The organism is Mediterraneibacter sp. 210702-DFI.3.120 (genome assembly GCF_020561005.1).
In the GTDB taxonomy this organism is placed as follows: domain Bacteria; phylum Bacillota; class Clostridia; order Lachnospirales; family Lachnospiraceae; genus Mediterraneibacter; species Mediterraneibacter faecis.
Genome location: NZ_JAJCNG010000003.1, coordinates 57,672 through 115,342 on the forward strand (window position 1 = coordinate 57,672; position 57,671 = coordinate 115,342).

General features: G+C 37.5%; 48 protein-coding genes (2 of these 48 cut by a window edge). All 48 read left to right on the forward strand.

What is annotated here, in order from left to right; translation table 11 throughout:
* Positions 1-1,996: the 3' portion of an SF1B family DNA helicase RecD2 gene (gene recD2 / locus LI162_RS02960; RefSeq protein WP_020435725.1), read on the forward strand. It extends 215 nt beyond the left edge of the window; only the last 1,996 of its 2,211 coding nucleotides appear in the window; its start codon lies off the left edge, out of view; its stop codon occupies positions 1,994-1,996.
* A 5-nt stretch (positions 1,997-2,001) separates the two neighbouring features.
* Complete coding sequence (locus tag LI162_RS02965; RefSeq protein ID WP_227155705.1) at positions 2,002-2,676, forward strand: ComF family protein; 675 nt, start codon at positions 2,002-2,004, stop codon at positions 2,674-2,676.
* Positions 2,677-2,723: 47 nt separating this feature from the next.
* Entirely contained in the window at positions 2,724-3,122 is a 399-nt protein-coding gene (locus tag LI162_RS02970) for a hypothetical protein (RefSeq protein ID WP_319638099.1), read from the forward strand.
* Entirely contained in the window at positions 3,119-4,288 is a 1,170-nt protein-coding gene (locus LI162_RS02975; RefSeq protein WP_055156321.1) for a hypothetical protein, read from the forward strand. The genes LI162_RS02970 and LI162_RS02975 overlap by 4 nt, the downstream gene beginning before the upstream one ends.
* 64 nt (positions 4,289-4,352) lie before the next feature.
* Positions 4,353-5,219 (forward strand): diadenylate cyclase CdaA, encoded by an 867-nt coding sequence (gene cdaA / locus LI162_RS02980; RefSeq protein ID WP_015528821.1) that lies wholly within the window; start codon positions 4,353-4,355, stop codon positions 5,217-5,219.
* Positions 5,216-6,505 carry a CdaR family protein gene (locus LI162_RS02985; protein ID WP_020435729.1) on the forward strand — a complete coding sequence of 430 codons (1,290 nt, stop codon included), beginning with the start codon at positions 5,216-5,218 and terminating at the stop codon, positions 6,503-6,505. Before cdaA ends, LI162_RS02985 begins: the two co-directional genes overlap by 4 nt.
* 140 nt (positions 6,506-6,645) lie before the next feature.
* Positions 6,646-6,921, forward strand: a complete 276-nt coding sequence (locus LI162_RS02990) for an HPr family phosphocarrier protein (protein WP_015528823.1) — start codon at positions 6,646-6,648, stop codon at positions 6,919-6,921.
* Positions 6,922-6,978: 57 nt separating this feature from the next.
* The gene (locus tag LI162_RS02995; RefSeq protein ID WP_155203922.1) at positions 6,979-7,893 is read left to right on the forward strand and encodes a nucleotidyltransferase family protein; all 915 of its coding nucleotides are present in this window, start codon (positions 6,979-6,981) and stop codon (positions 7,891-7,893) included.
* Positions 7,894-7,913: 20 nt separating this feature from the next.
* On the forward strand, positions 7,914-9,458 hold the full coding sequence (locus LI162_RS03000; RefSeq protein WP_020435731.1) for an LCP family glycopolymer transferase: 1,545 nt from the start codon (positions 7,914-7,916) through the stop codon (positions 9,456-9,458).
* A 216-nt stretch (positions 9,459-9,674) separates the two neighbouring features.
* Positions 9,675-11,618, forward strand: coding sequence for a polysaccharide biosynthesis protein (locus LI162_RS03005; RefSeq protein WP_020435732.1), 1,944 nt, complete (start codon positions 9,675-9,677; stop codon positions 11,616-11,618).
* A complete protein-coding gene (locus tag LI162_RS03010) occupies positions 11,619-12,827 on the forward strand; it encodes a DegT/DnrJ/EryC1/StrS family aminotransferase (RefSeq protein ID WP_020435733.1) in 1,209 nt (402 codons plus the stop codon). It abuts the gene before it with no gap.
* 3 nt (positions 12,828-12,830) lie between these two features.
* Positions 12,831-13,511 (forward strand): sugar transferase, encoded by a 681-nt coding sequence (locus tag LI162_RS03015; protein ID WP_020435734.1) that lies wholly within the window; start codon positions 12,831-12,833, stop codon positions 13,509-13,511.
* A 24-nt stretch (positions 13,512-13,535) separates the two neighbouring features.
* Positions 13,536-14,783: a glycosyltransferase family 4 protein gene (locus LI162_RS03020; protein ID WP_020435735.1), complete on the forward strand. Its 1,248-nt coding sequence runs from the start codon at positions 13,536-13,538 to the stop codon at positions 14,781-14,783.
* Positions 14,784-14,830: 47 nt separating this feature from the next.
* Positions 14,831-15,934: a glycosyltransferase gene (locus LI162_RS03025; RefSeq protein WP_020435736.1), complete on the forward strand. Its 1,104-nt coding sequence runs from the start codon at positions 14,831-14,833 to the stop codon at positions 15,932-15,934.
* Positions 15,935-16,292: 358 nt separating this feature from the next.
* Positions 16,293-17,048, forward strand: coding sequence for a glycosyltransferase (locus LI162_RS03030; protein ID WP_226865783.1), 756 nt, complete (start codon positions 16,293-16,295; stop codon positions 17,046-17,048).
* Between the two features lie 12 nt (positions 17,049-17,060).
* Entirely contained in the window at positions 17,061-18,374 is a 1,314-nt protein-coding gene (locus LI162_RS03035; protein ID WP_020435738.1) for a nucleotide sugar dehydrogenase, read from the forward strand.
* Between the two features lie 12 nt (positions 18,375-18,386).
* Positions 18,387-19,460, forward strand: coding sequence for a Gfo/Idh/MocA family protein (locus LI162_RS03040; RefSeq protein ID WP_020435739.1), 1,074 nt, complete (start codon positions 18,387-18,389; stop codon positions 19,458-19,460).
* Positions 19,460-20,029 carry an acyltransferase gene (locus LI162_RS03045; protein WP_020435740.1) on the forward strand — a complete coding sequence of 190 codons (570 nt, stop codon included), beginning with the start codon at positions 19,460-19,462 and terminating at the stop codon, positions 20,027-20,029. Before LI162_RS03040 ends, LI162_RS03045 begins: the two co-directional genes overlap by 1 nt.
* A gap of 115 nt (positions 20,030-20,144) precedes the next feature.
* Positions 20,145-21,269: a DegT/DnrJ/EryC1/StrS family aminotransferase gene (locus tag LI162_RS03050; protein WP_020435741.1), complete on the forward strand. Its 1,125-nt coding sequence runs from the start codon at positions 20,145-20,147 to the stop codon at positions 21,267-21,269.
* Positions 21,270-21,297: 28 nt separating this feature from the next.
* Positions 21,298-22,404 (forward strand): leucine-rich repeat domain-containing protein, encoded by a 1,107-nt coding sequence (locus LI162_RS03055; RefSeq protein ID WP_227155707.1) that lies wholly within the window; start codon positions 21,298-21,300, stop codon positions 22,402-22,404.
* Between the two features lie 10 nt (positions 22,405-22,414).
* The gene (locus tag LI162_RS03060) at positions 22,415-23,815 is read left to right on the forward strand and encodes an oligosaccharide repeat unit polymerase (protein ID WP_170962587.1); all 1,401 of its coding nucleotides are present in this window, start codon (positions 22,415-22,417) and stop codon (positions 23,813-23,815) included.
* Positions 23,793-25,055 (forward strand): oligosaccharide flippase family protein, encoded by a 1,263-nt coding sequence (locus tag LI162_RS03065; RefSeq protein WP_020435744.1) that lies wholly within the window; start codon positions 23,793-23,795, stop codon positions 25,053-25,055. The genes LI162_RS03060 and LI162_RS03065 overlap by 23 nt, the downstream gene beginning before the upstream one ends.
* A gap of 32 nt (positions 25,056-25,087) precedes the next feature.
* A complete protein-coding gene (locus tag LI162_RS03070; protein WP_020435745.1) occupies positions 25,088-26,101 on the forward strand; it encodes a glycosyltransferase family 2 protein in 1,014 nt (337 codons plus the stop codon).
* On the forward strand, positions 26,094-27,596 hold the full coding sequence (locus LI162_RS03075) for an O-antigen polysaccharide polymerase Wzy family protein (RefSeq protein ID WP_020435746.1): 1,503 nt from the start codon (positions 26,094-26,096) through the stop codon (positions 27,594-27,596). The genes LI162_RS03070 and LI162_RS03075 overlap by 8 nt, the downstream gene beginning before the upstream one ends.
* Before the next feature lie 23 nt (positions 27,597-27,619).
* Complete coding sequence (locus tag LI162_RS03080; RefSeq protein ID WP_020435747.1) at positions 27,620-30,166, forward strand: VanW family protein; 2,547 nt, start codon at positions 27,620-27,622, stop codon at positions 30,164-30,166.
* Positions 30,167-30,287: 121 nt separating this feature from the next.
* Positions 30,288-30,854 carry a GerMN domain-containing protein gene (locus LI162_RS03085; protein WP_020435748.1) on the forward strand — a complete coding sequence of 189 codons (567 nt, stop codon included), beginning with the start codon at positions 30,288-30,290 and terminating at the stop codon, positions 30,852-30,854.
* A gap of 48 nt (positions 30,855-30,902) precedes the next feature.
* A complete protein-coding gene (locus LI162_RS03090) occupies positions 30,903-34,340 on the forward strand; it encodes an N-acetylmuramoyl-L-alanine amidase (protein ID WP_020435749.1) in 3,438 nt (1,145 codons plus the stop codon).
* A 95-nt stretch (positions 34,341-34,435) separates the two neighbouring features.
* On the forward strand, positions 34,436-35,536 hold the full coding sequence (locus LI162_RS03095; protein WP_020435750.1) for a glycosyltransferase family 4 protein: 1,101 nt from the start codon (positions 34,436-34,438) through the stop codon (positions 35,534-35,536).
* A gap of 11 nt (positions 35,537-35,547) precedes the next feature.
* The gene (locus LI162_RS03100) at positions 35,548-36,645 is read left to right on the forward strand and encodes a glycosyltransferase family 1 protein (protein ID WP_020435751.1); all 1,098 of its coding nucleotides are present in this window, start codon (positions 35,548-35,550) and stop codon (positions 36,643-36,645) included.
* A gap of 15 nt (positions 36,646-36,660) precedes the next feature.
* Positions 36,661-37,626 carry a glycosyltransferase family 2 protein gene (locus tag LI162_RS03105; RefSeq protein WP_020435752.1) on the forward strand — a complete coding sequence of 322 codons (966 nt, stop codon included), beginning with the start codon at positions 36,661-36,663 and terminating at the stop codon, positions 37,624-37,626.
* Between the two features lie 15 nt (positions 37,627-37,641).
* Positions 37,642-39,159, forward strand: a complete 1,518-nt coding sequence (locus LI162_RS03110; RefSeq protein WP_020435753.1) for a lipopolysaccharide biosynthesis protein — start codon at positions 37,642-37,644, stop codon at positions 39,157-39,159.
* Between the two features lie 54 nt (positions 39,160-39,213).
* A complete protein-coding gene (locus LI162_RS03115; protein WP_020435754.1) occupies positions 39,214-40,341 on the forward strand; it encodes an acyltransferase in 1,128 nt (375 codons plus the stop codon).
* Positions 40,342-40,488: 147 nt separating this feature from the next.
* Entirely contained in the window at positions 40,489-41,949 is a 1,461-nt protein-coding gene (locus tag LI162_RS03120; protein ID WP_020435755.1) for a cohesin domain-containing protein, read from the forward strand.
* A 203-nt stretch (positions 41,950-42,152) separates the two neighbouring features.
* Positions 42,153-43,478, forward strand: a complete 1,326-nt coding sequence (locus tag LI162_RS03125; RefSeq protein ID WP_227155709.1) for a S1C family serine protease — start codon at positions 42,153-42,155, stop codon at positions 43,476-43,478.
* Between the two features lie 120 nt (positions 43,479-43,598).
* A complete protein-coding gene (locus LI162_RS03130; RefSeq protein WP_020435757.1) occupies positions 43,599-43,928 on the forward strand; it encodes a spore coat associated protein CotJA in 330 nt (109 codons plus the stop codon).
* A complete protein-coding gene (locus LI162_RS03135; RefSeq protein WP_020435758.1) occupies positions 43,925-44,200 on the forward strand; it encodes a spore coat protein CotJB in 276 nt (91 codons plus the stop codon). The genes LI162_RS03130 and LI162_RS03135 overlap by 4 nt, the downstream gene beginning before the upstream one ends.
* Before the next feature lie 3 nt (positions 44,201-44,203).
* Positions 44,204-44,797, forward strand: a complete 594-nt coding sequence (locus LI162_RS03140) for a manganese catalase family protein (RefSeq protein WP_015528852.1) — start codon at positions 44,204-44,206, stop codon at positions 44,795-44,797.
* 456 nt (positions 44,798-45,253) lie between these two features.
* On the forward strand, positions 45,254-47,134 hold the full coding sequence (asnB, locus tag LI162_RS03145; protein WP_020435759.1) for an asparagine synthase (glutamine-hydrolyzing): 1,881 nt from the start codon (positions 45,254-45,256) through the stop codon (positions 47,132-47,134).
* An 84-nt stretch (positions 47,135-47,218) separates the two neighbouring features.
* Positions 47,219-48,508: an FtsW/RodA/SpoVE family cell cycle protein gene (locus tag LI162_RS03150; RefSeq protein WP_020435760.1), complete on the forward strand. Its 1,290-nt coding sequence runs from the start codon at positions 47,219-47,221 to the stop codon at positions 48,506-48,508.
* A gap of 110 nt (positions 48,509-48,618) precedes the next feature.
* Entirely contained in the window at positions 48,619-49,458 is an 840-nt protein-coding gene (locus LI162_RS03155; RefSeq protein WP_020435761.1) for a DegV family protein, read from the forward strand.
* Between the two features lie 56 nt (positions 49,459-49,514).
* The gene (locus tag LI162_RS03160; RefSeq protein WP_020435762.1) at positions 49,515-49,754 is read left to right on the forward strand and encodes a hypothetical protein; all 240 of its coding nucleotides are present in this window, start codon (positions 49,515-49,517) and stop codon (positions 49,752-49,754) included.
* Between the two features lie 384 nt (positions 49,755-50,138).
* A complete protein-coding gene (locus LI162_RS03165; RefSeq protein ID WP_020435764.1) occupies positions 50,139-51,011 on the forward strand; it encodes an acyltransferase family protein in 873 nt (290 codons plus the stop codon).
* A 298-nt stretch (positions 51,012-51,309) separates the two neighbouring features.
* A complete protein-coding gene (mraZ, locus tag LI162_RS03170) occupies positions 51,310-51,747 on the forward strand; it encodes a division/cell wall cluster transcriptional repressor MraZ (protein ID WP_015528857.1) in 438 nt (145 codons plus the stop codon).
* A gap of 44 nt (positions 51,748-51,791) precedes the next feature.
* Positions 51,792-52,727 (forward strand): 16S rRNA (cytosine(1402)-N(4))-methyltransferase RsmH, encoded by a 936-nt coding sequence (rsmH, locus tag LI162_RS03175; protein ID WP_020435765.1) that lies wholly within the window; start codon positions 51,792-51,794, stop codon positions 52,725-52,727.
* Positions 52,728-52,825: 98 nt separating this feature from the next.
* Entirely contained in the window at positions 52,826-53,365 is a 540-nt protein-coding gene (locus LI162_RS03180) for a hypothetical protein (protein ID WP_020435766.1), read from the forward strand.
* Positions 53,366-53,371: 6 nt separating this feature from the next.
* Positions 53,372-55,390, forward strand: a complete 2,019-nt coding sequence (locus LI162_RS03185) for a peptidoglycan D,D-transpeptidase FtsI family protein (RefSeq protein WP_227155711.1) — start codon at positions 53,372-53,374, stop codon at positions 55,388-55,390.
* 83 nt (positions 55,391-55,473) lie between these two features.
* Positions 55,474-57,198 (forward strand): peptidoglycan D,D-transpeptidase FtsI family protein, encoded by a 1,725-nt coding sequence (locus LI162_RS03190; RefSeq protein WP_226861947.1) that lies wholly within the window; start codon positions 55,474-55,476, stop codon positions 57,196-57,198.
* A 320-nt stretch (positions 57,199-57,518) separates the two neighbouring features.
* Positions 57,519-57,671, forward strand: partial view of a phospho-N-acetylmuramoyl-pentapeptide-transferase gene (gene mraY, locus LI162_RS03195; protein ID WP_015528861.1) — the 5' portion only. The gene runs 804 nt beyond the window's last position; the window shows 153 of its 957 coding nt (coding positions 1-153); it begins with the start codon at positions 57,519-57,521; its stop codon lies off the right edge, out of view.

Sequence of the window (57,671 nt, forward strand, 5' to 3'; positions counted from 1 at the left end):
GCCGGAGGATATTGTTTCTATTGAACGATATCTTGGCTCCGGAGCAGTGAAAGGTGTGGGTGCGGCACTGGCTGGCCGAATCGTGAAAAAGTTTAAAGAGGATACTTTCCGCATTATTGAAGAAGAGCCGGAAAGACTTGCGGAGATCAAAGGAATCAGTGAGAGAAAGGCACAGGAGATTGCATCTCAGCTTGAAGAAAAGAAAGATATGCGAAAAGCCATGATTTATCTGCAGAAATACGGTATTTCAACAAAGCTGGCAGCCAAGATTTATCAGTATTACGGAATGAAAGTGTATAAAGTGCTAGAAGAAAATCCGTATCAGCTTGCAGATAATATTGAAGGAATCGGATTTAAGACTGCGGATGAAATTGCATCCAAGATTGGCATACATACAGATTCAGACTATCGTATACGAAGTGGTTTATTTTATACATTGCAACAGGCAGTAGGTGAGGGGCATGTGTATTTACCACAGAATATATTGCTTCGAAGGGCAAATGCACTTTTAGGAGTTGATCTTGAAGATATTGAGAAGTACATCATGGATCTGTGTATAGAGCGGAAAACAGTTATGAAAGAAGTGGATGAGGAAATTCGCATTTATCCAGCACATTATTATTACTTGGAATTGAACACTGCGAAAATGCTTAATGATCTTGATATTGACTGTCAGATGCCGGAAGACATGATGGAGAAACGTCTGAAAAGAGTAGAACAGAAAGAAAAGATAGAATTGGATCCAATGCAGCACAGAGCTGTTATAGAAGCTATTAAACATGGTTTGCTCATATTAACAGGAGGACCGGGTACAGGTAAGACGACAACGATCAATACGATGATTCAATTTTTTGAAAGTGAAGGAATGAGTATCCTTCTTGCAGCGCCAACAGGACGCGCGGCAAAGCGAATGACAGAGGCTACAGGATATGAAGCCCAGACGATTCACAGATTACTTGAAGTAAGTGGAAATCCTGAGGAAGAGAACAGTGTAGGTGGATTTTTGAGAAACAGAGAGAATCCACTTGAGACAGATGTTATCATTATAGATGAGATGTCCATGGTTGATCTGAATCTGATGCATGCGCTTTTATCAGCAGTTATTCCGGGAACAAGACTTATTCTTGTGGGAGATGTGGATCAGCTTCCGTCCGTGGGACCGGGAAGTGTGTTAAAAGATATCATACGCTCAGAAAAATTTCACGTAGTGACGCTTACAAAGATTTTTCGTCAGGCAGGAGAGAGTGATATTGTAGTAAATGCTCATAAGATCAATGCAGGAGAACCGGTTACAATTGATAATAAAAGCCGGGATTTCTTCTTCTTAAAACGCCAGGATGCGAATACGATCATTAGCGTCGTTATTACTTTAATACAGAAGAAATTACCTAGATATGTGCAGGCTGACCCAAATGAAATCCAGGTAATGACACCAACACGTAAGGGATTGCTGGGTGTAGAACGATTGAATGTGATTCTACAGCAATATCTGAATCCTTCAGATTCCCAAAAAACGGAGAAAGAAATTAATGGTAGATTGTTCCGTGAAGGTGACAAAGTAATGCAGATTAAAAATAATTATCAATTAGAGTGGGAAGTTTCTACCAGATTTGGATTAACAGTTGACAAAGGAATTGGAGTTTTTAACGGTGATATGGGAGTCATTGATGAAATCAATGAATATACAGAAACTGTTATCGTGGAATATGATGAGGGGAGAAAGGTAAAATATGGATACGATATGACAGATGAGTTAGAACTTGCCTACGCGATTACGGTTCATAAATCTCAGGGAAGCGAGTATCCGGCGGTCATTATCCCACTTCTTCCAGGACCAAAGTTACTATATAACAGGAATCTGCTTTATACAGCAGTGACGCGGGCAAAAAAATGTTTAACAATAGTAGGGAGTGAACTAACATTTCAGGAAATGATCGAAAACAAAAGCGAACAGGGAAGATTTACAAGCTTAGACGAGCGAATCAAAGAATTTTAGAAAAAATGTATCTAAAAAGATGCCCGTTTTGTCAGGAAATCAGCTCAAAAGGTATTTGCGATGACTGTAGAAAACAGGTTGTTAAGGTGGGAAAAATAAAATGTATCCATTGCGGAAAGCCATTGGAGGATGAAACGAAAGAGTATTGCAGGGATTGTGAAAGAAGAAAAAGTAATTATGAACAAGGACGCAGCCTCTGGGTTCACATTCCGCCGGTTTCGAATTCAGTATATCGGTTGAAATATCACAACAAGCGATATTATGCGGAAATCTTTGGGAAAGAGCTGGCAGATGAGTTTGAATTTCAGATTCGAAGATGGGGGATCCAGGCAATTATTCCAATTCCATTACATAGATCGAAAATGAGAAAACGAGGATATAATCAGGCAGAACTTTTAGCAAAGCAGTTATCAGAATGTATGGGAATTCCTATGGAAAAAGATGTTTTATATCGGATTAAGAAAACCCGGCCTTTAAAGGAAATGAACGGGGAGCAGAGACATAGAAATCTGAAGGGGGCATTTGCGGTTTCAAAATCGTGGAATCCACGCCAGAATATTCTTCTGATTGATGATATTTACACAACCGGAAGTACAATAGAACGTGCTGCAGGAATCCTGAAAAAAGCAGGTGTTGAAAATGTCTACTTTTTGACTCTAAGCATTGGACAAGGCATCTGAACATATGGTATACTTAGGAGAGAAATCTGGAAAGGTGAATGTCGGATATGTTAGATAAAGACAGGATTCGTTTAATGACAAAAATGTCGATATATGAGAAGAATCACAAAGATGATTTTAAAATTGCCGATTATTACAGAAAAGATTATGCAAGTCTTAAGACATGGATTACATTGATCTGGGTAACAATAGGTTATGCAATTTTGTTCGTTAGTTTTTGCATTTATTCAAGTGATAGTTTATCTGCTGATCTGACAATTTTAAAACTATTCGTTCTCTTGATTGCAGCAATTGCAGGCTATATAGTTCTTTTAGTTATATATGGGGTTTGCGCAAATAGTTTTTATAAGAGAAAACATGCAGTTGCCAAACAGAATGTAAAACGTTATTATCGTAATTTGTCCCGTTTAGAGAAGATGTGTAAAAAGGAGAAGAATGAACAATGAACAATTTACTGGTTCTTAGAGAAAGATTTAAGCAGATTTATGTTTCTCACTCTCTCTTGGTTCGAAAGGGAGCACAGTTTTTGCTTGCACTTTTGGTGTTTAACCTGATCAATTCTAATATTGGATTTATGAAGATGGCATCATCTGTTCTTTGTACTGTTGGCTTAGCAGTAGTCTGTACATTTCTCCCTCTGGCAGTTATGACGGCAGCAGCAACCGTGTTAATAGTGGCTCATTTATATACATTATCTATGCCAATAGCCGGAGTTACGGTGATACTGTTTTTGTTAATGTATATTTTCTACTTTCGATTTACCCCGGAGAAGAGCTGGCTGATTCTGCTGACGGTAGTAGCTTTCGGCATGAAAATACCACTGGTGATTCCGGTTATATTTGGGCTGTTAGGTACTACAGTATGGATTGTCCCTGCATCCTGCGGAATTCTTGTTTATTATCTACTTTACCTGATCAAAGCTTCTGCAACAGCATTGAAAGGTACAGATGGAACAACAATGATCAGCACTTTAACCAATTTTACAAAACAGTTTGTAGGCTATCAAGAGATGTGGGTTATGCTGTTTGCAGTAGTGATTGGAATACTGGTAGTGAACGGTATTAAAAATCGGGCAGTCGATCATTCCTGGAAGATTGCATCAGCAACAGGAGCAGCAGTTTGTGTGATCGTAGGTGCATCGGGAAATATTTCTCTTGGACTTCATATGTCTTATACGATGATGATTTTCAGTGGAATTCTTGGTGTTGTAATAGGATTGTTCCTTGAAGTTATTTTTTTCTCTGTGGATTATTCAAGAACAGAGAATGTTCAGTTTGAAGATGACGAATACTATTATTATGTAAAGGCAGTTCCGAAAGTAGGAGTTCAGATGCCTGAGAAGCAAGTGAAACATATTACAGAACATCAGGAACAGGAATCGGAGATGCTGGATATCTCAGAGAGAGAAAGCAATGTTGCTGCATCAGAGGTATCTGATTTGAAAAAGATTGAAAAGAAAGAGATCGGAAACCGAGCAGAACAATTGAAAAAGGAGCCTGATTTTACACAGACAGCAATTTTTAATGATTCAAAGATGACGGAAGACATTCTTTTAACAAGAAGTCTGAGTAAGGAATTAGGTTTGGATCAGAATAATGAGAAAAACGAGTAATCAGTAGAAAAAAGACTCAAAAGTGGATGACAACGAATGATTACATAAGGTGGTGAGACTTGAGATGATAGAGTGGATTCAGAATTTTATAAGAAATTATTCAAATGGAATGTATTTTCCACATATACAGATAAAAGATATCATAGAGATTCTGATTGTGACGATTATTGTCTATGAAATCATGCTCTGGATCAAGAACACAAAAGCCTGGATGCTTCTGCGAGGAATGCTGATGTTGGGAGGCTTTATTCTTCTGGCATGGCTTTTTCAAATGAATACGATCCTGTATCTGGCAAAAGAGTCAATTAATGTATTAGCGATAGCAGCAATTGTTGTTTTTCAACCCGAACTTAGACGGGCACTGGAGAAGCTGGGAGAGAAGAATTTATTTAGTAACATTAATCCGTTTGATAAAAATAAAGAAAATCAAAGGTTTTCAGATGAAACACTGGATAGTATTGTAAGAGCTTGTTATGCTATGGGAAGTGTATGTACAGGAGCATTGATCGTAGTAGAACAGGTGATTCAGTTAACAGAGTATGAAATGACAGGTATAGAGCTTGATTGTAAAGTGTCTTCTCAGGTGCTGATCAATATTTTTGAACATAACACACCACTTCATGACGGCGCGGTTATTATCAGAGGGGACAGAATTACATCAGCAACATGCTATCTGCCACTTTCGGATAACATGACAATCAGTAAAGATCTGGGAACAAGGCATCGTGCTGCATTGGGAATGAGCGAGGTTTGTGATGCCCTTGTGATTGTTGTTTCAGAAGAAACGGGACTTGTTTCTGTGGCTTCCGGAGGACGATTGCTTCGAGCTATTAACGCAGAAGAACTTCGGAGTCAGTTAAGCCAGATTCAGTATAGAAAGACAGAGACAAAGAACAAGTTTTCTATACGGAAAGGATGGCACAGATCATGAAAAAATACAAATTGACAACGAATCTTCCGCTTAAGATTATTGCATTTGTTTTTGCAGCATTTCTTTGGCTGATTGTTGCGAATGTTGCTAATCCGGTTACGAAATCAACCTATACAAACATCAAAGTTACGATAGCGAACGATGATGTGATTGCACAGGGTGGGGAAGTTTATACGGTTTTAGATGATCAGAATGTAAACGTAGTTGTTTATGCAAAACGTTCAGTGATTCAACAGATTAAGTCAGATGATATTGTGGCTACTGCGGATATTAAAGAAATGGATTCCAGGACAGGGTTGATACCAATTTCAGTATCAATTCCAAAGTATAGTGGATCTTATCAGTCGGCAGAGTCTGTTCCGAGAAACATACAGATTAAGACAGAACCGACAGGTAAGAATGTATTTACATTGACTGTTAGCACAACCGGAACGCAGCGTGACGGTTATCAGATTGGAGAGATGAAAGTTAATCCGGAAAAAATAACGATTACAGGAGCAGAATCCACAGTAAAATCAATTGATAAGGCTGTAGCGAAGATTAATGTAGATGGAATTTCGAAAGATGAAGAACTTACAGCAGAACTTGTTTTATATGATGCATCTGGAAATGTGATCAATCAGGGACAGCTAAGTAATAATCTTGGAGAAGATGGAATCACTGTAGATGTGACAGTGATGAGAATCAAGACGGTTCCGTTGAAATTTGAAGCATCTGGAACACCGGCAGATGGATATGAATATCTGGGTTGTTCGAGCGAACCAGCGAGCGTGCAGGTCTGCGGAAAAGAAGAGGCTTTATCCCAGATTGAAAGTATCAATATTCCAGCATCTGAATTGTCTATTGATGGGGCAACAGAAAAGATAGAGAAAGCATTCGACATTACAGATTATCTGCCGGAAGGTGTAGAACTTATTGAAGGCGCTTCGGGAAAGGTTACCGCAACTGCAATGATCGAACAGTTGGGAAATCGTACAATTGAGTTTATGGTTGCATCCATCAAACAGAATTATCTGGCAAAAAATCTTCAGGTGAGTTATGAGCCAGATGCTGAGGTGACACTTGTATTTCAGGGAGAGAAAGATACGCTGGATAGTCTGGATATCAGTAATGCAGTATCGGTAAACCTACAGAATTACACGAAGGAAGGTACTTATGATATACCGGTAGAAGTAGATCTTCCAGATGGAGTGACATTGACAAAACCAGTGACAGTGCAGCTTACATTGACTGAAAAAGAATCTACAGAGGATGAACAACCGGAAAATGACGCTGAGACAAATTAGTGATACTTCATATTAATTAAAAAAAGTAGGTTTAAATTAAAAAAGAATTAAGAAGGCTGGCATTGACAGTTTTTAATGCATATTATATGATGTTGAAGTTAAAACTTCAAACTATCAGAGAGATAGAATAGGAGAATAACATGGTAAGCGATAAAGTAGTGATCAAAAATCCGACAGGACTTCATTTAAGACCGGCAGGATTGTTTTGTAAAACTGCGATGCAGTACAAGAGCAAGATCACAGTGTACAAGAAAATGAAAAATGAAGAAGTGAATGCAAATGCCAAAAGTGTATTAAGTGTACTGGGTGCATGCATAAAAAGCGGAGATGAGATTACAATTATTTGTGAAGGAGAAGACGAAGAAACAGCACTTTCAGACATGGTTCAACTTGTGAAAGATGGATTGGGAGAATAAGTAGTGTTTATAAACCGGTATATTGTAACAGTGAAGAGACATTAGGAGGAAAAAGAAATGAGCAAAGCAACATTAGTAATCATGGCGGCAGGCATTGGAAGTCGTTTTGGAGGCGGAATCAAGCAGCTGGCTCCGATTGGACCAAATGGAGAGATTATCATGGACTACTCCATCTATGATGCATTAGAAGCAGGGTTTGACAAAGTTGTATTCGTTATCCGCAAAGATCTCGAGAAAGATTTCAAAGAGATCATTGGCAACCGTATTGAAAAAGAAGTAGAAGTAGCATATGCATTTCAAGAGCTTGATGATATTCCGGAAAAATTCAGCGGAAAATTCACAGGAAGAACAAAACCTTGGGGAACAGGTCAGGCAATTCTTTGCTGTAAAGATGTGGTGGATGCTCCATTCCTTGTAATCAATGCAGATGATTATTATGGAAAAGAAGCATTTAAAGAGGCATACAGTTATTTGACAAACCTTCCATCTGCTGATATAATGCAGATTTGTATGGTCAGCTTTGTATTGAAAAATACATTGAGTGATAACGGAGGCGTGACCAGAGGTGTGTGCGAAGTAGACGGACATGGCATGCTTGCAGACATTGAAGAGACACATAACATCGAAAAAGAAGACGGAAAAGCTGTAATCCACAAAGAGGATGGAGATGTATTCCTTGACGTTGATTCACCGGTATCTATGAATATGTGGGGAATTACACCTGAATTTTTCGAGATTCTTAAGACAGGATTTGATGAGTTTCTTGAGAAAACAGAAAGTACAGATCTAAAAGCAGAATATCTGCTTCCGACAATGATTGGAGATCTGTTAAGTGATGGAAAACTGGAAGTAAAAGTACTGCAGTCACATGACCAGTGGTTTGGGGTGACATATAAGGAAGATAAAGAATCTGCAACAGCAGCACTTCGTGGATTGATTGAAAAAGGAGTTTACCCGTCAAAATTGTTCTAATTTGAGAAAAGGGATGTAAGATGGCAAAACGAAAAGAATCTGCTGGCAATTCTGCACGCAGAAAGAAAAGTACAAATAAGTATTCCCGCAGATCGGGAAGTAATAAGCTGGGAACTTTGTGTATCATTCTTCAGACGATTGCCAGTATAGCCTTAATGGCGGTATTGTATTTGTTAGGAATGATTCCGGATAAGTATCTGATACTGGCAGCAGCAATACTGTTTTTCTTATGGTGTGTGACACTGAATTCACAGGTGGCAAGGAGAAAACGGGGGACTTTGGGAAAAGTGTTCAGTTTACTTATGGCTGTTGTGATGTTTACAGGAAGTTATTATGTCGCTCAGGCTAATAATATGATTGGAAAGATCACAGGCAGCAACTATAAAGTAGATAAGATGGTTGTTGCAGTGCGAGCAGATGATTCGGCAGAGACAATAGAAGATGCGGCAGACTATACGTATGGTGTACAGTTTGAGAAAGGTGCTGGCAATATACAGACAGCTGTGACCGATATTGAAAAGCAGATTGGCGTTGATACGATCGAAGTAAAAGAGTATGATTCTGTCCAGACACAAGCACAGGCTTTGATTGATGGGGATTGTGATGCAATCATTTATAACAGTGCATATACAAGTCTGATGGAAGAAGCAGTAGATGGTTATAGCGATAAAGTGAAAGTGTTGTATACATTTAATATACGTGTTGAGTTGGATTTCGGAAATTCAACAGGAGCAACAGATGACAGTATTATAAAAGAACCATTTACAGTTTATATCAGTGGTATTGATGTTTATGGTGATGTATCAGAAACAAGTCGAAGTGACGTGAATATTATTGCAGTTGTAAATCCACAAACACATCAGATATTACTTGTAACAACACCGCGTGATTATTATGTTCCTATTCCGGGAGTTTCAGGAGGACAGAGAGATAAGTTAACACATGCGGGAATCTATGGTATAGATGCATCTATGAAAACTTTGGGTGAATTATATGAGACAGATATTAATTATTATGCGAGATTAAATTTCACTTCATTAATTGATATTGTTGATACGCTTGGCGGAATTGATGTATATTCTGAATTTGCATTTACGACAAGTAAAGATTCAGAATATACTATGGATGTTCAGGAAGGGTATAATCATTTTAATGGTAAAGAAGCTCTTGCATTTTGCAGGGAAAGACACAATCTTCCTGATGGAGACAATCAGAGAGGAAAAAATCAGCAGGCGGTTATTACTGCAATGCTAAAGAAGTGTCTGTCGCCTACAATGCTTTTGAAGGCAAATGCAATTATGGAACAGGTCAGCAAAGATGTTGAGACAAATATGTCTCAGGAACAGATCAATGCTCTGATCAAGTATCAGTTGAATAATAATGCAACATGGACAATCCAGTCTATAGCAGCAGAAGGAACGAATACAAAAGGTACTTGTTATTCCAGTGGAGATACAGAACTCTTTATTATGGAACCGATTGAATCTTCTGTGCAGAATATTATTGATTTGGTGAATGTTGTTGAAGAAGGCGGCATATTGACCGAAGGAGAAAAATTAAATTAAGAATGGGTAGAGGAGGCGCAGAAATAGTAAGAAGCGTCTCCTTTTTTAAAGTTGATTGGTAATGATTTCAAAAACGTAATGCAGAGAAATATAAAACCTGCACAATTTATGAAAAAAATAAGTATAGACATTGAATAATGGAATGAAATTTGATAATATATAAGTTATGTAAAAAACTTGTAATAATTTGTAACATTGTTAATGGAGAGGATTTCTATGAAAAATATATTCAGCTTAAAAACATCAAAATCAAGAATGATATTACTATTTATTGTAGATGTCATTACAATTATAGTGAATTCTTATCTGGCATTGATTGTTAGATATAAAATGGATGGGAACACGGTTCCTGTGGAAGATTTGGCAAGTGTTAATACGTATTTGTTGATTAATATAGTTACTACAATGATCATCTTTCTTTTATTGAATTTATATAATAGAGTCTGGTCATATGCAAGTCTTTATGAGGCGCTACTTGTTTGTGCAGCGGCAATTTTATCAACAGCATTTCAGGCATTTGGAATGAGTCTGCTTTATTTGACAGTGCCAAGAAGTTTTCATTTGTTCTATTTCTTTTTCTTGACAATGACAACTTTGATCACAAGATTTTCTTATCGTATTTTGCATGCTCTTCAAAGAGGTATCTCAAAGAACACAAATCGTCCAATCAATACAATGGTGATCGGAGCAGGCGAAGCCGGTAATATAATAATCACCGAGATGAAAACAAGCAAACATTTAAACAGAAATGTTGTGTGTGTAATTGATGACAATCCATCAAAAACCGGAAAATATATTCGCGGAGTACGCATTGTCGGCGACCGTACGAAAATTAAAGAGGCTGCGAAAAAATATGATGTAGATGAGATTATGCTTGCAATTCCATCTGCTGATAATAAAGACACCAGAGATATCCTGCGTATTTGTAATGAAACAACCTGTAAGCTGAAGGTACTTCCAGGCGTGTATCAGCTGATCAATGATGAGGTAAGTGTCTCAAAATTAAGAGAAGTTTCTATTGAGGATTTGCTGGGAAGAGATACTGTGAAGATTGATATTGACAGTATTGCCGGATATGTGAGAGGCAAGAGCGTTCTTGTAACGGGAGGTGGTGGCTCTATCGGAAGCGAACTCTGCCGACAGATTGCTGCACATAATCCGAGAATGCTTATTATTTTTGATATATATGAAAATAATGCATATGATATACAGCAAGAATTAAAAAAGAAATATCCAAAACTTAGATTAGAAGTGCTTATTGGTTCAGTTCGTAATACAAAGAGAATTGAAAGTGTGATGGATCTTTATCGACCAGATGTAGTGTATCATGCAGCTGCACATAAGCATGTCCCGCTGATGGAGGACAGTCCGAATGAAGCAATTAAAAATAATGTTTTTGGAACTTATAAGACAGCACGTGCGGCGGATAAGTATGGGGTCAAGAAATTTGTACTGATTTCTACAGATAAGGCTGTTAATCCAACAAACATTATGGGGGCGTCCAAGAGATTATGTGAGATGATCATTCAGACATTCAGTAGATATTCCAAGACGGAATTTGTTGCTGTGCGTTTTGGAAATGTGCTTGGAAGCAATGGTAGTGTTATTCCATTGTTTAAGAAACAGATGGCAGCCGGAGGTCCTGTGACAGTTACACATCCGGATATTATCCGTTTCTTTATGACAATTCCGGAAGCTGTATCATTGGTAATGCAGGCAGGCGCATTGGCTCATGGAGGAGAAATCTTCGTGCTTGATATGGGTGAGCCGGTTAAAATTGCTGATCTTGCCAAGAATTTAATTCGTTTGTCAGGTTATACTCTTGGTGTGGACATGAATATTGAGTATACAGGACTTCGACCAGGAGAAAAATTGTATGAGGAGATTCTTACAAAAGAGGAAGGTTTACAGAAGACGGCAAATAATCTGATTTATGTGGGACAACCGTTAGAATTTGATGAGGTACATTTCTTAAGCGAGTTGAAAAAACTCGAAATTGCTGCATCAGAGGAATCAAGGGATGTGAAAAAAATCGTATCTGGAATTGTTCCGACGTATCATATCAGAGAAGAAGATAAGGAACGTGATGAAGAGATGTACGAAGAATTGTTAAGTCTTGGAAAAGCGAGTCACGAAGAACCAGTTGTGGAGGATAGATAGATGGAAAACAGACATATAGCATTTTCACCACCGGATATTACGGAGGAAGAGATTGCAGAGGTTGCAGATACTTTAAGAAGTGGATGGATAACTACAGGACCTAAGACAAAGAAATTCGAAAACGAAATAGCAGCATTTTGCCATACGAGTAAGGCAGTTTGTCTTAACTCAGCTACAGCATGTGCAGAGATGAGTTTACGTGTTCTTGGAATTGGTCCGGGGGATGAAGTGATTACAAGTGCGTATACGTATACTGCATCAGCAAGTGTTGCAGTACATGTAGGTGCAACACTTGTATTAGTAGATACTCAGCCGGATTCTTATGAGATGGATTATGAAAAGCTGGAATCTGCAATTACAGAGAAAACAAAGGCAATCATTCCGGTTGATCTTGGAGGGGTGATTTGTGATTACGACAAGATATTCGACATTGTAGAAAAGAAAAAGTCATTATTCCGTCCGAGCACAGAGATACAGAAAAAGATGGGAAGAATAGCGGTAGTAGCCGATGGTGCGCATGCATTTGGTGCTACAAAAAATGGAAAGCATAGTGGAGAAATTGCAGATTTTACAAGCTTTTCTTTTCATGCAGTAAAGAATCTTACAACAGCAGAAGGCGGAGCAGCAGTCTGGAGAGATATTGACGGAATAGATAATGAAGAAATTTACAAACAGTTTATGCTTCTTTCTCTGCATGGTCAGTCTAAAGATGCTTTGGCTAAGACACAGCTGGGAGCGTGGGAGTATGACATTATTGCGCCGTATTATAAATGCAATATGACAGATATTATGGCATCTCTTGGACTTGTACAGTTGAGAAGATACCCATCGATTTTGGCAAGAAGAAAAGAAATTATAGAAAAATACAATGAAGGATTGAAAGATCTGGATCTTAGTGTATTGAACCATTATGGGGATGATTTTGCGTCAAGTGGTCATTTGTATCTTGTCAGATTAAATGGAAAGACAAGAGAAGAATGCAATGCAGTAATTACAAAGATGGCTGAAGCAGGCGTTGCAACAAATGTTCATTACAAACCGCTTCCACTTTTGACAGCATACAAAAATCTTGGATTTGATATCAAAGATTATCCGAATGCTTATGCACTATTTGAAAACGAGATTACTTTACCACTCCATACAAAACTGACAGATGAGGATGTAGAGTATGTGATTGAAACATTTAGGAAATGTGTAAGTGAGGTTTAAAAGATGTGCAGATGGGACGAATTGCCTCAGAATATGCAAGTGAAAGAAGTAAAAAGATATTATGATATTTTGCAGCGGCATAAAGCAAGTTTGATTCTGAAGCGTCTTTTTGATATAATAGTAGCAGGTGTGTTGCTTGTGCTTTTATCACCACTGCTTTTGATACTAGCAGTTTGCATTAAACTGGATTCTAAAGGTCCGGTTTTCTTTCGACAAGTAAGAGTGACGACATACGGTAAGACTTTTCGGATTTTTAAATTCCGTACGATGGTTAACAACGCAGATAAAATCGGAACGCAGGTTACCACGAAAGGTGATACCAGAATAACAAAAGTAGGAAAAGCATTACGCGGATGCAGATTAGATGAACTACCGCAGTTGCTCAACATATTATCTGGAGATATGACTTTTGTAGGCACCAGACCAGAAGTTGAAAAGTATGTAGCCCATTATACAGATGAAATGAAGGCGACACTGTTATTGCCAGCAGGAGTAACATCAAGGGCGAGTATTGAATATAAAGATGAAGACAAGCTTCTTGAATCAGCAGAGAATGCAGATCAGGTTTATATCGAACAGATTCTGCCAGAAAAGATGAAATATAATTTGAAAGCAATTGAAGAATTTAGTTTCTGGCAAGATATCAAGACGATGTTAGCAACAGTAATAGCAGTTATAAAATAACAAAGGTATGAAGGAGAACTCACAATGAACGTATGGATTGTGAATCATTACGCCATTCCACCGAGTATGGGGGGATTGGTGAGGCATTATTATTTTTCAAAGTACCTTCAGAAGAAGGGACATTCGGTGAAAATCTTTACATCCAGTAAGATTCATAATACAGATATTAATATGATCAGGGATAAATCTCTTTATAGAGAAGAGATGGAAGATGGTGTAGAGTATACCTTTGTTAGAAGCCGTGATTATAAAGGAAATGGAATGGACAGAGTTATCAATATGATGGATCTTCCATTTAAAACCTGGAAGGCAATGAAGCGGTTTTATAAGAAAGAAAAGCCAGATGTGATTTATACATCTTCTCCAGATTTATTTGTTGCATTATTTGCATTATTATTTGGTAGAAAGCATAAAATACCAGTTGTTGTGGAAGTACGAGATTTATGGCCGGAGTCGATTGTAGAATATAATGGTATGTCTCGAATGAATCCAATTATTCAAGTACTGTATCAGCTTGAAAAATGGATTTACGTACACGCAGATCAATTGATTTTTACAATGCCGGGCGGAAAAGAGTACATATGCGATAAGGGCTGGACGAAAAAAGTTAATATCAATAAAGTAAATCACGTAAATAATGGCGTCGATTTAGCAGAATTTGAAGAGAATAAAAAATTATATAACCTTGAGAATAGCCAGATTGCGAATGATAATGCATTTAAAGTAGTTTACATGGGATCTATTCGAAAAGTAAATAATCTTCAGACATTGGTTGATGCTGCAAAAGAATTGAAAAATCAGGATATTCATTTTTATATTTATGGAGATGGCACAGAAAAAGACATGCTTGAAGATGAGTGCAGAAAGTATTCATTGAATGTTAAATTTGAAGGGCGTGTAGAAAAGAAATATATTCCGTATATTCTGAGCAATGCTGATTTGAACATAATTAATGTTCAGGGGGCAGGCTTAAATAAATACGGATGCAGTTGGAATAAACTGTTTGAGTATATGGCGAGTGAAAAGCCGATTTTATGTAATCTTCCGGTGAATTATGATTTAATAAGAGAGAAAAAATTAGGAATTGCAAAGCGATTTGCGAATGGAAAAGAATATGCGGAAGAGATTACAAAGTTTCGTCAACTTACTTCAGAAGAATACGGAGAGTATTGCCAACGTTTAAAAGAATGCGCACAAGAGTATGATTATCAGATACTGACAAATAAAATTGAGCGGATTTTAAAAAAGGCAATTGATAGTTCAAAACGATAAGTTTGTTTTGAAGAGAAGCGAGATAGTAAAACAGAGGAGTCATTTTGATGAAAATAATGTTTGTATCGGCAGCAAATAGTACGCACACTGTTAGATGGGTGAATGCATTAGCAGAGAGAGGACATGAAGTGTATCTTGTTTCAAACAGAGGCCATGAGCCGAAAGAAGATGCACTGAATTCGAGAGTAAAATTATACTTGATGAAACACAGTGGTGGCAAAGGCTATTATCTAAATGCCGGTGAATTGAGAAAAATTGCCAAAAGAATAAATCCGGATGTCATTAACGTACATTATGCAAGCGGTTATGGGACATTGGCGAGGAAAGCACGATTACCTAAATATATTCTTTCAGTATGGGGAAGTGATGTATATGATTTCCCATATGAAAGCAGGGTGAAAAATCATATTTTAAAAAGAAATGTGAGAAGTGCTTCTTATTTGGCCTCAACAAGTAATTGTATGGCTGTCCAACTGAAAAAAGTAATGCAGGATGAAAAACTGGAAATTACGATTACCCCATTTGGAGTGGATTTAAATAAGTTTGATCCGAAAAAGTATAAAGAAATAGAAAAAGAAGAGCTGATAATAGGGAATATAAAAGCTTTAGAAGAAATTTATGGTATCGAAGAAATGATTCTTGCATTTCGGGATCTGAAAAAGGAATTGGAACAGGAGCATTATTCAAGGAAAATTAAATTATTAATTTATGGTTCGGGAAGCAAAAAAGAACAGTATGAAGATCTGATCAATAAGCAGAACCTGCAGGATTCTGTTTTCCTGAAAGGGAAAATACCTAACACGAAGGTGCCGGAAGCAATAAGCGAATTTGATATTTTTTGTGCATTAAGCCGGAAAGAGAGTTTTGGAGTAGCAGCAGTAGAAGCCATGGCGATGAAAAAGCCCGTTGTTGCATCGGATGCAGATGGATTTAAAGAAGTTATAGAAGACGGAAAAACAGGATTGATTATTTCTCGAAAAGAAATAAATAAGGCAAAAGATGCATTGAAGAAACTTGTGCTTGATGAAAAGATGCGCACAAAGATGGGAAATAATGGACGTCAACGAGTGGAACAACTGTATTCATGGAATGACAATGTAGAGAAAATGCTTAATTTATATGAAAGAGTGAGGTGTGACAATGAACATTAAACAAGAAAAAAGATGTATTGTCCACATCCCCAACCATATTGAAAAAAGCGGAAAATCGGGCTCCAATATCCGTCCAATCAAGATGAAACAGGCATTTGAAGAAAATGGTTATCTTGTTGAATATATTTCAGGATATGGCACTGAAAGAAAAGTTCAAATAAACAAGATAAAACGGAATATAAGGAACGGTATAAAATATGATTTTCTTTATTCAGAGAGTTCTACAATGCCAACTTTGCTGACTGAAAAAAATCATTTGCCTCGTTATCCGTTTTTGGATTTTAGCTTTTTTAAATTTTGCAAGAAAAACGGGATAAAAATCGGACTTTTTTATAGAGATATACAGTGGAAATTTTCTGTGTATCGTGATAATGTATCATGGTATAAGAAATGCTTTTCGATTCCAATGTACAGATATGATTTAAGGCAATATAAAAAATTGCTTAATGTATTTTATCTTCCAACAGATGAAATGCGGGCATACTTAAAAGAATATCCGGAATTGTTGAATAGAAGTGCAATTCTTATGCCAGGATGTGCGGAATATGATGTTGATGCCGTGCAGGCAATATCGGATTTGACTGCAAAAAAACTAGAAATCTTATATGTGGGTGGAATTGACAGAATCTATGATTTGACAGTATTTTTCCAGGCGATGCAGCAGATGCCTGATCAGGTTCATGCTTATGTCTGTTGCAGAGAAAAAGAATGGGAAAATGCAAAGAGCAAGTATTTACCATATATGAGCGAAAAGATTTCCATTATTCATGAGAGTGGACAGGGATTAGAGCCATATTATAAAAAAGCAGATATATGCTGTGCCTTTGCAGGTGAAGGTGATTATATGCGTATGGCAATGCCGATAAAGGTGTTTGAATATTTAGGACATTATATACCGATTATAGCAACCAAAGATACAGCAGCAGGTAAATTTATTGAAAAAGAAAACCTGGGATGGAGTATAGAATATAATCAGGAAGCATTAAAACAATGCTTGCATAATATCTTACAAAACCCGGCATTACTGCAGGAAAAGCGAGAATCGGAAATATCGGCATACGAGGCTAATACATGGAAAGCCAGAGCAAAACAGGTTATTTTAGATTTAAAATAAAGGAGAAGAAAAATGAAAGAACAATTATTGAAGAAAATTGAAAACAAAGAAATCGAAGTTGGTGTAGTAGGTCTTGGATATGTAGGACTTCCACTTGCTGTAGAGAAAGCAAAAGCTGGATTTAAGACAATCGGATTTGATGTTCAGGAAGAAAAGGTAAACCTTGTAAATGAAGGTCATAATTATATCGGAGATGTTGTAGACAGTGATCTGAAGAAACTTGTTGACGAGGGAATGCTGAAAGCAACAACAGACTTTAGTTTTGTAAAAGATGTTGATTTTATCGCTATCTGCGTACCTACACCATTGGATTCCCATCAGGAGCCGGACATCAGCTATGTAAAGGCCTCAACAGAAGCTATTTCTAAATATCTTACAAAAGGAACAATGGTAGTACTTGAGTCTACAACATATCCGGGAACAACAGAAGAACTGATCAAACCAATCCTTGAAGAAGGATCAGGATTAAAATGCGGAGAAGATTTCTATCTTGGATTTTCTCCAGAGCGTGTTGATCCAGGTAACCTGATCTATAAGACAAAAAACACACCAAAGGTTGTTGGAGCAATCGGTAAAGATGCGACAGAGGTAATTGCAACAATGTACCGTGCTGTACTTGAAGGTGATGTATATGAAGTTTCTTCACCGGCAATCGCTGAGATGGAGAAGATCCTTGAAAACACATATAGAAATATCAACATTGGTCTTGTAAATGAACTGACTATGCTCTGTGATAGAATGGGAATCAGCATGTGGGAAGTTATTGATGCTGCTAAGACAAAACCATATGGTTTCCAGGCATTCTATCCAGGTCCGGGACTTGGCGGACACTGTATCCCGCTTGATCCATATTACCTTACATGGAAAGCAAGAGAGTATGGATTCCATACATCTATGATCGAAGGATCTATGATTATTAACGATCAGATGCCGGAATACTGCGTAGAGCGCGCAAGCAAGGTTCTGAATCGTCATAAGAAAGCTATGAACGGAGCAAAGGTACTTGTTCTTGGTGTTGCATACAAGCAGGATATTGATGATTATAGAGAAAGTCCGGCTCTTCGTGTAATTGAAGTACTCAAACGCGAGATGGCAGATGTTGATTTCTATGATCCATGGATTTCTGAGTACAAATATCATGGAGAGAAACATCAGGGAATTGAGAAAATTGATCCGGAAATCATTGCTTCTTACGACCTGATCATGGTAACAGCAGCACATACGAATGTAGATTATGACATGATTCAGAAGAATGCAAAAGCAATCTTTGATACAAAGAATGTTATGAAGAATATCGAGAACAGAGAGAATATTGAAGTTCTGTAGGAGGATATAAAGATGAAATATGCATTAATTGGTTGTGGAAGAATTTCAACAAATCATGTAAAAGCTGTTGTAAATAATAAGCTCGAATTTGTAGCTGCCTGCGATGTTGTACCGGAACATATCGAAAATGTTCTTGCAAAACATGGACTTGAAAATGATACAAGTATTAAAAGATATACAGACTACAAAAAAATGATTGAAGAAAATGAAATCGAACTTGTTGGTATTGCAACAGAAAGCGGTCTTCATGCAGAGATTGCTTTGTACTGTATTGAGCATGGAATCAACTGTATTATCGAGAAACCGATGGCAATGAGCATTGAAGATGCAGATAAGATTATTAAACTGTCTGAGGAAAAAGGCGTAAAAGTATCTGCGTGTCATCAGAATAGATTTAATGTTGCAGTCCAGGAGATGAGAAAAGCTCTTGAAGCAGGAAGATTTGGAAAACTTTCCCATGGTTCTATTCATGTACGTTGGAACAGAAATCAGGATTATTACACACAGGCTCCATGGAGAGGAACATGGGCTCAGGATGGTGGAGCCCTTATGAATCAGTGTATTCATGGAATTGATCTTCTTCGTTGGATGATGGGAAATGAAATCGATGAAGTTTATGGTGTAACAAAACAGCAGTTCCACCATTATCTTGAAGCAGAAGACATCGGAATGGCAGTTGTAAAGTTCAAAAATGGAGCAGTTGCAACAATTGAAGGAACAACAAATGTCTATCCACAGAATCTTGAGGAAACATTATATCTGTTCGGTGAGAATGGTACAGTCAAGCTTGGTGGAAAATCTACAAATAACATTGATGTATGGAATTTTGCTGATGAGACAGATGATGATCAGGCAAACAAAGGACTTGAAGAGCAGACAAGTAATGTATATGGAAATGGACACACAAGTCTTTATGCAGATGTAATTGATGCAATTAAGAATGACAGAGCACCATATGTTGATGCACATGCAGGAAGAAATGCACTGGAGCTTGTTCTTGCAATTTATAAGAGCCAGAAAGAAGGTCATGCTGTAAAACTTCCACTGGAGAATTTTGCAAGTCTGGATATGACAGGAGAATTTTAATGAGTGATTATTTTGTACATGAAAGCAGCTATATAGATGACGATGTTAAAATCGGAAAAGGCACAAAAATCTGGCATTTTTCTCATATTCAAAGTGGATCAGAAATAGGAGAAAACTGTTCTTTTGGACAGAATGTGAATGTGTCAAATCATGTAAAAATTGGAAATGGCGTAAAAGTACAGAATAATGTATCCATTTATGAAGGGGTTGAATTGGAGGACTACGTTTTTTGTGGTCCTTCTATGGTTTTTACGAATGATTTGACACCACGTGCCAAATATCCAAAAGGAAGTGCCGGATATAAGAAGACACTTTTAAAAGAAGGTTCAACAGTAGGTGCAAATGCAACGATTGTATGTGGTCATACAATTGGAAAATGGGCTATGATCGCAGCGGGTGCTGTCGTTACAAAGAATGTAAAAAATCATGCATTAATGGCAGGAGTTCCGGCAAAAAGAATCGGTTGGGTATGTGAATGCGGAAATGTTCTTGGAAAAGATTTGAAATGTGAATGTTGTCATCGAGAATATGAAGAACATACTGATGGATTAAAATTAAAAAAACATTAATGATCTTTTAAATAAATATATGGGTTTTTGCGAATATAATGGCAAAGAATGTGAAAATTAGTTAATACATAATGCTGAGTAAATCGGAACATGTGAAAAAGAGGGATAAATAGAAATGCAGTTTAGAGATTTAAAGAAACAATATCAGGTATTAAAAGAAGAAATGGATGTTGCAATTTCTGAAGTATTAGAAAATTGTAATTTTATCAGCGGAAATCAGGTAAAAGAATTAGAGGAGCGTCTTGCGAAATATGTTGGAAGAAAACATTGTATTACATGCGGAAATGGTACAGATGCGTTAACGATGATGATGATGGCATGGAATATCAAAGAAGGAGATGCAGTTTTTGTTCCAGATTTCACTTTTTTTGCTTCAGCAGAAGTAGTTTCATTTGAAGGTGCAACACCTGTATTCTATGATGTTGATCCGGATAGTTTTAATGCAGATGTGACATCTCTGAAGGATGCAATTCAAAAAGTAAAGGATGAGGGAAAACTTATACCGCGTGCAATTATTGCAGTAGACCTTTTTGGACAGCCGGCAGATTATGAAAAACTTGAAGCAATTGCAAAAGAAAACAATCTTCTTCTGTTGGAGGATGCTGCGCAGGGATTTGGCGGAAGAATTGGTGACAGAGAGGCATGTAGTTTCGGTGATGCATCTACAACATCATTTTTCCCGGCAAAACCATTAGGCTGTTATGGTGACGGTGGAGCTATTTTTACAGATGACGATGAGACAGCAAAATTATTAGAGTCTATCCGTGTACACGGAAAAGGACAGTTTAAGTATGACAATGTACGTATTGGTTGGAATTCAAGACTTGATACACTTCAGGCAGCAATTCTTGGAGTTAAACTTACTGCATTTGAAAAGAATGAACTAAAAGCTGTTAATGAAGTTGCAAAGAAGTATACAGAAGCTCTGTCAGATATTGTTAAGACACCATGTGTTAAGAACGGATTTTATTCAAGCTGGGCACAGTATACAATTCAGCTGAAGAATCAGGAAGAAAGAGATGGGCTTCAGGCTTACTTAAAAGAAAATGGTGTTCCATCTATGGTTTATTATCCGAAGCCGATGCATTTACAGACAGCATTTGCTGATACAAAGAAGTATGTGGATTGTTCGGTTTCAGAGGAACTCTGTAAGAAAGTTCTTGCATTGCCAATGCATCCGTATATGAATGCGGAAGATTTAGAGAAAGTATGTAATTGCGTGAAAGATTTTTTGAACTAGTCTTGTAACAGATTGAAAGGAAGATATTATGAGACAATTTTGTGGAATATTTATGACTAAACTAAAAGAATACGAACGAAGACATCCAATATTGATCATAATATGGTCTGTGTTAATTACAGCTCTTCTTGTGGCAGGAGTTATGGTGGGATTATCATTCCGCCATAACACTGCAAAAGAAGATGAGTATATAGTATTTAATAATAAATATATAGAAAAAGAACTACAACAGATTTTAAAAAAAGATAAAATAACGCAAGAGGATTTAGACAGTCTGCGGACAATAGATATAGAAGATAATCAGGAAATTACAGAAATTGCGGATCTGGCTAAGTGTAAGAAACTTACTCAGCTTACAATCAAAAATTGTAAGTTGAATGATATTTCGGCAATAGAAGGGTTAAATGAACTCCAGGTGCTTGATTTATCTGGAAATGAAATAAAGGATATAACAGCGTTATCAAAATGTTATTCATTAACTGAATTGACATTAACAAATAATCAGATATCAGATATTTCACCAATTTACGGATTGGAAAAAATACAAAAACTGGTTATCCAGCAAAATAATATCGGAAATATTCAAGAAGGAATCGAAAAGATGAAGAGCCTGACATTTCTTGATCTTTCAAAGAACCGACTTATGAATATAAATCAATTAGCAAAAATTGAACAGTTAAATTTCCTGTACGCATCATCAAATATGCTTTCTGAAACACCGGAGTTAGAAGGCTTGACAAATTTAATTCTGTTAGATTTGGGGAACAATGCATTTTCTGAATTAGGATATTTGGGAAATCTTGAACAGTTAGAAGAACTCGATATTTATTCTAATCATTTGGAAGATTTTGATGTTTTAAAAAGTTGTCCGAATATAAAAAGATTAAATATTTCATATAATGAGTATTCCGGGTTAAATGGAATTGAGCAGTGTCCGGATCTCGAGTTTCTAAGCATGAAAGGAACGAAGATAACGGATATTAGCGTGTTGGAAAATCTTCATAATTTTAATACAATTTATCTGGATAATGATTTTGACAGATCACAGATTGATTTTATGATAGGTAATTTTAAGAATGGTGATGAAAAAACAAAGCAGTATTTATTGGATAAACAGTATAATTTAAATGATTGAGGGTTATATTTTGGAGATATTACTTATATTGGTGATTTTTGGGATTTCAACGATTTTGTTCAGTAAAGCAGCAGGAACGTTGAATCCTGGTAAGGTAAATGTTATATCATATATATATTATATTTTCATGTTACAGACATTTGCAGGAACGGCTTTAATTTTATTAGGATTTGACAAACACTATACACTGGGATATCTGTTAAATCGTGATAAAAGCTGTATGATTACAGAAGTAGTTGTTTTTGGAATTGCAATTATTTTACCGGCATTTATTTTGCTTTGGGAGAAAATGTTCAGAGTCAACATGAAGAAACAGTATCAGGAGTACTTAAAGAAAGAAATAGAATGTGAAAAAGAAGATTTGATTTTTCCTTATTTTGCATTGCTTTCAATTGGGTGTATCGTCTTGTTGATAGGTCTTTTGGCGAAGATTGGATATATTCCGCTTTTGAAATTGATTCATGCGTCAGCGGATTTTGATTTTGCGACAGAGAGAACCAGAATAGGAGGACTTTATTTTATACATCCATATTTAAGCAACATTTTTGTTCTGATGATGGTACCGCTGCTTTCTTATGTGGCATTTGCATACATGCTGAAAACAAAGAAAATAAAATGGACAATTATCACAATTGCTCTATTTATTTCTTCTGTTATTATAAAGACATATAAATTTGAAAAATCATCGGTTGTTTTTTATTTTGCAGCCTTTATAATTATGTTAATTTATTATAAGGGTGGCATTAAGATGATTTATATGATTATATCTGTTGCATTTATGGCAGTAATTATAGTAGCATTTTATTTTCATACAGGTTTTTCTGGATCGCTTTTTGACATTTATAATGGACCGCTTGGAAGAACTTTGTTTACACAGGTAGGAACCCTGGCATATTGTTTTGATTTGTTCCCAACAGTGTTTGGTTTTCTTGGAGGCCGGAGCTTTACTCCGACAATTTTAAGATTAATTGGGATGAATAGCAGTGATTATTTGAGAAGCGCAAAACTGACAATGGCATTTTATGGATCAGAAAAAGTGTATGATGGCTCGGCCGGAGTAATGAATGCTCTTTTTGCAGGTGAAGCATATGCAAATTGGGGATATAAAGGTGTGATTTTTGCGGTGATTTGGGTTGCTCTTATTTTGAGTCTCGTAGTTTTGTTAATTATGAAACTTAAAAAAACACCTTCTACATTGGCACTTGGAGCTGTTTTAACAATTAAATTAGGAACAGCGTTGGAAGGTGGATTTTGTGATTTTGTATATAGCTTTGATCTTATACTAACTGTACTGTTTTTACTTGCAATTTATTACTTCTTTGAAAGAGAAGGAAAGATACAAAGGTATATCACAGGAATATCAGAAAAGGTGAAAGGCCAGTTCGTTTATGGGAGAAAAAATAAAAAGTAAGTTAAATGGTTTGATAAAAGGAGGCTTTTTTCACATTTTTGTAGGTAATACACTTGTGAAAATGATTGCTTTTGTTTCAAGTATTGTAATTGTACGTTTAGTTGACAAGACAGATTATGCTTATTTAACGTATGCTGATAATTTATATAACTATGTAGTTTCATTTGCCGGTCTCGGAATGACATCGTCGATTCTTAAATATTGTGCGGCGGCAGATACTGAACAGGAAGATAGAGCATATTTTGAATTTGCAATGAAATATGGAACTCTATTTGAAGCTATCTTATCTTTGATTGTAGTACTTTATGTAGCTTTAACTTCGATTCCGTTCCCTAATGCGCGTAGCGTTGTATATGTACTGGTGCTTTATCCTGTTTTTAATAATATATTGGCTACAGTACTTAGTTATTTGAGAGCACATAGCGAGAATGAGGCGTATGCACGTGCCGCTGTGGTTCAGACAACAGTTGTATTTGGATGTAGTGTATGTTTTGTTTTATTGATTGGTATCAAAGGAATTGCATTTGCCAGATACGTGGCGATCATAGTTGCAATCATATCTGTATGGGCAGCACTAAAGAGAAATATTTCTAAAGAGAAAGCGGCGAAGCTGAGTCCGGAACAGATAAAGGCATTTATGGTAATGTCTATCTCATTAATGCTTTCTAATCTGTTTTCACTGATTATGCCAATCAACGAGATGACACTTGTTAATGAATTACTGAGGAATGAAACAATAACAGCAAATTATAAAATTGCTATTATGATTCCCGGTCAGTTGTCATTCGTGACTCAATCAATTATTATTTATTATTTTACTATTATTGCAAAAGCATCAGATGGAAAAGAAGTGTGGAATATTTCAAAGAAAGTTGGTATGATGACAGCAGGAGTTATTGGTATCATAACTGTTGCAGGAGCAGTGCTTAGTCCGTATATCATAAGAATTGTGTACGGAAGTCGTTATGAAGATGCAACTGCTTTATCAACTGTTTTTTGGATAGTATATGCGTTGAATGCAGGAATCAGAATGGTTCCAATGAATTTTCTGCCGGCAATAGGAGTTGCAAAATTCAATGCAATAATGGCAGCAATTTCTTGTGGATTACATTTAATCATTACTTATTTTGCAATCAGTCAATTTGGAATCTGGGGAGCTGGAATTGCAACAGGATTTGTATATGTAGTATCAGGAGTGGTATACTGGGTATATTATCGGAAAAAGTGTTTATATGATTAAATAACAGATTTTATATAACAAGGGGAGAGAACATGTTAGTTTCTTTTTGCGTGATTGCATATAATGAAGAAAAAGCACTTGATTCGTTGTTCAAAGATATTATTGCACAAGATTATCCACATGGAAATATAGAGGTGATTCTTGTAAATGCAATGTCAACAGATCAAACGAGAAGGAAAATGGAACATTTTTCAGAAGAGGATCATGGCTTTAGAAGAGTTGTTGTTTTGGATAATGCAAAGAAAATTCAGGCAGCAGGATGGAATGTAGCAATTACAGCATCAAAGGGCGATATTATTTTAAGAATTGATGCACATACAATGATCCCGCACGATTTTGTATCTAAAAATGTTCAATGTATATTGAGTGGAGAGAATGTGACAGGAGGTAGAAGACCGAACGTCGTAGAAGAAGAAACCCCTTGGAAACATACATTGTTGTTGGCAGAATCTTCTATGTTTGGAAGTAGTATTGCACCTTATCGTAAAGGAAATCACAAAACGTATGTGAAGTCTGTTTTTCATGGAGCATATCGCAAAGAGGTATTTGAAAAAGCAGGGCTTTTTAATGAAAATTTAGGACGAACAGAAGATAATGAAATGCATTATCGTATTCGAAAAGCAGGATATAAAATTTGTTTTAATCCAGATATTATATCTTATCAGAATATTAGAAATTCATGGTGTGGAATGTTAAAACAAAAATATGGAAATGGGCATTGGATTGGCTTGACGCTTGGAGTTTGTCCGGGATGCTTTTCTATTCATCATTTTGTTCCTTTGGCATTTGTGTTTGCACTGATTTTAACAGGAATTATAGCATTGTTGGGAAACACAGGAATGCTTGTTTGCTTATGCATACTATATGTGATTGTCGATTTGTTAATGTCAGTGTTAGCTGTTCAAAGGCAAAAGTGGTACAATTATTATTTGATGTTGCCATTAATATTTCTATCACTGCATCTAGCATATGGAGTAGGAACCTTAATTGGAATTATAGAAATGCCATTTTGGGTAAGGAAGATTAAGAGGGATAAAAATGAGTAAAGAGAAGATATCATGGAAACAGAAAGAGCAGATTATATTTATATGTGAAATTTTACTATTTGTAATAGGATCTGTGTTATTTTTGGTATCAAGAGTGGAAAATCTCTTTAATCTGGGATTAGTGGCAATCATGATATTATTCTGTATGAATATCCTGTTCAGTATAAAAAACTTTAAAGAAAATTTTTTATATTTTTTCATGCAACTTACACTTTTTACATTTCAAATCAGCAGACCTTTTATAGGAATGTGCAAAGGCAGAAAATGGTGGGAAGAAAGTTTTCAGAAAGAGGAAAATATTTGGTTTGCATTAACTTTGATTGTTATTACAGAGACTGCGCTTTATATTGGTGCTAACATTATAAAGTTTTTTCATATAAAAATCAGAGAAAACAATACACGTTCTTCAGATAGCATATTTTGTAAAGCAGAATTTGTCAGTAATCTCAGAAAGGTTTCAATGATTGTGTTTTATGTAACAATGTTGTTTTATCTTATTGAGCAATTTGAACCTTTGATTAAAATAGGAACTGGAAATTACTTGGATTATTACACAAATTATTCCAGTAGTCTGCCAGGTTTCTTTCATACATTGGCCTCTTTTGCACGTTATAGTATATGTGTATTTCTTGCTACACTACCAGAAAAGAAAAAAACGTTTATTCCATTGAGCTTATACGTTCTTTCCACGATTCCAAGTTTGCTGATAGGAGTACGGAATCCGGCAATGTTAAGTCTCTTGTTTGTATTATCTTATTATTTACTGCGAGATTTTTTAGTAGATGATAAGAAATGGATCGGAAAAATTGAAAAGGGACTCCTTGCTATATGTACACCAGCTTTAATTATTTTTATGGGAGTATACGCATATATACGTAGTGGCTTAAAGATTGTAACCGGAAACTTTTTAACATTAATTGCCGATTTTTTCTATGGTCAGGGAGTTACATTTAACGTTACAGCAATAGCATATGGATATCGAGAAGGAATCAGACTATCACCTCATTTGAATTTTACATTTGGAGATATTATAGACTATATTTATAGAGGAAGTATAGGACAGAAAATTTTTCATACAGAAGGCTTGACGTCGGCAAATAGTGAATTTAATGCCCTTCATAGCAATAATCTTTCTCACATTCTTTCTTATTTGAGCATGAAAGAAGATTATTTGAATGGTCGTGGACGAGGATCCAATTATTTGGTGGAGACATGGTTCGATTTTGGATATGTTGGAGCTTTTATATTCAGCATTATTTTAGGAATTATTTTACTATATATGGTATATGGTTTTGGAAAAAGAGCGTTGCTTAGTACAATTATTCTTGTCTCATTGCAAAATATTTTCTTTATTCCACGAGCGGAAGCAACTGGATGGTTAACATTTATTGTGTATATTCAATTTTGGCTTTGCATTGCTGTATGCTATGGTGGAACGTTGTTTTGTTATAAGACAAAGCTATTTGACCGGTTGAAAAGAAAAAAAGCTCTATAAATATTTGCAGGGGAGGAAAAGGTATGAAACGAAGAAAATGGATGGCTTTGATGTTATGTGCGGGAATATTTATGGCAGATTTTTCTGGAATACCGTTAAAAGTGTCAGCAGAACAGGTGGAACAGGCAGAAACGGTTTTGGATGATCAAGGCACACAGAAAGATGATGGTGAAAATACAGAACTGATTCAAGAGACAGAAGATGAAAATAATTCAGAAGAATCGCCGATCGAAACAGAACCGGAAGAAAGAGCGGCAGAAGATACAACAACGGAAGAATTACCATCAACAGAAGTGGTGACAGAATTAAAAACTACAATTGTCAGTAATAAAACAGCAAGAGAATATGTGGACAGAACCGTAGAATTGACAACAAATGTCGAGGATGCGGTCGGAAATGTTGAATACCAGTATACAGAAGAATATAGAGGAGAAACAGCTATTGTTCAGGAATACGCAGAAAATCCAGTCTATTCATTTAAGACATCTGGCGTTGGTGAACATGTATATCGAGTAAATGTAAAAGATGAAAATGGTAATATAGGATCAGCAGAGTATAAGATTGAGGTGGTTGCACATCCATCGAAAGTTCTTTCAGGAAAATTAACCAGTAATAAAACACAAAAAGAATATGTAGACAGAAAGATAACGTTAACTGCAGAAGCAACAAATGGATATGGGAATTATCAGTACAGGTTTACTGAGAAGAAAGACGGTGTAGAAACAGCATTACAGGATTATGGTGACACAAATACCTATTCATTTATAACAAAGGAATGTGGCGAACATACATATTATGTTTACATTAAAGATGCAGAGGGACAGGAAATACAGTTATCCTATACGATGACAGTTGTACTGCATCCGCAAAAGAAATTGACAGCAGAGCTTAGTTCGAATAAGACAAATCGAGAATATATACAAAGAACAGTTGTTCTAACAGCAGCAGCCAAGGGTGGCTATGGAAAGATCAAATATCAGTTTTCTGAAACATATGGATCAACAACGGCAGTAAGACAGGCTTATAGTGAGAAAAACACGTATACTTTTAAAACTTCAGGAACGGGACATCATGTGTTTTATGTTGACATGATTGATGAACAGGGACAGAAATCTAGAGCATCTTATGAGATGGATATTGTTGCTCATCCGGATAATGTGTTGACAGGTAGTGTGACAAGTAACAAGACGACAAAAGAATATATCGATAGAAATATCTGCTTAACAGCAAATGCAAAAGGTGGTTATGGTTCATTTAAATATCAGTTTGTAGAATCTTATAATGGAAAAGTAACTGTCGTTCAGAAGTATAGTGAAAAGAAGACGTATTCATTTAAGACAACAGGGCCAGGAACGCATACTTATTATGTATATATAAAGGATAAAGAGAATCAGAGTACAAAACTCAAATATTCCATGACTGTTGTAGTACATCCAGATAAAGTAATAAAAGCAGGTCTCAGAAGCAATAAAACAACGAGAGAATATGCAAAAAGAACTGTTACATTAACTGGCAGTGGAGTGGGTGGATACGGAAAACGTCAGTATCAGTTTACTGAAGTGTATGGAGCAACTACAAAGGTAAGACAGAGTTATAGTTATAAAAACACATATTCTTTTACAACGACGGGGATTGGAACACATATTTTCTATGTGGATGTAAAAGATGATGAAGGCCAGGTGGTACGTGCAACGTACACAATGCAGGTAGTGGTACATCCGGATAATCAGTTAAGAGGTTCCTTTGTAAGTAATACAAATGGTATAGCAAAAAACGGACAAAAAATACAGTTGACAGCAACTTCCAGTGGAGGTTATGATAATGTTCACAAATATCGTTTCAGAGAAGTATATGGTGGAAATAACAAAGTTTTACAAAATTATTCTACTAAAAAGTCATGTGAATTTACGTTCTCAGGAAATGGAGCACATACATATTATGTAGATATACTGGATTCGGAAAGTCAGATTTTAACATTGAACTTAAGGATAACATCTCCAGCCTATGTGGATAGAATGTCAGTATTCTCTACAGTGTCTACAAATAATGAAAACGGCACATATAATATGAGTAGAGCATTAAAGAGCTTTAATCAGGTTGTCATTCAGCCGGGACAGACCCTTTCATTTTTTGGCGTGGCAGGGCCATGTGGAAAAGCAGAGGGATATAAGCAGGCAGGAGTTGTAGGTGGTGTTGGATATGGCGGAGGTATCTGTCAGGCGAGCACAACGCTTTACGGAGCAGCAATAAGAGCCGGACTTACAATTGTTCAGAGAAGAAACCATTCTGTTCCATCTACATATGTGCCGATCGGTCAGGATGCAATGGTAGATTATGGATCATCAGATTTGAAATTCAGAAATGACTATGATTATCCGGTGAAACTGGTGACATATGTCAGTGGAAAAACATTGTATGCTGAAGTTTGGGGAATCCAACCAGATTGGTATGATTATGTTAATGTACGATCATGGAGTACAGGAAGCAAATCAGCGGTTGCTTATAGAGATTATGTTAAAAACGGAAAAACAGTAAAAACAGAACAGCTTCCAAGTTCATATTACAAATAATTTAAAATAACATGTTATAGAAAAAGACTGATTGGAAAATCAGTCTTTTTTTAAACGCATTTTTGTGTTATTATCATAGAGAAATCTGTGGGGAGCAATAAGCAAGAGGAGGTTAAGGTATATGAAAAAGCTATTAGTAGTTGTAATGTTGACAAGTATGGTGCTTTTTTCAGTGGGATGTGAGAAAAACAATGTGGATACAGAACAAAATACTACAGTAGAGGATTCAGGCAATAAGGATACAAGTGAAACGATAGATTCTGAAAAAAATAATCAAAAACAGGAGGAAGAAAAAAGCAATATTTCAGAAGAAAAGCAAGAGATGAAGACGTTGAAAATTTACTATGTGAATGAAAATGCTGAAATCGTTTCGGAAGAGATGAAGACAGAAAACATAGATGATACAACAGTTTGGAATCAATTAATAGAAAAAGGTATTTTGACAGAAGGTTGTAAATTGAACAGTTGTAAAATTGACGAGAATAATAAAACAATAGATCTGGATATGAATACAGAAGTTGGTGAACGTATCAGAAGTATGGGGACCACAGGGAAAGATGAAATACTTACATGTATTGTGAACTCCTATTTGGATACATATAACTGTGAGAAACTTAAATTAACAGAGAATGGACAGGCATTAGATACAGGTGATACAGAGTTAGATGGATACATGAATCACTTCTGATGGAAATAAGAGCAATTGATAAACATAGAAAATAAGTAGGAGGAAAAAATGATATCAAAAATAAGAACTTGTCTGGTCGCAATATTAGCAGCAGCAACTGTGGTTACATCAGTACCGGTTTATGCAACGGACACAAAAGTGGATACAAATATAGAAACAGTTGAAAATCAGCCATCAGACAGTGAGCAGATAGAAGAAAATCAAGTTCAGAATGCAATAGAGCAGCACCTGAATTATTTGTACATAGAAAGTCCGTACGTAGAAACTCCGGCAACACAGAGACTTGTTGTTTCCTGGGGGGATGGAACAGAAAATATTGAAGAGATTGATTTAAGTGTAGAACATAATGGGGATACACAAACATGGACTTCTGTAAAATCAGAAGACGGTGTCTTTCTATATGAGAAGGCATATGCAGATGGAGAGGATGGAATTTATACAATAACCAAATTGACAGTAAAGACAGCAGAGATGGAAACAAGTTATTTGCTGTCGGATCTTGGAATGGAAGCAAAATTTGGTGTTAATGAAACATATGAAGGAATGTCAGAATTACAGCCGATTGAAGGACAACCGGATGCAGAAGCAGCAACTGATGAGGAGCAGTATGATGTTGCTGTTATGAGTATTGATGAAGATGGAAATGTGATGGAAGAGTCCAGTATAGAAGATGCATTGGAGAAAGCGGAAGTTGAAGAATATGATTCGGATGAAGATATTCAGACTTATGCAGAGGATAATGCAAGAGCTGTAGATGATTCGAGAGCTGTCAATGAGAATGTTGTGGTTGCTCTTGATCCGGGACATGATTCAACACACACAGGAGCAGGAGCGAATGGTGTAAGAGAGGAAGTTTTAACTTTAAAGATTGCACAATATTGTAAGGAAGAATTGGAAAAGTATGCGAATGTGTCGGTTTACATGACACGAACGACAGCAGCATGCCCATATCCAAGCAATAAGAACAGTGGTGGGGATATCAGTGACAGAGTATATGCGGCTGCAAAAGCAGGGGCAAGTATATTTGTTAGCTTTCATTTGAATTCTTCTACATCGACTTCAGCAAAAGGTGCAGAAGTAATTGTACCAAATGATAGTTGGAAACCAGAAGTTGCACAGCAGGGAAAAGAGCTGGCGAATGACATTATGGATGAGCTGACTGCGATTGGTTTGCAGAAAAGATCTATTTATAGTAAAGATACAACACTGGCAGATGAAAAGTATCCAGATGGATCAAAATCAGATTATTTTTCGGTTCAGATTGCAGCGAAAGAAAATAATATTCCTGGAATTATAGTAGAACATGCATTTGTAACGAATACAGGCGATGTAAATACATATCTGAATAATGAAGCTGGGTTAAAAAAACTCGGTGTTGCGGATGCTACTGGTATAGCAAAGTATTTAGGAGTATCTAAGGAAAAAGGAACTTGGGTAGAGGATTCCAATGGATGGAAATATAAAGAAGGCGGAAAATATGTAACTAATTCCTGGAAAGATATTGATGGAAAGAGATATTATTTTGACGCAAATGGATATCGGGTGACAGGCTGGCAGACAATTGGTGGAAAAAAATACTTCTTCATGCCAGAAGGTTATATGATGACCGGTTGGATTTCTTTTGGAAGTACAAGATATTATCTGATGCCCGATGGACATATGCTGACAGGCTGGTGTAGCTTTGGAAGTACAAAGTATTATCTTGCATCAGATGGAAAGATGGTACGAGGTTGGCAGACAATTGATGGAAAACGATATTATTTTAATGATGATGGAGTGATGCAGACAGGCTGGCAGACAATCAATGGAAAGAAATACTTCTTCATGCCGGAAGGTTATATGATGACCGGCTGGATTTCTTTTGGAAGTACAAGATATTATCTGGATAAAAACGGAGTAATGCAGACAGGCTGGCAGACAATCGATGGAAAGAGATATTTCTTTATGCCGGAAGGTTATATGATGCGTGGCTGGATTTCTTTTGGACAGACGAGATATCATTTGGATGCGAATGGAGTGATGCAGACAGGTTGGCAGACAATTAGTGAAAAAAGATATTTCTTTATGCCAGAAGGCTATATGATGCGTGGCTGGATTTCTTTTGGACAGACGAAATACTATCTGAGTACGGATGGAGTGATGCAGACAGGCTGGCAGACAATCGATGGAAAGAGATATTTCTTTATGCCGGAAGGCTATATGATGCGCGGCTGGATTTCTTTTGGTAAGACAAGGTATTATCTGGATTCTAATGGTGTGATGGTGACAGGAAAACAGGTGATTGACGGGACAACGTATACGTTTGCTTCTGACGGTAAGCTGATTGTAGAGAGTAAACGTGGTTGGAAAACAGTAAATGGAAAAAAATATTATTACAATGAAAATGGAGTAGCAGTAACAGGCTGGCAGACGATCGATGGAAAGAAATATTTCTTTATGCCGGAAGGTTACATGATGACCGGTTGGATTTCTTTTGGAAGCACGAAATATTATCTTGGCACAGATGGAGTGATGCGGACAGGCTGGCAGACAATTAATGGAAAGAAATATTTCTTTATGCCGGAAGGTTATATGATGACCGGTTGGATTTCTTTTGGTCAGACGAGATATTATCTGATGCCGGATGGACATATGCTGACAGGATGGTGCAGCTTTGGAAGTACAAAGTATTATCTTGCATCAGACGGAAAAATGGTACGAGGCTGGCAGACAATCAGTGGAAAGAAATATTATTTTAATACGGATGGAATTATGCAGACAGGCTGGCAGACAATTGACGGAAAGAAATATTTCTTTATGCCGGAAGGCTACATGATGACCGGTTGGATTTCTTTTGGAAAAACAAGATATTATTTGGATAAAAACGGAGTGATGCAGACAGGATGGCAATTTATATCCAATACATGGTATTATTTCCGAACCAATGGAACATTGGATGATTCTTGTACTACAGATCAGTTGATGGCTATTTCTGGAAAGACTACTGTGACTGCATCCCAGATGGAAAAATATTTTAAGGCTAAGGGTGCAACATATCCGGCATATTACGCTGAGACGGATGCGCCAACACTTGAAAAGTTCTGTCAGATTTACGTTGAAGAAGCGAATGCGGAAGGAATCAATGGGGCAATTGCATTTACACAGGCAATGAAAGAGACTGCATGGCTTAAATTTGGTGGTGATGTTAAGATTGAACAGAATAATTTTGCAGGACTTGGAACAACTGGTGGCGGCGTTGCCGGAGCATCATTTACTACAGTACGTGAAGGAATACGAGCTCAGATTCAGCATTTGAAAGCATATGGATCCAAAGATGCATTAAAGAATGAATGCGTAGATCCAAGATTTTCATTGGTTACAAGAGGAAGCGCTCCTTATGTGGAATGGCTTGGTCAGAAAGAAAATCCAAATGGATATGGCTGGGCTACAAGTGAAGGATATGGTATTGATATTGAAAAAATGGTGAAGAATCTGCAAACATATTAAAGAAATAATAGTTTGGGCGTCTATTGTAAGTTCAATAGGCGCCTTCTTAGTAAAACGATATTCATTGTTCACTATGCAGATGGAGAATATTCAGAATGAAAAAAATATGTTTTGTTAATTATGATATGACAGTAACAGGAGGAGTTGAGCAAGTCACAACAACTCTTGCCAATGAGTTTTGTAAAGAATATGAAGTATATATTTATGCAATTTTTGGAAAAGGAGGGCATGTTCCATATGACCTGGATCCGAGAATCACATACAGAGCAGAACTAGAAGAAGAGTGTCGAGTACGCGACAGAATTAAGAAGACATTTCAACCATTTAGAGAATTTGTTAGACAAAATCAAATAGATGTAGTTTTCCTTATGGAGAATTATCCTGCTATGACGGTTTCACCGGTTCGTTTTTTTACGAAAGCAAAGTATGTGTTTTGCGATCATGGTGCATTGATGAATGAATGGGAGAAGAAAGATATCCGCTTTTTCCGTTTCTGGGATTCGTTAATTTCACATTGTACAGTGACATTGACGGAGCAGAACAGACAGGATTATATTAGAAAATTTCATATAAATCCAAAGAAAATCCGAAGTATATATAATTGGATCAAACCAGAAATCCTGACTATGCGAAAGAAATACAAAGCGGATTCGAGAAAAATCATCACAGTTGGAAGATTCAGTGAAGAAAAGGGATATGATCTTCTGGTAGAAGTGGCGAAAAAAGTATTGCCTTCTCATCCTGAGTGGGAATGGCATTTATACGGGACGGGAGATACTTTTGACGAGATACACCAAAAGGTGGTAGAATACAATTTAACGTCTCAATTGATTCAGAAAGGGAATGTAAAAGATGTGTATAAGTTGTATAATGAATATGCATTTTTGGTATTACCATCTTACAGGGAAGGATTGCCGTTAGTATTGCTTGAGGCAAAGGCAAGTGGACTTCCTATGGTGAGTTTTGATGTGACAACAGGGCCAAGAGAAATCGTTGAGGAGGGAAAGGATGGCTATTTAATCCCCCCTTATGATTTGGACAAGATGGCAAATCGTATAGAATTGTTGACGGATAGTGAAGAACGAAGAATTGCGTTTTCAAATCATACGATATCGGGTGTAAAAAAATTTGAAAAAGAAGAGATTTATCGACAGTGGACGAATCTGATAGATGAACTGACAATGGAAAGGAAGTAATTGGAAAGTAAATGAAAGTATTACAAGTTGGATTATCCTTTAATCCCGGAGGTATTGAAAGTTTTGTGATGACATATTATAGGAAATTGAGTAAGCAAGGAGTAAGATTTGATTTTATAAGTATGTTTCCACACCTTGCGTATGAAGAAGAAATCAAGTCACTTGGAGGAAAAGTGTTTCATACGTGTGATGCAAGAAAACATCCATTGAAGTTCAGCAGACAAATGAGAAAGATACTTCGAATTGGAAGATATGATGCAGTTCATGTAAATATGCTGTCAGCAGCGAATATAGTACCGCTGATTGTGGCAAGCTATGGAAAGGTTCCAACAGTGATCGCACACTCACATAATTCTTCGACTCCGGGAGTGGTGAGAAATTTGTTGCACAGAATTAACCGACCGTTGATTCCAATGTTTGCTACAAAGTATTTTGCATGCAGTGAATTGGCTGGAGAATGGCTCTTTTCAAAAAAGATCAGAAAGAGTAACAATTATCATCTTATCCACAATGCTCTTGATCTGAAAAAATTTGCTTTCAGTTTGTCAGAACGTGAAGAGATCCGTCATGAACTGGGAGTAGAAGGAAAATTTGTGCTCGGACATGTGGGACGTTTTGAAGAACAGAAGAATCATAAATTTCTCTTAGAAATCTTTCGTGAGGTTGCATCTGCCTGTGAAGAAGCTATACTTTTGTTAGTTGGAGAAGGAGAACTTCAGGAAATGATCCAAAAGAAAGCTGAGGAATACGGAATAGAAGATAGGATCAGATTTTTAGGGATCAGAAAAGATGTTGCAAAATTATGGAAAGGAATGGACATTTTTGTATTCCCATCTCTTTTTGAGGGACTTCCTATTGTTGCGTTGGAAGCGCAGGCATCCGGAATCAGGAGTGTAATGGCAGATACGATTACAACAGAAGTGAAGTTAGTTGAAAAAGTGAAATTTCTGTCACTTCAGGATTCACCAAAGGAATGGAGCCGTGTGATTCTTTCTTACAAAGGTGAAAATAGGAGCGAAGAAGAAAATTCAGGAATCAGGCAGGCATTTGCAAAAGCAGGATATGATATTGAAAGCGCTGCGCAGACTCTGCTTTCATACTATGAATAAAATGGAGGAGATATCATGCCGACAATCAGTGTGATCGTACCGGTTTATAAAGTTGAACCATATATAAGAAAGTGTGTGGATTCCATTTTGGGACAGACATTTTCTGATATTCAGGTGATTCTGGTAGACGATGGGAGTCCCGACCAGTGTGGAAAAATATGTGATGAATATGCAAAACAGGACAATCGAGTGGAAGTGATACATAAGGAAAATGGTGGACTTAGTGATGCCAGAAATGCTGGAATTCCCTATGCAAAAGGAGAATATATCATTTTTTTAGACAGTGATGACTATATTGAAAATGATATGTTTGAATATATGTATACACGTATCAAAGATAGCGGAGCAGATATGGCAACATGTGGCTTATATGAAGTGTATAAAGACAGAATCGAGACACAAAAGGAAGAGGTGGATTTTGTCTGCACAGGAGAAGAGGCTTTTCGCTGTATCCTCAGGGGGCATACGATCCGTGGAGAAATATGGAATAAGCTGATCCGGAAAAGCTGTATTGAAGATCTTCGCTTTCCGAAGGGGAGACTGTATGAAGATATTTATTATACTGTAGACCTCATGCAGCGAATTAAGAAAGTGGCAGTAGGAACAAAGCCGAAGTATTATTATCTTCATCGAGAAGACAGTATTACCGGAAAGGCATACCGTCCGAAAGTATTTGACATAATAGATGGATATACAAAGAATTATGAAGTAGTGAAAGAAAAATTTCCATCACTAACACAGGAGGCAGAGTGCCTCTGGATCTGGTCTCGCTTTATTGTTCTGGATAAGATGCTATTACAGGAGGATTATAAGAAGTTAGAAGGATATCAGGACTTGAAACGCTTTATTCGCGGGCATATCCTGACAATCCTGCGAAATCCATATTTTCAGCCAAAGAGAAAGATTTCATCTGTTGTATTGTGCGTAAATACGGGCTTGTACAGGAAGATGGTATTCATGAGTGAGGAAAAGAAAAAGTAGAGGAAAGGAAATCTCATGAGAGGAAAACAGGCATTAAAAAACATGGTGGCAAGTCTGCTTTTACAGGTAATTGTTCTTTTGTCTGGATTGATATTGCCACGTTTTATTCTTGAGGCATATGGATCGAGTGTGAATGGAATGATCACTTCAGTAAATCAGTTTTTAACATATCTGGGCCTGGCAGAAGCAGGAGTAGGAACGGCAACAGTTGTTGCTCTCTATACACCTCTTGCATTGAATCAGACGGAAGAAGTAAATTCAATTCTTTCGGCGTCAAGAAAATTTTATAACAAATCCGGAATGTTATTTCTGGCATTGACACTGGTACTTGTAGGTGTCTATCCGTTTTTTATTTCAGGACAGCTTGAAAATAGTCTTGTGCGTTGGATGATACTTGTTTTGGCAGGAAGTACTTTAGTGGATTATTTTTTTCTGGGTAAATACAGAGTTTTATTGACTGCAAATCAGGAAGGATATGTGGTTGCACTGATTCAGGCAGCAGGAACAATCGTTAATATGGTTGTTTCTATTTTTCTGATTTATATTGGAGCAGGTGTTCTTTTTGTAAAGGCAGTTGCAACTGGTGTGTATATGCTTCGTCTTGTATTGGTTAAAATCTATGCAAAACGAAAATATCCTGCATTAGATTTCCATGCAGAACCGAATGAAGGTGCGTTAAAGCAAAAAAACGCGGCACTGCTTCATCAGGTTGTTGGTATTATTGTAAATAATACAGATACAACAGTGTTGACAATTTGTCTGGGGGCAAAATCTCTTCTTGAAGTCAGTGTGTATGGAATTTATATGATGGTGGTTAATGCAGTGAATCAGCTGATGACCTCTTTTTCGAATGGTCTGACAGCAGGATTTGGAGAAGTGATCGCCAAGAATGAGGAAGAGACATTAAAGAAGAGCTATTCTAGTTATGAGTATATGTATTTTGTAATCATGTTTATTGTGATTGCCTGTATGGGAGTCTTAATCTTGCCTTTTGTCGGGGTATATACCATTAACCTGACGGATGTACAGTATGTGCGTCCGGTTCTTGGAATTTTATTTACAGTAATTGTTTTTATGCAAAATGTAAGGATTCCAGGATTGACGATTATCTGCGCAGCAGGGCATTATAAAGAAACGAGATATCAGGCGATTTTAGAAGCAGTGATAAATATCACGGTTTCTCTTGGGCTGGTATGGAAGTTCGGCATGGCAGGAGTTCTTCTTGGTACAGTATGTTCTTATGGATATCGCTCTTTTGAAATTGTGTTCTATACAAGTCGGCATCTGGTAAAAGGATGTGCAAAAAAATCTATGTTCCGAATTTTTAGAAATGTACTTGTCGTTGCACTTCTTTGTATTGTTGGAACATATGTTATTCCTAAGAACATGGCATCTTTTATCACATGGTTTCTCTATGCAATCGGAATGGTGGCTGTAAGCGTATTTACTATTGTTGGGGTAAATTATGTGGTTGAACCGGATGAGTTCAAAGAACTTGTACTTAGGGTGAAGGGGATTTTAAGAACAAAGTGAAAATGAGATAAATATATTAGTTATAGATATGAATGGAAGGAGTGAAGTGAAAATATGGAAAAAAGTGTTCAATCCACAAAGATAATTAACCGTAATACTTCAATTGAGTTACTTCGAATCATCTCTATGATTATGATCATGTTTCACCATTTTGCTTATCATGGAAATTTTGAATGGAATTTTAATGAGGTTACACTTCCACATCTTTGGTATGATTTTATTCTCATGGGTGGGAAAGTTGGTGTAGATATTTTCGTATTGATTTCTGGATATTTTCTGATTGAAAATACAGAAAAGTTATTTCAGCCTAAAAAACTTTTGAAATTTTGGGGACAGGTTGTTTTTTATTCAATTATGACATATCTTTTATCGGTAATGTTACGATTGAATGCTTTTGAGATAAAGCAATTGATTAAAGTTTGTCTTCCTATCACGTATCCGGGTTGGTGGTTTGCAAGTACATATTTTATGTTATATTTAATACATCCGTTTTTAAATAAACTGTTGCATGGGTTGAGTAAGACAGAATATCAGTACTTGATCTTGATGATGGTTTTGTGCTGGTCAATCATACCTACGGCTACAACTCAGTTATTTGAGAGTAATTCATTATTGTGGTTTGTAACATTATATGGAATTGCAGGATATGTAAATTTGTATGGAGGTAATCAGAAACTTCAATCGAAACATTATTTTTCTCTTTATTTTATGGTGTTAATTATAACATATACAGTAAGTACGACGTTTCTTTTTCTTGGAACAAAAAAAGAGGAGTGGTCAACACATGCAATTGATTTTTTTGAAATAGAGAGACTTCCAATTTTGTTGATGGCGATTACACTTTTTATGGGATTTGTAACATTGAAAATGAACTATCATAAATGGATTAATATGATTGCATCAGCAACATTTGGGGTATACCTAATTCATGACAGTTCTTATATTCGTTATTATTTATGGACGAATATCTTTAAAATCAATCAATATCAGGATAGTACTTTTCTGATATTATATTCAATTTTGGTTGTGTTTATTTTATATGTTTCTTGTACTATGATTGATTTAATTCGAAAAAAATTGGTTGAAAAACCGTATATGCTATTTGTGAACCATTATACATATTATTTTTTGAAATCGTTTAAGATAATCTGCGAAATGTTCAGAAAGTGGATTTTCGGATAGTATATTGGAATAGCTTCAAGGAAAAAAGGAAATCTGTAAATAATGATTCATACAAGATTTCTTTCGCTTCCGGGTGGACAACTCCATTCAAACAGTGTACAATAGGATGGTATATAAGTTTAAGACAACAAAAGAAGGGGTAATTATATGAAAGCAAAGAAATTAGCGGCAGTAGCATTATCACTGTGTCTTACAGTGCCAATGTTCAGCACAATCGTAAGTGCAGCTGATGGTTCTCTGATGTTCTCTGATCCACAGACAAAGGTTGGAGAGGAAGTAAGTGTAGATCTTGTTGTGAGATCCGGTGATTCAGCTGTTGGTGATGCAGATATTACAATGAGTTATGATACTTCTGCACTTCAGTTTGAAAGCGGAGAGGGTGTAACAGCAGACAGTGATGGCAAGCTTACATACTCAGGAAGCGGAGACGGAACAGCGACAGAGCTTCGTACTACAATGAAGTTTAAAGCCTTGAAGATGGGAGACACAACGATCACAGTTGACAGCTCAAAGGCTTATCTGTATTCTGATGAGACGCTGACATTAGATCAGGGATCTTCCGCAATTAAGATTGAACAGGCAGATGATGGTTCAACAGAAGTTGAGGAAACCGGCAGTACAGCAACAACTGGTACAGCCACAGATATCACAGTAAGTGTGAACGGAACAGATTACAATTTCTCAGAAGGATTTGCAACATCTGCAATCCCGGTAGGATACAGTGAGACTACAAAGACATTCAATGGTGAAGAACACAAGTTTGTTGCTAATGAGGCTGGTGTTACACTTGGATATCTGGTAGATGCCTCAGGAGAAGGAAAGTTCTTCCTGTACAATGAAGATGATTCAACATTCGTTCCATATACAGAATTGAAGATTTCTGACACAACATCTATTATTCTTTTAACAGATAATGGAGGAGCAAAACTTCCGAATTCTTACCAGGAAGGGGAACTTACAGTAGCAGATCAGACGTATCCATATTGGGCAAACCCGGAGAATGATCGTTATGATCTCCTGTATGCGGTGAATACAAGAACCGGTGAAAAAGGGTTCTATCAGTATGATTCACAGGATGGAACTTATCAGAGTGTAGATGTTCAGACAACAGACAGTACAAAGAAGGAAGCAAAAGGGATTGTTGGAAAACTGGAGTCGCTTGTAAAAGAGCATCCAATTGTTCTTCTGGCTGGAGGAGCACTCATCGTAGTTGTATTACTTGTTCTTATGATTATGTTTGCAGTAAAACTTGTGCATAGAAATCAGGAACTTGATGATTTATATGACGAGTATGATATTCCTTTTGAAGATGAAGATGAAGAAGATGACGAGCCGGTTGCTGCTAAGAAGTCAGACAGAAAGGCGTTTGGACGTAAAAAAGTAAAAGATGATGATTATGACGATGGTTATGATGATGATTTTAATGATGATTACGATGCCTTTGATGATGAGTATGCTGATTATGATTTTGATGATGATTACGATGATGATTATGACGATGAATATGATGCACCGACAGAAAATACAAGAAATTTAGGAAGATCAGCTAAAAAATCAAAAAAAGGAAGAAAATCAGATGATTATGATGTAGATTTCATTGATCTGTAAGTTTGAGAGTCAGATGAAAGATACTGGTTAGCTGGTTGAAAAAATATAGACAGGATTAGAACGGATTAAGAAGGAAGTTCTGATCCTGTTTTTCTATCATTCTTTTCAATCTTTATTAATTGATTATACACAGATTTATCACAATACGGAGTTACTATGTAAACATCAAAGAAAAAGAATAAACAAGAGAAGAGGTAATCTTTATGGAGAATCAATATAATTATTATAATTCGGATGGAATGAATGGAAACGGACAGAGTGAAACACCATTTCATGATGACAATGGTGGTCAGAAACATCAAGTACCGCATGGTAAGAAACCACAAAAGAAAATTCCCAAAGCAGTGGCAGTGACAGGATTTGCACTATTGTTTGGAGTTGTTTCCAGTGGTACATTTTTGGCATCAAATGTTGTTGGAAGTAAAGTGCTGGGATTGACCGGTGTGACGAAGACCAATACTACGGCAACCAAATCTGTGAGCAGCAATGCTTCATTATCCAAATCTTCCAGTGTTGTAACTTCAGATGTTTCAAGTATTGTGGAAAATGTAATGCCATCAATCGTATCAATTACAAATATGAGTGTGCAGCAGGTTCAGGATTTCTTTGGTGGTGTGTCACAGCAACAGAGCGAAAGTGCTGGAACAGGAATCATTATTTCCCAGAATGATTCAGAACTTCTGGTTGTTACAAATAATCATGTAGTAGCAGGAAGCGATACATTAACAGTTACTTTTGATGATGGAACAAGTGTTGAGGCAAATATCAAAGGAACAAACTCAGAGTATGATATTGCTGTTGTGGCTGTTCCGCTTGATTCTATTTCAGATGATACGATGAAAGCAATTTCGGTAGCAACACTCGGAGATTCCACACAGCTAAAGGTTGGAGAACCTGCGATTGCAATCGGTAATGCACTTGGCTATGGACAGTCAGTAACAACTGGTGTAATCAGTGCTTTGAATCGTTCTGTTTCTGAAACAAACGAGCAGACCGGTGAGACAACAGAGAGTGATGCCAAACTGATTCAGACAGATGCAGCCATTAATCCTGGAAACAGTGGTGGAGCACTTGTAAATGCAAGTGGCGAAGTGATTGGAATTAACTCATCCAAGCTGGTTGGTGATTCTGTAGAAGGTGTCGGATATGCAATTCCAATCAGTGATGTATCCGATCTGATCCAGAATCTGATGAATCAGGCGACAAAGACAAAGGTTGCAGAAAAAGATCAGGGCGCAATTGGCATCAAAGGAATGAGCGTGCCGGCTGAATATTCCAAACAGCTGAATATGCCGGAAGGCGTTTATGTATCAGAAATTACAAAAGGCGGTGGAGCAGAGGCAGCCGGAATGGCAAAAGGAAGTGTTATCACAGCAATTGACGGAACAACCGTATCAAGCATGGATGATCTTCAGGAACAGCTTCAATATTATGCCAAAGGAGATAAGGTGTCACTGACAATTCAGATTCCACAGAGTAATGGAGAATATGAAGAGAAGACAGTGGAAGTTACTTTCGGTGCGAAATAAATACTACTTTTAAGTGAATGTATTATGCTTAGGGATTGTCACGTGGCAATCCCTTTTGCTGTTGTTCACAATTTTTCTTATCTTCCATACAATAACAAAAAAGATATAAGGATTTATTTTATGGCACCATATTGTTCTAATAGGAATACGAACTGTTATTGTCAGAATGGAAATTACAGGCCACAAACAAGGCAGGAAAATGAAAGACAGCTTCATTGCAATATTCCTGTCCCTCCACTTCCGGAGCAGAAGTCGAAAAATTACTGTTGCGATGAGTGTGTTGGTGATTACAGCAAAACGGATGTTTTGCAAGAGTTTCCGGTTGCGATGGCTTATGTCCCATGGCAGCAGTGGAGAAAACTTCACGATCTCGGTTATGGATTTCAGTGTGGAACTATTTTTCAAGAGCTTGAAAAACCATTTCGTGGAAAAGGAGGATGCTGTAAATGAGTTGCAATTGTCATGAAATGAATCGAAGAGAACTTTTTGAATATATAAATCAGATTAGTTTCGCGGTGGATGATGTTAAATTATTTTTAGATACACATCCTGGAAATCAGAAAGCACTTGAATATTTTCAAAAATATAAAGAGAAACGTATTGAAGCACTCAAAGAATATGCAGAGGTATATGGACCTTTAACTGTAGATACAGTCAGCGAAAACAGTGACTGCTGGAATTGGATCAATGAACCATGGCCGTGGCAGGAAGGGGGATGCTGATTTATGTGGAATTATGAAAAAAGACTTCAATATCCTGTGAAGATAACCCAGACGAATCCGAAACTGGCGAAGATCATTATAAGTCAGTTCGGTGGACCGGATGGCGAATTAGCTGCATCTATGCGTTATCTTTCACAGCGATATACGATGCCATATAAAGAGGTAACAGGAATACTGACTGATATTGGTACAGAAGAACTTGCCCATATGGAGATGATCTGTGCAATTATCTATCAGCTGACAAAGAATTTGTCACCGGAAGAAATTGAACGTTCCGGTTTTGCACCGTATTATGTTGATCATACACTGGCATTATGGCCACAGGCAGCCAGCGGAGCTCCGTGGACTGCAACGTATTTCCAATCGAAAGGAGATCCGATTACAGATCTTCATGAAGATCTTGCAGCAGAGCAAAAAGCACGGACTACGTATGATAATATCCTGCGACTGATTAAAGATCCTGAAATCTGTGATCCGATCCGTTTTCTGAGAGAAAGAGAGATTGTGCATTATCAGAGATTTGGTGAAAGTCTAAGAATTGTACAGGAACATCTTGACAGTAAGAATTTCTATGCAATCAACCCAGAATTTGAATGAAGATGAAGTGTTTATTTTGTGAAAGGGATTGTCAGACGGCAATCCCTGATTTACATTTTATGTAAATACTGCTCAAAAATCCCCCTTTACTTTTCCCTATAAATCAGATATAATATACGCGTTGATGGGGAAACCATAACAATTAAATATACGATCAATGGGGATACTGTGATGTTATACTCACAGTATTTTTCTGTTTTTCTGATGAAAGGGACTTTTTTCCCTGAGTAAAAGAGGCTATAATAAAAGAAATTTATTGTCGGGTGTAAATATACGTTACTGTTCACTCCCGTGTCAATCACTCCGCTGATTGACACGGAGGATGCATGTTTTGGCTTGAATGCATCTCGCCCCATCGCCAAAGGCGATTTAAAATGGCGAGATGCGTTGCTGGTCGCACAACGTGTGAACAGTAACAAATATACAGTTGACAGTAATTAAAAAAGGAGAAGGCATATGTGTGGATTTGCAGGATTTGTCGGAGAAGTTGATGACAGAGAACAGGTACTTGTTAATATGATGAATACAATCGTACACAGGGGACCGGATAGTGCGGGAAAGTATGTGGATGAAGATGCAGCACTCGGATTTCGCCGTCTGAGTATCATAGATCTTTCTTCCGTTGGTGATCAGCCGTTGTACAATGAGGATCGCAGCATGGTTCTTGTATTTAATGGAGAGATTTATAATTACCAGGACCTGAGAGAAGAACTGAAAGCGGCAGGTCATGAGTTTGTATCGAATACAGATTCAGAGACGCTGATTCATGGATACGAAGAGTGGGGCGAGAAACTGGTAGACCGTCTTCGCGGAATGTATGCTTTTGCAATCTGGGATACAAAGAAGAAAAGATTGTTTGCAGCGAGAGATATTTTCGGAATCAAACCGCTATATTATGCGAATATGAATGGTACATTGATGTTTGCTTCTGAAATCAAAGCATTTATGGAGCATCCGAAGTTTGAAAAGGTGTTCAATGAAGAGGCGCTTGGCAACTATCTTTCTTTCCAGTTTGTTCCTACGAATGAGACATTTTTTAAAGGGGTGTTCTGTGTACAGCCAGGACATTACTTTATATATGAAAATGGAAAAATGAACATTACACGTTATTTTGAACCTCATTTCACAGGAGACTGTAAGAAGCCTTTCAAAGAAGTGGTGGATGATGTAGAACGTGTGATGAAGGATTCCGTTGAGAAGCATAAAATCAGTGATGTAGAGGTTGCTTCTTACCTTTCCAGTGGTGTGGACTCCAGTTATCTGACTTATCTGGGACAGGTGGATCGTACTTTTACAGTCGGATTTGATGAAGGAAAGTACAGTGAGATTCAGGATGCAAAGGAATTTGCAGCAAGCATTAACATGAAGAATGACGCTAAGGTGATTTCACCGGAAGAATATTGGGATAAGCTTTCGGATATTCAGTATTATATGGATGAGCCGGTCGCAGATCCAGCTGCAATCGCACTTTATTTCCTCAGTGCAGAAGCGTCCAAGAAGGTTAAGGTAGTTCTTTCAGGAGAAGGTTCTGATGAATTGTTTGGAGGATATAACATATATTGTGAACCTTTGGAACATACTTCTTTTAATAAAATACCGATGCCGGTACGCCGTTTCCTGGGTGCGTTTGCAGAACGCTGTCTGCCACGTGGTATGAAGGGGAGAGGTTTCCTTATGCGTCACGGAAAGACATTGGAAGAGAGATATTTCGCAAATGCGACGAATATTTTTACAGAGCGTGAGGCAAATCGTATTTTGAAAAAAGGATGTAAGCCGGGAATCCAAAAAGTAACAAAACCATTGTATGCACGTGTAAAAGGAAAAGATCCTGTGACAAAGATGCAGTATGTGGATCTTCATTTATGGCTGGTGCATGATATTCTGATGAAGGGTGACAAGATGGGAATGGCGAATTCTCTTGAAGTCAGAGTTCCGTTCCTTGACAGAGAAGTACTTGAACTTGCCGAGACACTTCCGTTAAAATACAAAGTACGTGCGCCAAAGACGAAGGTTGCATTGCGTGCTGCGGCAGAGCGACATATCAGAAGTAAGACAGCGGAGAAGAAGAAACTGGGATTCCCAATTCCGATTCGTGTATGGTTGAAGGAAGAGAAGTATTATAATATTGTAAAAGAGATGTTTGAGTCTGATGCAGCGAAGAAGTTCTTTGATACGAAGCTCCTGCTTAAGATGCTTGATGATCATAAGAACGGAAAGAATACGAATGAGAAGACAGATAACAGTCGTAAGATCTGGACAGTTTATATCTTCCTCGTATGGTATGACAGATTCTTTGAGCATGGAAAACCGGTTCATCCGGCGATGAGTGTTCAATAATAAAACGTGTATTTATATCATTTGTTTTAAGAGTGCTGGATAAAACAAGCAGAATTGATACAGATGTTTAGACAGGGAGTATGTATGAGAAACTATGAGAGTGATGCTTATAGGAAGTATCAAAGCTCAATAGAGCAGAGACAGAAGGTTGTGAGAACGTCAGGTTCTCCGTATTCTCAGCAGACTGCGGTACAGGGGAAAGGGCAAAGGGCAGAAATGTCTGCGAGTACAAAACGCAAAAGGACAAGAGAAAAAGAAAAACTTTATTATGATTATGATCTGCTTCTTGTAATTATTTTTCTGATGTGTTTTGGACTTGTGATGCTTTACAGCAGTAGTGCTTACAGCGCACAGGTTGATTATAAGAACGATATGTTCTTTTTCACAAGACAGGCAATGATCGGGATTATCGGATTCATTGTAATGTTTATTGTTTCTAAGATTGACTATCATCTATATGGTGCTTATGCAAAAGAATTATTTTGGTTTTCAATGTTTTTGATGGCATTGGTGCAGACACCACTTGGTAAGACTGTAAATGGAGCAAGAAGGTGGATCAGGCTTCCTGGTGGCTTGTCATTGCAGCCGGCAGAGTTTACGAAGATTGCGGTGATTCTATTTATAGCATATGAAATCTGCCTCTTGGGGCAAAAGGCGAAAAAACGGGATGGAATTAAGATTCTGCTTGGTTATGGTCTTGTTGCAACACTGGGAGTTTTTCTATTGACGGATAATCTGAGTACAGCAATTATTGTGTTTGCAATTACATGTATTTTAATTTTTGTTGTACATCCGAAGACAAAACCATTTATTGCTGGAGTAATTGTAGCAGGAATCGTGGGAATTATTGGGATTATTTTTTTGAAATATACACTTGCGAAAAGTGATAACTTTCGTATGCGCCGAATCATTGCATGGCTGAATCCGGAGGCGAATGCTGATACAGACAGCTATCAGTTCTTGCAGGGGCTATATGCAATTGGTTCAGGTGGATTTTTTGGAAAGGGTCTTGGGAATAGTACGCAGAAATTACATGCAATACCAGAGGCTCAGAACGATATGATCCTTGCAGTTATCTGTGAAGAGCTGGGAGTGTTCGGCGCAATTATTATTTTGTGCTTGTTTGCTTTCATGCTGTATAGATTACTGTTTATCGCAAGAAATGCTCCGGACTTGTATGGTGCGTTGATCGCAACAGGTATTTTTGCACATATTGCACTGCAGGTTACTCTGAACATAGGAGTTGTAACAGGACTACTGCCGACAACCGGTGTTACCCTTCCGTTTATTAGTTATGGAGGTACAGCGATTGTAATATTGTTGGCTGAGATGGGAATTGCGCTTGGAATATCATCTAAGATACGGTTGAAATAAATTCTCCCTCTTTTCAACTTGACTGAAGTGTGTTATATTAATATGTAGTATTAAAAACCACGTAAAGTAGGATGAAAAAATATGCGATAGAGCATGGGAGGATATAAGTTATGAGTTACAGAGTGATCGTAGATAGTTGCGGAGAGCTGACCCTACAGATGAAGGAGAGTGGAATTTTTAAGACGGCTTCTCTTAGCATGGAAGTGGATGGCTTTCACATTCTGGATGACGAGACATTTGATCAGGCTGATTTTTTAAGAAGAGTGGCTGCAAGCGAGGAATGTCCGAAGTCATCCTGTCCGTCCCCGGAGCGTTATATGGAATTATACAAATGTGATGTTGACAGAGTCTATGCAGTTACTTTGTCAGGGGAATTGAGCGGATCTTATAACAGTGCACTTCTTGGAGAGAAACTTTATAAGGAAGAAGGCGGAGAAGAAAAGATCCATGTATTTAACTCTCGTTCAGCATCTGTCGGAGAGACGTTGATCGGACGAAAGATTCAGGAATGTGAAGAAGCCGGAATGGATTTTGAACAGGTAGTTGAAACGGTAGAAGCTTATATTGAAGAACAGCATACGTATTTTGTTCTTGAGAATCTTGATACACTTCGTAAGAATGGACGACTGACAGGACTGAAATCTCTGGTAGTCAGCGCATTGAATATCAAGCCTGTTATGGGTTCTACCCCAGAGGGAACAATCTGTCAGTTGGATAAGAGCAGAGGGATGAAGAAAGCTTTGGCGAAGATGGCAGAGCATGTCGCGAAGGACGCTGTAAAACCGGAGGAGAAGATTCTTGCAATTGCACATTGCAACTGTCCGGAACGTGCAGAGGTCGTCAGAAAATTGATTTTGGAGAAAGTAAAGGTGAAAGATTCCTTTATTGTAGATACAGCAGGAATTAGTAGTATGTATGCGAATGATGGTGGAATTATTGTTGTACTTTAAGATGTGCTGTGGTAAAATAATTGCTAAAGACCTAATAGGAAGGGAGCAGGCAAGAGATGAGTCAGGCGAAGGTGGATCGTTATAAGAAGGAAAAGGCGGACCGAAAGAAGACAATGCGTAAAGAGAAGATCATGCGCAATGTAAAAAGATGTGTAGCGGGAGTAATTGTACTTGCAATTGTTGGCTGGTTCGGATATTCAGCATATGATCTGCATTCTTCCAATCAGGAACGTGCAGTTGCAGAAGTGAATTATGACTCTGTTAAGGATTATCTAAGTACACTTTCAGCAGAATAAAATGAATAGCATTTGATAACGTGAGATATGGCATGTGCCATATCTCTATTTTATTCAAGTATTTGCAACTATTTCTATTGACAAAGCAAAAAACAACCATTAGAATGATACAGATAATTATTCGGATTAAAATTAGGGAGATACCTATGATGAAAAAAAGAAATATTAACCTTGATATTATTCGAAGTATTGCAGTGTTTTCTGTATTATCTGTGCATTTTTTTTGAATAATGGATTTTATACGGAAATAATAAAAGGAAAGCGGATGTTTGTCATGTTTACAATGCGGACAGCGTTTATGATATGTGTTCCTCTTTTTGCAATATTAACAGGATATCTTATGAATAAAAAAATCTTGTCAAAAACCCCTACTACTTAGGATTAGTGAAAACATATATAACATATTTGCTGGCGAGCGTTTTTGACATTCTATTTTTAAGTTGTTATACATCAGAACATATTGGAATACGGACTTTTATTTTAAGAATTCTTAATTTTTCTGGTGCTGGATATTCATGGTATGTTGAAATGTATATTGGGTTGTTTTTAATCATTCCGTTTTTAAATTTGATTTATAATGGATTAAAAGATAAAAAACAAAAGCAGCTTCTTGTAGCTACAATGCTTTTCTTGACTACCATTCCCTCCTTACTTAATATATGGGGAATCGATGGTCCGATTAAAGCAATATTCTTTCCAACTGAATCAACAAGAATTCTGCAGATAATTCCAGATTATTGGCAGTTTTTATGGCCACTTACATATTATTACATCGGATGCTATCTTAAAGAATATGGAGCAAAACTTTCTTCTGGAAAATCACTCTTATTGTTTATGGGTTTTCTGACAATATTTGGCTTTTTTAATTTTGGACGTAATTATAATAATGTCTTTTTCGGAGCTTCATATTATGAATGGTATGGATTTGAGCCGCTGATTCTATCGGTACTTACGTTTATTTGTATTTTGAATCTTGATACTTCTAAAATAACAGAACGAACTATACTTTATAAATGTTTTACCAAAATTTCAGAGTTGTCATTAGGAATATATTTAGTGTCTTCGGTTTTTGATACGATTATCTATAGTAAACTTAATGCATATGTTCCTTCTGTTCCGGGAAGACTAGAATATTATGTACTGGTTGTACCTATTGTTTTTCTTCTTTCATTTATTACATCATATATCTTACATGTTATACAAAGCACATTGACTAGATATGTTCAAAAAAGATATAGATATATTTCTAATCATTAAAATAATTATTGCTGTTTTAGACAGTGTATCAATGATCGTTAACTTTTAATTATAAGAAGGTTAGCGATCATTTTTTATGACGTTATTTCGGTAGATAGACCTGAATGAAGTTTGGAAAGAAACAAAAAAGTTAAAAAAGGGCTTGAAAAAGGGAGACACGTGGTTTACAATGGAACTAAGTGGTGAGAAGTGGTAGAATGTGGTGCAATATGGAGAAGGAGTGGAAGCGAAGGGATTACGGTAGTGATACCTTTAGTGGACATGAAGATTTCCATAGATTCCAGAGAAAGGGTTTCGGATGTTATTAGGAGAGTTTAACCATAACATAGACGAAAAAGGCAGACTGATCATCCCGGCAAAGTTAAGGGAAGATCTTGGTGACAGCTTCGTGATCTGTAACGGATTAGAGGGCTGTCTATTTGTCTATTCCCAGGAAGAATGGAATAAATTCGTAGCCGAACTCGAAAGCTTACCACGAATGAACAAGGATGCCAGAATCTTTAAACGCTACTTTTTTGGAAGTGCATCTGAGGGCAGTTTCGACAAGCAGGGGAGAGTTCTTGTCCCACCGTCACTTAGAAAGAATGCACATCTGGAGAAGGAAGTAGTTCTGGTTGGAGTCCAGGATCGTGTTGAGATCTGGGACAAGGCACTCTGGGAAGAGAAAAACCAGATCAGCGAGGAAGATCTGGATGCGATTGCAGAACGTATGGAAGCGATCGGAATTCGCATCTGATGACAACAAAGACCGCCAAGTGAGGCAGTCAGAAGGAGGAGTCTATGGCATTCGAGCACGTTTCAGTGCTGTTGCATGAGACAGTAGACGGTTTGAACGTAAAACCGGATGGCATCTATGTAGATGCCACGTTGGGTGGAGGCGGACATGCTTATGAAGTCTGTACAAAGCTTGGCGAGCAGGGGAGATTAATAGGTATAGACCAGGACGCTGATGCGATTAAAGCAGCAGGAAAGCGCCTGGAAGGTTTCGGGGAGAAGGTCACAATAATCCGGAGCAATTATTGTGATATGAAACCGCGGCTTCATGAGATAGGAATTGACAAAGTAGATGGAATCACAGTAGATCTTGGAGTTTCTTCTTATCAGTTGGATACAGCTGAGAGGGGATTTTCATATCGGGTTGACGCACCTCTTGATATGCGTATGGATCAGCGTCAGAAGATGACAGCCAGAGACATTGTCAACGACTATAGTGAATCGGAACTTTATCGTGTGATTCGTGATTATGGCGAGGACAGATTTGCTAAAAATATCGCGAAGCATATTGTTGCAGAACGCACAAAAGGTCCGATTGAGACAACAGGACAATTGAATGAGATTATCAGTCATGCAATACCAATGAAGATTCAGAAGACGTCAGGACATCCGTCAAAGCGTACATTTCAGGCTCTGCGAATTGAATTGAATCATGAGCTTGATGTTTTGCGGGATACATTAGATGATATGATCGATCTGTTGAATCCAGGAGGAAGACTTTGCATTATTACATTTCATTCGCTTGAAGACAGAATTGTGAAGAGTTCTTTCCGTAAGAATGAGAATCCGTGCATTTGTCCAAGTCATTTTCCGGTTTGTGTATGTGGAAATGTATCCAAAGGGAAAGTGATCACCAGGAAGCCAATCCTTCCGTCAGAAGAGGAGCTGACGGTAAACAGCAGATCAAAGAGTGCAAAGCTTAGAATCTTTGAACGTGCATAATTTGATATCACAGGGAGTATTTAGAGTATAAACGAAACGTTCCTCCGGGAAGGGGAGAGCCCGGCGGAACAAGAATCCAGAGAAAGGACAGGAAAGCGATGGCGAGAAACACAGGTCGCAGACAGCAGAATAGACCAGCAGCAGACTGGAACCACTTCTACGTGTACGGTAGTGCCGTGCGTCAGCCAGAAGCTTTACCGTCTGGAAATGGGACAGTTCGTAAGCCGAAGAAAAAAAGAACAAGCCGTCAGGTGATTAAAAACCGGCATCGTGCGCAGCGGATCAGTCCGGCATATGCGACTTTTCTAATTGCGGCGGCAGTCTGTGCGGTTTTTATATGTGTTATGTATTTACGCTTACAGGCAGATGTTTTGAATCGTGCAGATCAGATTACAGCGCTGCAGCAGGAACTGACGGATCTGAAGGAATCAAATGATACTGCACATCAGGCAGCGGAAGATTCTGTTAATCTTGAGACTGTTCGTGAAAAGGCAATGAACGAGATGGGAATGGTTTATGAGTCTCAGGGCAAAGTGATTCATTATCAAAGCCCGACAAGTGACTATGTAAAACAGTATGATAACATTCCGGAAGATGGCGTTTTAGCGCAATCCAAGGATGTGAAAAATAAGGAATAATGGAAGATGGCAGGAAGAAAAAGAAGGAAGAACAGATTTCAATTTCTGACTAAAAAATTCCCGGTAAGAATGCAGAGAAAGCTGGTACTGCTGTTTATAGCAGTTATACTGGCTTTTCTTGTTCTTGTAGGAAGAATTACATACATTAATGTTACGAAGGGAAGCAAGTATACAAAGCTTGTACTGAATCAGAAAATTTATGACAGTAAGACAATTCCATATAAACGTGGAGATATTCTGGATAGAAACGGTACAAAGATAGCGACAAGTGAAAGGGTTTATAATGTAATTCTTGATGTTGTTGTAATGACAGATAAAGAAGAATATATAGATCCTACGATTAAAGTATTGAATAAATGTTTCGGAATCAGTGAAAAGACGGTACGAGAGATTGTAGAAGAAAAACCTAATAGCAGATATGTTATATTGAAAAAAGGAATCGATTACGAGACGGCTCAGAAATATAATGAGATAAAGAATGATACTAAGAATTATCCAAATGTAAAGGGAATCTGGCTGGAGGATGATTATAACAGAACATACCCATACAATACGCTGGCAAGTGATGTGATAGGTTTTACTTATTCCGGAAATATAGGAGCAATTGGAATTGAGAGTGCTTATAATGATGTTATGACGGGGACAGATGGCAGAGAGTATGGTTATCTGGATGAAGATGATACAGTCGAACAGAATGTAAAAGCAGCAAAGAATGGGAATAATGTTATTACAACGATTGATATTACCTTACAGAGTATTGTGGAAAAATACATTCAACAGTTCAATGAAGAACATGCTGGAGAAGAAGGAAGTGGAGTGACCGGGAGCAAGAATACAGCGGTTATGATCATGAATCCGAATACCGGAGAGATTCTGGCTGAGGCCTCTTACCCTAATTTTGATTTGAACAAACCAAGAGATCTGTCCAGTATTTATTCCGAAGAAAAATGGAATGCGATAGATGAGAAGGATCGATTGAACCTATTGAGTAGTATCTGGAGAAACTTCTGTGTCAGTGATGCGTTTGAACCGGGGTCTACGATGAAACCGTTCACTGTTGCAGCTGGATTGGAGACAGGAACTCTTACCGGAGAGGAATCTTATTATTGTGGTGGTTATCTTCATGTGGGAGATAATGATATCGGATGTCATCTTCGTTCTGGACATGGAATGGAAAGCACAATGGATGCAATTGCCAATTCCTGTAACGTTGCATTGATGGAAATGGCGGAAAAAATCGGAATTGATAATTTTATCAGATATCAGCATATCTTCGGATTTGGAGAATATACGGGAATTGACCTTCCGGCAGAAGCATCAACAGCAAGTCTTCTGTATACAGCTGACACGATGACACCGGTTGATCTTGCAACGAATGCTTTCGGACAGAACTTTAATGTGACAATGACTCAGCTGGCAGCAGGGTTCAGTTCTCTGATCAATGGTGGGTATTATTATGAACCGCATGTTGTAAAGCAGATCCAGGATGAGAATGGAAATGTGATTGAAACGAAGAATCCCGTATTGCTCCGTAAGACAGTTTCGACAGAAACATCTGAATTAGTAAAAACATATTTACAGGCGGTAATGCAGTATGGTACAGGTAAGAGAGCCCAGGTGGAAGGATATGATATCGGAGCGAAGACCGGTACGGCGCAGAAACTTCCACGTAAAGATGGGAAATATCTTCTTTCTTATATCGGATATGCTCCACAGGAGAATCCGGAAGTTGTTATCTATGTGGTAATTGATGAAGCAAATGTGGATGCACAGGATAATAGTTCATTGGTTCTTGAACTTGCGAAGAATATCATGTCAGAAGCATTTCCATATCTTGGTATCACAACCATAGAAGAGACAGGGGAAAGTCAGACACAGCAGAGCGGTCAGAGCTTTGAAGATACAGAGTATTCTGATTATGATCAGGACTATACAGATGATTACAGTAATGAAGACGGCTCATATGTTGATGAAAATTATAAGCCGGATTTGGACAGCTGGGCAACATCATCCAATATAGATTAAGTTTTATAGCAGACAGGCAAACAGGAATAACTCCGAAAAAGACATAATACATTGTAGAAATGTCTTTCTCGGAGTTATTTTTTGTGAAAAATAAAACATATAACCGAAAAAAAACAATAGTTGTTTTTTTCTGCGCAGTTCTTTTGATTTCGGCTCTTTTCGGAAGACTTGTTTATCTGATGATTTTTGATGCTGCACATTATCAGAAGCTGGCGAAAGATCTTCATGAGCGAGAAAGAAAAATCAAAGCGGCAAGAGGAGAGATTATTGACAGAAATGGAGTTGTCCTGGCAACGAACAGGACGGTATGCACAATTTCTGTGATCCATAATCAGATAAAAGATCCGGAGCAGGTGATCGCAGCTCTCTGTCAGGAACTTGGAGAAGAGGAAGAAAACATCCGGAAAAAAGTAGAAAAAGTGTCTTCGATGGAAAAAATTAAAACAAATGTGGAAAAAGAAACGGGGGATAGAATCCGTAATCTGGATCTTGCAGGAGTAAAAGTAGATGAGGATTTTAAAAGATATTATCCTTATGATACATTTGCATCCAGAGTTCTTGGATTTACAGGTGGGGACAACCAGGGAATCATCGGACTTGAAGTAAAATATGAAGAGGTATTAAAAGGAACCGATGGAACCATTCTTACAGTGACGGATGCGAGAGGAGTCGAACTTGAGAAAGTAGCAGAAGACAGGATTGAACCTGTGGCTGGGAACACGCTTCAGATTAGTCTGGATCATAATATTCAGAAGTACTGTGAACAGGCAGCAAAAAAGGTTCAGGAGGAAAAACAGGCGGATAGTGTATCTGTATTGCTTATGAATCCGCAGGATGGAGAGATATTTGCAATGGTAAATACACCGGAATTTAATCTGAATACCCCTTTTGAATTGATTGATGTGGATGAAAATACAGAACAGACGGATGAACAGACTCAGGAGATGTTAAATCAGATGTGGCGAAATCCCTGTATTAATGATACATATGAGCCGGGATCAACGTTTAAAATCATTACAGCATCAGCATGTCTTGAAGAAGGTGTCGTTTCTTTGTCGGATACATTTTCCTGTCCGGGATACCGGATTGTAGAAGACAGAAAAATCCGGTGTCATAAGGTTGGTGGACATGGACAGGAAACGTTTATCCAGGGAATACAGAATTCCTGTAATCCGGTATTTATTGATATTGGTCTTCGGCTTGGAGCAGAGAAATTTTATGCTTATTTTAAACAGTTTGGATTACTTAGTCTGACGAATATTGATCTTCCGGGTGAAGCGGGAACAATTATGCATAACGTAGAAGATATTGGTCTTGTGGAATTGGCAACGATTTCATTTGGACAGTCGTTCCAGGTAACACCGGTTCAAATGGCAACAACAGTAAGTTCGCTGGTTAATGGGGGATACCGGGTGACACCGCATTTTGGAGTGGCAGTTCTTGAAAAAGACGGAACAGAGATACGAAAGCTGAAATACAAAAAGAAGAATGGGATTGTATCTGAAAAAACATCGGAGACGATGAGAATACTTCTGAAGAGTGTAGTAGAAGAAGGATCTGGTAAAAATGGATACATTGAAGGATATTCGATCGGAGGCAAGACTGCAACATCACAGACTCTTCCAAGAAGCGCAAACAAATATATTTCATCATTTATAGGGTTTGCACCGGCGGAAGATCCGCAGGTTCTTGGAATTGTAGTGATCCGTAACCCACAGGGGATTTATTACGGAGGAACGATTGCAGCTCCGGTTTTGCGCAGCATCTATGACAATGTACTTCCGTATCTCGGGATTGAAAAAAACTGACCAATGGAGTATACTGTAAAGTGCATTTTGAGAATCTGATGATGTAAGTGTCAAAAGTATAAATTGCGTTTGTGCTCGCACAAATAAGCAATTTATACTTATTGACACGCCGAACACCGAAAACGGAATAAAATGGTGTGAATACGCCATTTTATGGGAGTTTGAGGTGTTCGAGGATTGCGGGAATTGCATAGCAATGGAGCAATCTGGTTACATCAGTGAGTGGCAAAATTTATTTTTGACACTCACATCATCTGATGACAGAAAAGTACATAAGAAGGATTCTCTGTGTAAAACAAAAGAAATGAAGAGGTGTATATATGAACAGTCATGTAGTAATTCCGGTATTGATTGCATTTGTTATAAGCCTTGTGCTTGGACCGGTAGTCATTCCTTTCCTGAGAAGGTTAAAGATGGGACAGACGGAGCGTGTGGAGGGTGTACAGTCTCATTTGAAGAAGGCAGGAACACCG

What these genes read in the sequence shown, in the direction of transcription:
- LI162_RS03090 (WP_020435749.1), top strand. Translation starts at nt 30,903, where the DNA reads ATGATATCAAAAATAAGAACTTGTCTGGTCGCAATATTAGCAGCAGCA.
- LI162_RS03010 (WP_020435733.1), top strand. Translation starts at nt 11,619, where the DNA reads ATGGAAAACAGACATATAGCATTTTCACCACCGGATATTACGGAGGAA.
- LI162_RS03095 (WP_020435750.1), top strand. Translation starts at nt 34,436, where the DNA reads ATGAAAAAAATATGTTTTGTTAATTATGATATGACAGTAACAGGAGGA.
- LI162_RS03110 (WP_020435753.1), top strand. Translation starts at nt 37,642, where the DNA reads ATGAGAGGAAAACAGGCATTAAAAAACATGGTGGCAAGTCTGCTTTTA.
- LI162_RS03115 (WP_020435754.1), top strand. Translation starts at nt 39,214, where the DNA reads ATGGAAAAAAGTGTTCAATCCACAAAGATAATTAACCGTAATACTTCA.
- rsmH (WP_020435765.1), top strand. Translation starts at nt 51,792, where the DNA reads ATGGCATTCGAGCACGTTTCAGTGCTGTTGCATGAGACAGTAGACGGT.
- cdaA (WP_015528821.1), top strand. Translation starts at nt 4,353, where the DNA reads ATGATAGAGTGGATTCAGAATTTTATAAGAAATTATTCAAATGGAATG.
- LI162_RS03070 (WP_020435745.1), top strand. Translation starts at nt 25,088, where the DNA reads ATGTTAGTTTCTTTTTGCGTGATTGCATATAATGAAGAAAAAGCACTT.
- LI162_RS03015 (WP_020435734.1), top strand. Translation starts at nt 12,831, where the DNA reads ATGTGCAGATGGGACGAATTGCCTCAGAATATGCAAGTGAAAGAAGTA.
- LI162_RS03025 (WP_020435736.1), top strand. Translation starts at nt 14,831, where the DNA reads ATGAAAATAATGTTTGTATCGGCAGCAAATAGTACGCACACTGTTAGA.
- LI162_RS02985 (WP_020435729.1), top strand. Translation starts at nt 5,216, where the DNA reads ATGAAAAAATACAAATTGACAACGAATCTTCCGCTTAAGATTATTGCA.
- mraZ (WP_015528857.1), top strand. Translation starts at nt 51,310, where the DNA reads ATGTTATTAGGAGAGTTTAACCATAACATAGACGAAAAAGGCAGACTG.
- LI162_RS03065 (WP_020435744.1), top strand. Translation starts at nt 23,793, where the DNA reads ATGGGAGAAAAAATAAAAAGTAAGTTAAATGGTTTGATAAAAGGAGGC.
- LI162_RS03005 (WP_020435732.1), top strand. Translation starts at nt 9,675, where the DNA reads ATGAAAAATATATTCAGCTTAAAAACATCAAAATCAAGAATGATATTA.
- LI162_RS03085 (WP_020435748.1), top strand. Translation starts at nt 30,288, where the DNA reads ATGAAAAAGCTATTAGTAGTTGTAATGTTGACAAGTATGGTGCTTTTT.
- LI162_RS03140 (WP_015528852.1), top strand. Translation starts at nt 44,204, where the DNA reads ATGTGGAATTATGAAAAAAGACTTCAATATCCTGTGAAGATAACCCAG.
- LI162_RS03180 (WP_020435766.1), top strand. Translation starts at nt 52,826, where the DNA reads ATGGCGAGAAACACAGGTCGCAGACAGCAGAATAGACCAGCAGCAGAC.
- LI162_RS03185 (WP_227155711.1), top strand. Translation starts at nt 53,372, where the DNA reads ATGGCAGGAAGAAAAAGAAGGAAGAACAGATTTCAATTTCTGACTAAA.
- LI162_RS03035 (WP_020435738.1), top strand. Translation starts at nt 17,061, where the DNA reads ATGAAAGAACAATTATTGAAGAAAATTGAAAACAAAGAAATCGAAGTT.
- LI162_RS03130 (WP_020435757.1), top strand. Translation starts at nt 43,599, where the DNA reads ATGGCACCATATTGTTCTAATAGGAATACGAACTGTTATTGTCAGAAT.
- LI162_RS03000 (WP_020435731.1), top strand. Translation starts at nt 7,914, where the DNA reads ATGGCAAAACGAAAAGAATCTGCTGGCAATTCTGCACGCAGAAAGAAA.
- asnB (WP_020435759.1), top strand. Translation starts at nt 45,254, where the DNA reads ATGTGTGGATTTGCAGGATTTGTCGGAGAAGTTGATGACAGAGAACAG.
- LI162_RS03080 (WP_020435747.1), top strand. Translation starts at nt 27,620, where the DNA reads ATGAAACGAAGAAAATGGATGGCTTTGATGTTATGTGCGGGAATATTT.
- LI162_RS03050 (WP_020435741.1), top strand. Translation starts at nt 20,145, where the DNA reads ATGCAGTTTAGAGATTTAAAGAAACAATATCAGGTATTAAAAGAAGAA.
- LI162_RS03040 (WP_020435739.1), top strand. Translation starts at nt 18,387, where the DNA reads ATGAAATATGCATTAATTGGTTGTGGAAGAATTTCAACAAATCATGTA.
- LI162_RS03100 (WP_020435751.1), top strand. Translation starts at nt 35,548, where the DNA reads ATGAAAGTATTACAAGTTGGATTATCCTTTAATCCCGGAGGTATTGAA.
- LI162_RS02965 (WP_227155705.1), top strand. Translation starts at nt 2,002, where the DNA reads ATGTATCTAAAAAGATGCCCGTTTTGTCAGGAAATCAGCTCAAAAGGT.
- LI162_RS03105 (WP_020435752.1), top strand. Translation starts at nt 36,661, where the DNA reads ATGCCGACAATCAGTGTGATCGTACCGGTTTATAAAGTTGAACCATAT.
- LI162_RS02975 (WP_055156321.1), top strand. Translation starts at nt 3,119, where the DNA reads ATGAACAATTTACTGGTTCTTAGAGAAAGATTTAAGCAGATTTATGTT.
- LI162_RS03135 (WP_020435758.1), top strand. Translation starts at nt 43,925, where the DNA reads ATGAGTTGCAATTGTCATGAAATGAATCGAAGAGAACTTTTTGAATAT.
- LI162_RS03055 (WP_227155707.1), top strand. Translation starts at nt 21,298, where the DNA reads ATGAGACAATTTTGTGGAATATTTATGACTAAACTAAAAGAATACGAA.
- LI162_RS03075 (WP_020435746.1), top strand. Translation starts at nt 26,094, where the DNA reads ATGAGTAAAGAGAAGATATCATGGAAACAGAAAGAGCAGATTATATTT.
- LI162_RS02990 (WP_015528823.1), top strand. Translation starts at nt 6,646, where the DNA reads ATGGTAAGCGATAAAGTAGTGATCAAAAATCCGACAGGACTTCATTTA.
- LI162_RS03125 (WP_227155709.1), top strand. Translation starts at nt 42,153, where the DNA reads ATGGAGAATCAATATAATTATTATAATTCGGATGGAATGAATGGAAAC.
- LI162_RS03160 (WP_020435762.1), top strand. Translation starts at nt 49,515, where the DNA reads ATGAGTCAGGCGAAGGTGGATCGTTATAAGAAGGAAAAGGCGGACCGA.
- LI162_RS02970 (WP_319638099.1), top strand. Translation starts at nt 2,724, where the DNA reads ATGTTAGATAAAGACAGGATTCGTTTAATGACAAAAATGTCGATATAT.
- LI162_RS03120 (WP_020435755.1), top strand. Translation starts at nt 40,489, where the DNA reads ATGAAAGCAAAGAAATTAGCGGCAGTAGCATTATCACTGTGTCTTACA.
- LI162_RS03020 (WP_020435735.1), top strand. Translation starts at nt 13,536, where the DNA reads ATGAACGTATGGATTGTGAATCATTACGCCATTCCACCGAGTATGGGG.
- LI162_RS03150 (WP_020435760.1), top strand. Translation starts at nt 47,219, where the DNA reads ATGAGAAACTATGAGAGTGATGCTTATAGGAAGTATCAAAGCTCAATA.
- LI162_RS03155 (WP_020435761.1), top strand. Translation starts at nt 48,619, where the DNA reads ATGAGTTACAGAGTGATCGTAGATAGTTGCGGAGAGCTGACCCTACAG.
- LI162_RS03045 (WP_020435740.1), top strand. Translation starts at nt 19,460, where the DNA reads ATGAGTGATTATTTTGTACATGAAAGCAGCTATATAGATGACGATGTT.
- LI162_RS02995 (WP_155203922.1), top strand. Translation starts at nt 6,979, where the DNA reads ATGAGCAAAGCAACATTAGTAATCATGGCGGCAGGCATTGGAAGTCGT.